Here is a 56,992-nt window from a genome sequence, read left to right as displayed (position 1 = left end):
ATGGCCAGCGCCCGCGCCACCGCCCAGCTCGTCGAGACCGCACGGCAGGGCGTCGGCGTCCTCGGCCCCCACACCCCGGCCGGCACCCGCCTCGAAAACGTCGCCCGCTTCCTCGACTTCGTCTCCGAGAGCACCGCCCGCGCCGCCGAGCAGGCCCGCGAGATCCTCCACACCAAGCCCGAAACGCCCTCGGAGGACACTGCCTGAGGACCGCGCCCGGCGGGGTTACCGGCCGCCCGAGACCCTCAGGATCGCGCCCGTCGTGTACGACGCGTCCGGGGAGAGCAGCCAGGACACCGCCGCCGCGATCTCCGACGGGCGGCCCGGGCGGCCCAGGGGGATCGTGGCCGCGGCCTTCGCCGGGCGGTCGGGGTCGCCCATCGTCGCGTGCATGTCGGTCTCGACGATCCCCGGGGCGACCGCGTTGACCCGGATGCCGTCCGGGCCGAGCTCCTTGGAGAGGCCCACGGTCAGGGCGTCGGTCGCCGCCTTCGTCGCCGCGTAGTGGACGTAGTCGCCGGGGCTGCCGAGCGTGGCGGCGGCGGAGGAGATGTTCACGATCGCCCCACCACCGTGCCCCGCCATGTCACGCGCTGCCCGGCGACAACACAGCAGGTAGCCGAGGAGGTTGACCTCCACCACCCGGCGCAGGTCCTCGGTCGAGGCGTCCGCGAGGCGGCCCAGCGGGCCCGTCACGCCCGCGTTGTTGACCAGGCCGGTCACCGGGCCGAGTTCGGCCTCCGCCATGTCGAACAGCCGCTCCACGTCCGCCTCCACCGACGTGTCCGCCCGCACCACGACACACCGTGCGCCCGCCGCCCGGACGGCCCGCGCCGTCTCCTCGGCGGCGCCGGCGTCGCGTACGTACCCGAGCACCAGATCGTGCCCCTCGGCCGCCAGGCGTACGCAGGTCGCGGCGCCGATCCCGCGGCTGCCGCCGGTGACGACGGTCGTCCCTGACATCGTGTTCCACCCTTCTCGCGGTCGCGCCGCCCCCACCGTAATTCGATGGCCCGGCCGACTCCCCGCTGGCTACCCTCCCGGCCATGGTCGACCTCGTGCGCAGACTCATCGCCGCCCAGTTCCCGCGGTGGGCGGAACTGCCCGTCACGCACGTGCCGTCGGCGGGCACGGACAACGACATGTTCCGCCTCGGCGACTCGATGGTCGTCCGGCTGCCGAAGACCGCCGACAGCGCCCGGGCCATCGGCAAGGAGCAGCGCTGGCTGCCGCACCTCGCCCCGCACCTCCCGCTGCCCGTTCCGGTGCCGCTGGGCGCGGGCGTCCCGGGGGAGTACTTCGCGCTGCCCTGGTCGGTGTACGGCTGGCTCGACGGCGCCAACGCCTTCGACGAGCCCCTCGCCGATCTCGCCCACGCCGCCGTGGAGTTGGGCCGCTTCGGCGTGGCCCTGCGGAGCGTGGACGCCACTGGAGGGCCGAAGTCCTTCCGGGGCGGCAAGGTCACCGAGTGGACAGGCGACTACATCGACCGTGCCCTTCGCGACCTCGGCGCCGACGGCACGGTCGACGGCGCCGCCGCGACCGAGGCATGGGAGTCGGTGCTCCGCCTTCCGCAGTGGGACGGCGAGCCCGTCTGGATACACGGCGACCTGCTGCCCGGCAACCTGCTGACCCGGGAGGGGCGGCTCAGCGCCGTCATCGACTTCGGCGGCGTCGGCACCGGCGACCCGGCCTGCGACATGATGGCCGCCTGGACGCTCCTCACGCCCGAGACCCGCCCGCTGTTCCGCGAGGCCGCCCAGGTCGACGACGCGACGTGGGCCCGGGGCCGGGGCTGGGCGCTCGGCTGGGGCCTGGTGACCGAGCACTACTACCGCGTCACCAACCCCGTCCTTGCCGCGGTCGCCCGCCGCGCGCTGTTCCAGGCCCTGCCGGAGTACGGGACGACGGGGGCCTGAACTCCGCGCCTGCACAGGGCTGTTCATTCACGTCCTCCGGCCCCACCATGCTCCTGACTACTCGTGCGTAACACTTCGTAGGGGGAAGCGTGTCGAGGCTTCGTGTTGCGATCGTTCCGCTGCTCGCCCTGCTGTCGCTCCTCCTCGCCCAGGCGCCCGCGGGGGCCGCCGCCGCCACCCGCACCCCCGTTGTCTTCGTGCACGGCTACAACGCCGACCCCGGCGTATGGGGTGGCCTGCGCGAGGACCTCAAGGCCGAGGGATACACCGACGCCGAGTTGTTCTCCTTCGGCTACGACACCCACCGGTCCGTCAACGAGGTCATCGCCGGAGAACTCGCCGCCTACGTCGAGAACGTCAAGCGGCAGACCGGCGCGAGCCGGGTCGACCTCGTCGCCCACTCCTTCGGCAGCCTCGTCAGCCGCTGGTACGTGAAGTTCGACGGCGCGGGCCAGTCCTCCGTGGCCCACTGGGTCTCGCTCGCCGGCCCCAACCACGGCACCGGCACCGCGTGGGCCTGCGCGCTGTGGGACCAGGCATGCCGCGACATGACCCCCGGCTCGTACGTGCAGAAGCGGCTCGCGGAGGGCGACGAGACACCCGGGGCCGTGCGCTACGCCACGTGGTGGTCGAACTGCGACGAGGTCATCAACCCCGACAGCAGCGTGCCGCTCACGGGCGCCACGAACAACGCCGCCGGCTGCCTCGACCACAACGCCCTGCTCGGTGACGACACGGTGTCCCAGGGGGTCCGCGCCTTCCTCCGCTCCTAGAGCCTGTCCTGGGCCAGCTGCGGAGGCAGCGCCGAGGAGTGAAGGACCGTCAGGCCCGAGACCGCACGCGTCAGCGCCACGTACAGCCGCCGCAAACCCGTCCGTTCGTCCGGCTCGCCGTCCACCACCGCCGCCGGGTCGTCCAGGACCACGTAGTCGTACTCCAGACCCTTGGCCAGCGAGGCCGGGACCAGCGTCAGCCGGGACTCGGCCGTCGTCTCCTCGCCGGGGGAGAGGTACGAGAGTCCCGCCGCCGTCAGCGCCTCGGCGAGCGGCGCGATCCGCGCGTCGGCGGCGATGAGACCGATGGAGCCCTCGTGCTCCAGGGACTCCAGGCAGGCCGCCACCACCGCCGCGTCGAGCTCCGCCGCCTCGGTCGGCCGGACCGTCAGCGAGCCCGGGTTCTCACGGACCGACTCGACGGCCGCCAGGCCCGGGGACATGTGCGGCAGCAGCCGGGACGCGTACGCGATGACCTCGCGCGGCACACGGAAACCGGCGGTCAGCTCCTCCACCACGGCCTCCGGCTTCCCCAGATGCCCGAGTGCCTGGGCCCAGCTCTCCGTCGCCCACGGGGTCGTACCCTGCGCCAGGTCGCCCAGGATCGTCGCCGATCCGGTCGTGCAGCGGCGCCCCACCGCCCGGTACTGCATCGGGGACAGGTCCTGCGCCTCGTCCAGGACCACGTGCCCGAGCGAGTGCGTGCGCTCCACCAGGTCCTTCGCCTCGTCGATCAGGACCGCGTCCGCCGCCGACCACTTCGCCGACTTCACGCTGCGCGCCGGCTTCGCCCACAGCAGCAGCTTCTGCTCGTCCTCCGTCAGGACGTCCGCCGCGTGCTCCGCCAAGAACTCGGCGTCGCTCAGCAGCCGCAGCACCAGCTTCGCCGGGTCGACCGCGGGCCAGACCGCCTTCACGACCGCCTTCACCGCCGCGTTGCGGGCCACCGCGTCCTGCACGCGGTCGTCCGGAGCCTCGCCCGCCTGCTCCATCCGCACCAGGACCGCGTGCGCGATGCGCTGCGGGAGCGCGTCGTGCGCGGCGCCGTAACGGATGTCCCGGTCCAGCAACTCGCGGACGATCTCCTCCAGTTCGTACGCGGGGACCCGCCACCGGCGCGAGCCGCGCACCACCATCAGCGGCTCTGTGGGCAGCGTGACGTGCGAGCGGACCGCCCGCCGCAGCACCTCCGCCATCCTCGCGTCGCCCTTGACGACCGCCGTCGCCGCCTCGTCCGTCCCTCGCACCTCGACATGGGCCACGAGGTCGTCGACGGTCGCCTGGCGCACCTCCAACTCGCCGAGCGCGGGCAGGACCTGCTCGATGTAGTGCAGAAAGGACCGGTTCGGGCCGATGACCAGCGTGCCGGTGCGGGCCAGCCGCTCCCGGTGGGCGTAGAGGAGGTACGCGACCCGGTGCAGACCCACGGCCGTCTTTCCGGTGCCCGGGCCGCCCTGCACGCAGACGGTGCCCGAGAGCCCGGAGCGGACGATCTCGTCCTGCTCGGGTTGGATGGTGGCGACGATGTCCCGCATCGGACCCACGCGCGGCCGCTCGATCTCCGCCTGGAGCAGCTTGCTCGTGCGCTCCAGCTCCTCGGGGTCGGAGAGGTGCTCGTCCTCGTACGCGGTGAGCTCGCCGCCGGTGTAGCCGAACCGGCGCCGCAGCCCGACGTCCTGCGGGTCCTTCTTCGACGCCCGGTAGAACGGCTGCGACACCGGGGCGCGCCAGTCGATCACCATCGGGTCGCCCTGGGCGTCGTGGACGTGGCGCCGGCCGATGTAGAAGCGCTGCCCCTCCTGCGTGGTGTGCAGGTAGTCGAGCCGGCCGAAGAACAGCGGGGTGTGGGAGAGGTCGGCCAGCGCCTTGATCCGCTCCTCGATCTGCGCCTGCAGGACGACGGCGTTGACCCAGTTCGCGGTGACGTCCTTGATGTCGAGCGCCTCGGCGTCCTCGCGCATGGCACGCAGCGCGGCGCGGGAGTCGGCGAGATGGGCGCGCTCGCGCGCGAGCGGGTCGGACGGGGACACGGTGGGGCCTCCAGATACGCGGGGTGGCATGTCAGGGCGGCCGCCGGTTTCCGACCGGACGGCGACTCTCCACGGAGGGAGGCGGGGAAGTCGGAGAGTGTAGCTTCCGCGTACCACCGCGGGCGAATGGTTTTTCGCGGCGGGACGGGCGGGACGGGGCGGAGGGACGGGCGGGACGGGGCGACGGGACGACCCGTAGGGGACGGGGTCCGACCGGAGGCGTACCCAGGTTCCACCCCGGGGCCGATGTGTTCGGTATGTCCGAAATCCATCATGGAACCATGACCACAGCGAGCCTGACCCCTGGTGTCTCCCACGTCCCCCACTTCCATCGCCTGGCCTTCGCCCTGCGCGCGATACGCGCCTTCGGCGGCGCCGCGGTGAGCGTCGTCCTGCTCGGCGCGTACGACGAGGAGGCGGGGGTGCGGAACCCGCGGCCCGCGTACGACTCGGGCTGATCGACGGACCGGCTGATCGACATTGCGTCGGCGGACCGTGCAACTTTCACCCGTCCTCGGAGGTCTCCTCTTCGCACCGCCGTCTCCCCACGGAGCACAGAGGACAGAGGAGATCATGAGAAAGCCTTCCGCCGGCCGCGTCGCACGACTCGGCGCCTGCGTCACCGCAGCGGGTCTGTTCACGGTCGGCATGGCTGCCACCCCGGCTGCTGCCGACAGCGACCAGCTGTGGATCACGGCGCCGTACGAGGTCGTGCTGCCCAAGGCCGCCGACAGCGGCACGCAGACCCCGGCCACCACCGTCGCCCTGGGCCTCTCGCACGACAACGACACCTACCGCGTGACCGACGGCCGGCTCACCGTCGACGTCTCCGGCCTGGCCGGCCTGGCCGAGGTCACCTGGCCCGAGAACTGCGCGCCGACCGGCACGACCGCCGTGTGCTCCTTCCCCGAGGTCCCGCTGACGGGCTTCGCCCAGGTCCACCTGAAGGTCCGGGCGGCGTCCGGGGTGGACGTCGGCGCCGGCGGCCAGATCACCTACCGGGCGACGGCCACGACGACGGGCGAGGGCGGAGTGCTCACGGCGTCCGAGAACTGGAGCACCGTCCGGGTCGCCTCCGGCCCCGACCTGATCCTGAACCAGCCCACGCCGGTGTCGGGCGTCACGCCGGGCAGCACCGTGCCCGTGCCGTTCTCCGTCGTCAACAACGGCAACGAGCGGGCCGACGGCGTCCAGGTCTCCTTCTACGTCTCGCGCGGACTCGACGTCGGCGCCATCGCCCCGCAGTGCACCAGCACGCCGCTCGGCGAGGGCACGATCAAGGCGATCACCATGGTGGACTGCGCCTTCGACGACGTCGTCGAGCCGGGCGGCTCGTTCACCCTGCCGTCGCCGCTGCAGGCGAAGGTCGCACCGTTCGCGTTCGCCGAGCGCATCGACATGGGCGTCCGGCCCGGCGGTGGCGTCGAGAACCTGTCGCCGGAGGGCCACGGCGCGATCGCCTCGATCAGCGCCACCAACACCGCCGACTTCGCGGTCCGCGGCGCGCGGCTCACCGCCGCCGCCGGCGAGACCGTGCGCGCCGACGTGACCTTCCGCAACCGCGGCCCGGCCTGGATCGCCAACCTCGGCTCCGGCGAGCCGGTCGGCTCCGTCGACGTCACCGTCCCGCGGGGCGCCACCGTCACGGCCGTGCCGGACGCCTGCGAGCCGCGCACCGCGGACGGCGGCTGGTGGGAGAGCGAGCAGCGCACCGGCGCTCCGCGCTACCTGTGCCAGCTCCCGATCTGGGTGGCCGAGAAGCAGACCGTGACGTTCCCGTTCGACCTGCGCGTCGACACCGTCGTCACCGGTGCGAAGGGCGCGATCACGCTGAAGCCGTCGTACGGCAGCGGCTTCCCGCACGACCCGAACGCCGCGAACAACAAGGCGAAGCTGGTCCTCAACCCGGCCGTCTGACGGCCGCACCCCCGAAGGCCCGGTCCGTGACATGGACCGGGCCTTCGGTCTGAGTACGGATCAGGCTCCGAGGTGAGTACAAGGGCCCATGCCGCCGCCCCGCCCCGGCTGATGTGATCGGCACATGACGACGACCGCCCACGCCCCCGAGCCCACCTCGCCCTCCACCCGCGCGCTCCGCTTCCTCGCGCTCGGCGGCCTGCTCGCCCTGATCCTCTCTCTGGTCCTGACCATGATCGTCGTGCTCGGCGACGCGATCTCCGGAGACGGCCGCGGCGGCGTCTTCGTCACCATGGCCTTCTGGACCCTGGCAGTCGGCGCCGTGACCGGACTGGCCGCCGCCGCGGCGCCCCACGCGACGCTGACGTACCGGGCGCGAGCGGTAGCGGTCGCCGCCGAGTACACCCTCGCCGTGCTCGCCCCGCTCGTCGCCCTCATGGACTGACCGCGTCCCGGCGGTTTTCGGCGGCCGGGGGGTCAGTGACCGGGTGTGGTCAGGCGGCGCACCAGGGCCACCGCCTCGTCCGTACGGCCCGCCCCGCAGGTGCGCAGAATCTCGGCGAGGCCGGGATGGCGGGTCGCGACGAGGTCGGCGGCGTCCAGGATGTCGACCGCGCCGGCCGTGGACGTGAGCAGGTCGCGCAGTCGCGAGACGAACCGGAGTTCGGCGTCGGGCGAGAGATCGCCGGCCTCGGCGCCAGGCGACGCGGACACGGCGGTGCCCATCGACTCCTGCCCGGGCGTCCGGTTGGCACGCACCTCGTCGAGCCGTCCCGCCACGGCCCCGGGCGGCACCGTGCCGGCCCGGACCTCGTGGGCGAGGTGAAGGGTGGCCGAGAGGCGGGCCGCGGCGTCGGGGTTGGCGATCCGGGCCCGCTGGCCGCGCATCACGAGGCTGAGCATGGCCGGGGAGACGCCGAGGATCTCCGCGAGACCCGACTGCGTCACCCCGAACAGGGCGCACAGATCCCGGCAGAGCTCGCCCAGAGGGGCGCCGTACCACTGACGCTGGAGTTCCAGATTGCGGGCGGTCGTGGTCTGGTCCATACGGGCACGCTAGAAGGATCGATTGACACTTGTCAAAGGAAGTTTTCATGTGTCAATCTCTGGCCGAAGGCATCCACTAGCTGATTGGTCGTCACCATGCCCTGGAAGCGCACCTCTTCACTTCTTGCCGCCGTCCTAGTCGCCGGTCTCGGGCTCACCGCTTGCGGAAGCGACGGTTCCGACGCCAAGGGCGGCACGGCGACCGCCCCCGCGACCTCCGCCCCCGCCGCCGACCCGACCGAGGGCGGTGCGGACGGGGGCGCGGACTCCGGTTCGGGCAAGGTGGCCCCGCCGAAGGACCTGCCCGCCGGACTGCCGCTGCCGTCGGGCGAGCTGACCTCCGTGACCGGGGGCGCCGGCGCCTACGTCCTGACGTATCGCACGCCCAACCCCGACGGCGTCCTGGACGAGTACCGCTCGGCGCTCGAGGGATCCGGCTACACCGTGGTGGACATCGCCGGCACCTTCACCGCCACCAAGGGCGCGAACGCCGTGCAGATCACGACCAGCGGCGAGACGGTGGTGCTCACCCTCGCCGGATCCTGAACGTCCGTTCCACGCAAGGGAGTACGCTTCCCGGCGTGGAAGCAGGGGGGATGCTCGCCGACCGGTACCGGCTCGTCGCGCCGCTCGCGCGCGGGGCGCAGGGAACGGTCTGGCGGGCCGTCGACACGCGCGCCTCGCGCGCGGAGGCGGGCTCGGTGGGGGAGACCGGCGAGGTCGCGGTCAAGGTGTCCGGGAGCGCCGACGTCGAGTCGCTGCTCCGTCTCGTCTGCGAACAGTCGGTACGCCTCGGGCACCCGCACGTCCTCACCCCGGTCGACTGGTTCGTCCGCGACGGCGAGGCCTGGCTGGTGCTCCCGCTCGTCCGGGGCGGCACCCTGGCCGGACTGCTCGCAGACTACGGCGAACTACCTCCCGCTGTCGGTCTGTTGATCGCCGAGCAGCTGCTCGACGCGCTCGCGGCGGTCCACGCGGCCGGGCTCTGCCACCGCGACGTGAAACCCTCCAACGTGCTGCTCGCGGCGACCGGTGAGGGCCGCCCGCACGTCTTCCTCGGCGACTTCGGCGTGGCCCGGGTACTGCCGTACCTCCAGCTCACCTCGCCCGGCTTCGTGGCGGGCACCCCGGACTACCTCGCACCGGAGGTCCGTGCCGGGGCGGGCAGTTCACCCGCCCAGGACGTCTACGCGGCCGGACTCGTCCTGCGCGCCCTGGGCGGCCCGTCCGCCCTCGTCGCCACGATGGTCGCCGACCGCCCGGCGGACCGTCCGACGGCCGCGGCGGCCCGCGACGAGATCGCCCGCGCGCGGGCCGCACTCGGCCCCGAGCGGTGGCCGGTGCTCTGGGCGGACGAGCCCTTCGTCGTCCCGGACCAGATCGGCGAGGCCCCGCCTGCCGAGGCGGCCCCGTTCGCGTCCGCCCCAGCCGTGCCCGTTCCGGCCGTGCCCGTTCCGGCCGTGCCCGTTCCGGCCGTGCCCGCCCCAGCCGTGCCCGCCCCAGCCGTGCCCGCCGCCGTGCCCGCTCCGGCCGTGCCCGTCACCGCGCCTGCCCCAGCCGTGCCCGCCGCCGGGTCCGTCACCGCGCCCGCCCCGGCCGTTCCACCCGTTCCGCCCGGCCCGCCCGCGCGGGGGCCCGTCCGGCGCCGTTACCTCGCGTGGGCGGCAGGCGGAATCGCGGCCGCGGTGGCGGCCACGATCCTGCTGAACGCCACCGGTACCGAGGACAAGGGCGGTGAGAGCCCGCCGCCCCGGACGGTTCCGGCGGACACCATCATCGGCCCGCCCGATCCCGACGGCCCCACGGCGTACACACCCTGCACTGCCGAGGAGTACCTCGGCGTGGGGTTCAGCCCCGAGGGCCACGCCCTGCTCTGCACCCTCGTGCCCGGCACCCGCCGCTACGAGTGGACGCCGAGCACGTAGCCCAGGCACCGGCGGATCAGGGCCTGTCCGACCCCGATCCGCCGGACAGGCCCTAGCCCGCCTGCCCTTCGCCCGCCATCAGTTCGTCCGCGTCGATGATCCGGTACGCGTACCCCTGCTCGGCCAGGAACCGCTGGCGGTGGGCCGCGAAGTCCTGGTCGATCGTGTCCCGTGCGACCACCGAGTAGAAGTGCGCCTGGTGGCCGTCGGCCTTCGGGCGCAGCACCCGGCCGAGGCGCTGGGCCTCCTCCTGGCGCGAGCCGAACGTGCCCGAGACCTGGATCGCGACCGTCGCCTCGGGCAGGTCGATCGAGAAGTTGGCGACCTTCGAGACGACCAGGACGCTGATCTCGCCCTCGCGGAACGCGTCGAAGAGCTTCTCGCGCTGCGCGTTCGACGTCTCGCCCTTGATGACCGGCGCGTCCAGATGCTCGCCCAGCTCGTCCAGCTGGTCGATGTACTGGCCGATGACGAGGATCTGCTGCCCGGCGAACTTCTTCACCAGGGCCTCCGTCACCTTCCGCTTCGTCGCCGTCGTCGCGCAGAAGCGGTACTTCTCCTCCGTCTCCGCCGTCGCGTACGCGAGCCGCTCGGAGTCCGTCAGATTGACCCGGACCTCGACGCAGTCGGCGGGCGCGATGTACCCCTGCGCCTCGATCTCCTTCCACGGCGCGTCGAAGCGCTTCGGGCCGATCAGCGAGAACACGTCCGACTCGCGCCCGTCCTCCCGGACCAGGGTGGCCGTGAGCCCGAGCCGCCGCCGGGCCTGCAGGTCGGCGGTGAACTTGAAGACCGGCGCGGGCAGCAGATGCACCTCGTCGTAGACGATCAGGCCCCAGTCGCGGGAGTCGAAGAGCTCCAGGTGCGGGTAGATGCCCTTCCGCTTGGTCGTCAGGACCTGGTACGTGGCGATGGTGACCGGCCGGATCTCCTTCTTCGTACCGGAGTACTCACCGATCTCGTCCTCGGTCAGCGAGGTCCGCTTCACCAGCTCGTGCTTCCACTGACGGGCCGAGACGGTGTTCGTCACCAGGATCAGCGTGGTGGCCTTCGCCTGCGCCATCGCACCGGCGCCGACCAGCGTCTTTCCCGCTCCACAGGGCAGCACGACGACCCCGGAGCCGCCGTGCCAGAAGCCCTCGACGGCCTGCTTCTGGTACGGGCGCAGCGCCCAGCCGTCCTCGGCGAGTTCGATGGAGTGCGCCTCGCCGTCCACGTAACCGGCGAGGTCCTCGGCCGGCCAGCCCAGCTTCAGGAGCGTCTGCTTGATCTGCCCGCGCTCGGAGGGGTGCACGGCGACGGTGTCAGGGTCGATCCGGTTGCCGACCAGCGGCTGGACCTTCTTCGAGCGAAGGATCTCCTCGAGGACGGGCCGGTCGGTGGTGGTGAGGACGAGACCGTGGGTGGGGTGCTTGGAGAGGGTGAGCCGGCCGTAGCGGGCCATGGTCTCGGCGACGTCCACGAGGAGCGCGTGCGGCACGGGGTAGCGGGAGAACTCCACCAGCGCGTCGACGACCTGCTCGGCGTCGTGCCCGGCGGCCCGGGCGTTCCACAGCCCGAGCGGGGTCACCCGGTAGGTGTGGATGTGCTCGGGCGCCCGCTCCAGCTCCGCGAAGGGCGCGATGGCTCGCCGGCAGGCCTCGGCCTGCTCGTGGTCGACCTCCAGGAGCAGCGTCTTGTCGCTCTGGACGATGAGTGGTCCGTTCACGCCTTCAGGGTCCTTCCCGCCGTGCCGTGACGCGAGTGCCGCGACGGCCAAATCTCCAGTGTGCCTGAAGGGCCGCCGATGCCGGTGGGTGTGCCGGTCCCGGGAGACCTGGCGCAGAGAGTCCTGGCCCTGCGAATCCAGGTCCCGGGAGTCCTAGACCTGGTCGTCCGCCAGTTCCGCGACGCCCGTGATGCGGTGTAGGGGGTACGTGCGGACCTCGTCCGCCGTGTGGTCGTAACCCGTCACGAAGCCGCCCTCCACCCGGACCGGGGCGATGACCCGCTGGCTGGCCGCGCCCTCCGCGTTCACATAGCCGATCCAGACGGCCGAGCCGGTCATCGCGGCGGCCTGGACCGTGGCGAGGGTCTCGGCGGGGGAGGTGCGGGGGAGTTCGCCGGCGGCCGGTGCGGGGCCGCCCTCGGGGCGCTCCTTGCGGACGGCCGTCGAGGCGAGGTCTCCGGCCCGGATCGCGCGGACCGCCGCACTGAGCAGGGTCGTGTCCGGGGCGGGCGGGCCGTCGGGGACGGGGACGGGCGCGGTGCGGGCGCCGGTCCGGTAGGCGTCGGCGCGGGTGATCAGGACATCGCCCTCCGCGGACTCGGCGGCCGGGGCGTACCCCATCGAACGCAACCCGTCGAGCAGCGCGGCCGGGTCCGTCTGGGCGGCGAGGACGGTCGGCGCGAGGCGGCGCAGCCGCAGCGACGCGGACCGTTTGTCGGCCAGGATCTCGCCGAGGAGCGCGTCGTCGTCGCAGCGGACATAGGCGGAGGCGGCGCCGATCCGCAGATGGCCGTGTTTCCGCGCCACGTCGTCGATGAGGTACGCGAGGGGCTGCGGAACCGGCGTACGGGAGTGCGCCGTCAGGAAGTCGTGCAGATCGGATGCGCTCCGTCCGGCGTCGAGCGCGCGGCGCACCGAGCCGGCCGTGAACCGGTAGACGGTCGCGCCACCCTTCGACTCCACGTCCGCGAGCACGGCGAGCGTGTCGGCGAGCGGGCGCTGCAACGGCCCGGGCGCGACCGCCGTGAGGTCGGCCTGGAGCAGTACGTGGTCGACGGCCTCGGGGAGGAGCGGCGCGAGCAGGGTCGCGGCCCGGGAGGCGGCGACGGACAGCTCGACGCCGTGGACGGCCACCGGCTCGGCCGCGGCCTCCGCGAGGGGCAGGTTGAGCAGCGCCCGGGCGGGCGAGGCGAGGGCCCCGCGGCCGGTGATCCCGAGCAGCTCGGCCTCGGAGAGGGTCCACAGGGCGAGTCGGGAGCGAAGGTCGGTGGCCTGCCCCGAATCCGCGCCCGCGCCCGTGCCGACGCCCATGCCCCTGCCGCCGCCCGCGCCCACGCCTGTGCCGACGCCGGGGCCCATCCCCCTGCCGCCCGTGCCGGGTGCCGCACCCATCTGGGGGCCCGTACCGGCTCCCGGCCCCGCGGGCCCCGCGGGCCTGGCCGCCGCGGTCCGCAGCGGTCGCTCCCACCGCAGTCGCGCCAGCAGCGCCTCGGGGTCCGCCGCCGAGCCCGGCGGCAGCGTGGCCTGCAGGGTGAGCACCCGCCGCCGTACCTCCGGCGCCGCGCCTCGGTCGAGGTCCGGGCCCAGCGCCGACAGCGCGCGGCCCTTCCCGTCCTGGCCGCCGACCAGGCCGGGGGTACGCGTCCCCATCAGCCAGGCCGTGACGAGCCCCGCCCACCGCTCGGCCGCGGGCAGGTCCAGCCAGTCGTCGTACGCGGGCGTCGGCGCGTACCGCTCGTCCGCCTCGCCGTCCGAGGCGAGCAGCCCCGCCCCGTAGCAGAGCTCGAGCCAGAACGCCGCGACCGGCTCCGAGACGTCCAGCGCGACGGCCGTCCGCTTGAGGTCCCGTACCGACAGACCACCCGAGCGCAGGACGGCGGGGCCGCCCTGGTCCCAGCCCTTCAGGAGCTCCTCGACCGTCGCGAGCGCCGTGTACGCCTGACCGGCCGCCGCGCTGTCCACAACCTGTGGACGGTATTCGCGCAGGACGGACAGTTCCGGTGCGTGCGGCTCCGGCGCGCGGTGCGCCCGCCCGCCCCGAAGATGCAGCGCGGCCTCGCGCGGCAGCACCACCGTGCGCGGCGAGGCGGGCAGCAGCAGGCCGCGGTCGCGCAGCCACTGCACCGGCGGGGCCGGGTTCGCCGTCACCTCTCCGTACGGCGGACCCCAGACCAGCCGGTCGAGCACGGCCAGCGCCTCCGGCGCCGCCGTGTCGAGCAGCGCCCCCATCCGGTCCCGGTCGGTGAAGAGTTCGGTCAGCGCCGCCACCGCCGAGACCGGGTCGTGCGTCGCGGGCAGCCCGGCCGCCGCGATGATCTCCTGGATCCGGCCGGGCGACATCCCGGCCGTGGCCTCGGCGACGGTCGGCCCGAGACCGGTCGGGGACGGGTGCTGCGCCGAGGGCGCGAGCAGCTCCCGCGCGGTCCGCACCAGCCGCAGCCGGTCCTCGTCGCCCCAGACCAGCGCCTGTTCGCGCAACACGTCCACCGCGCGCGGCAGCGCCGCCTCGATGTCCGGGTCGCCGTCGTCGCCGGTGAGCAGGGCGAGGAGTACGGGATACGGGGCGGGGTCCGGAGCCACGGCCAGCGCCTCGGCGGTCTGGAGCGTGAACCGGTCGAGCCGTTCGAGCGCGCGGACGACGGAGGCGCGGGTGCCGGCCCGGGTGGCGAGCTGCGTCAGATCGTTCGGTACGGGGGACAGCAGATCCGGGCGCGCCCGCAGCAGCGCGGCAAGCCCCTCGTCGCCCCCCGCGCGCAGCGCCTCCGCGAGCGTGCGCGGCGCGGCGGCGGCGTCAGTTCCTCCGGGCACGTGCGCCTCCCGATCGAGCTCACCGATCCCCATCCGCCCCACGTTAGCCCCTGCGCGGGCGCTAACGTCGGGGCGTACCGGCTGTGGAGGGGCACTGTGGGGATCGAGAGCGACCAGTTGGTCTTCGACTATCTGAGCCGGGTCGGCGATCTGGCGCAGCAGCGACAGCTGTCGTCGAGCACGCGGATGCGGCTCGTGTCCTCGCTGCGGGGCGAGATCGACCGTCGGCGCGCCACGTACGGCCAGGAGAGTCCGACCGCGGTCCGCGGCATCCTCGACCAACTGGGCACGCCGGACGAGGTGGTGGACCGGGCGGCGGGGGTGCTGCCGGAGCAGCGGGGGCGACAGCGGGGGCTGTGGGGGAGGAAGAGCGCCGTGCCGAGCCCGCGTACGGAGCCGGAGGCAGGGCCGACGCCTCCGCACCTGGCGGGGACGGACGAGATCGGCTCGGCCGACACCGAACCGGACTGGTGGAGTCTGGACGGCGACACGCCGGAGCCGCGACCGGGGGACGACCTGGTGCCGGGCTTCAGGGGCGGGGTGGAGATCCCGGAGCTGCTGAAGCCGCCGGTGGGGGACGAGGAGGAGACGGAGGAGCCCGAGGACGGCGCCGCGGAGGCACCGCGCCGTGGGTGGCGACGGCTGCTCCGCCGCCGTCCCGCCGCACCGGCCGAAGAGCCCGACGAGATCGAAGAGGCCGACGGGGCCGACGAGGCCGCGCCGGTCCGCCGCTTCCGCCTGGGCAGCCCCTTCCTGCTGCTGGCCGCGCTCCTCCTCGTCGGTGGGGCCGTCTTCGGCTCCCTCATCGCCCTGGCCCTGGGCTGGCTCCTCGCCTACGCCTCCCGTCGCCTCTCCCGCACCGAGATCCAGTGGGCCGTCGTCGTGCTCCCGGCCCTGGCGGCCACGGCGGGCGCCGTCTGGCTCTGGGGCCGCGTCGAGGGCCGCTGGGGCGCCCCGGTGGCCCGGGGCGGCGAGGCGATGGGCGCGGCGATCTCGGAGACCTGGCCCTGGGCCCTGAAGGCCGCGGCCGTGTCGTCGGCCCTCTTCCTCCTCTGGCGCTCCCGCCGCCACTGACGGCACCGCCACGCTCCCGCGTCGGTCACGCTCCCGCGTCGGTCACGCTCCCGCGTCGGTCACGCTCCCGCGTCGGTCATGCGCCCGCGTCGGTCACGCTCCCGCGTCCGCAACCGCGTTCGCGTGCCACGGGGCGCCCGGGACGACCAGGGGGGAGCCGGTCACCGGGTCCGGGACGATCACCGAGTCCAGGCCGAAGACGTCGCGGACCAGGTCGGCCGTCACCACGTCCGCCGGGTGGCCCTCCGCCACGACGCGGCCCGACTTCATCGCGACCAGATGGTCCGCGTACCGCGCCGCCTGGTTCAGGTCGTGGAGGACCACGACGACCGTCCGGCCGCGCGACACGTTCAGGCGGCGCACCAGATCGAGGACCTCCACCTGGTGCGCGATGTCCAGATACGTCGTCGGCTCGTCGAGCAGCAGCAGATCCGTCTCCTGCGCGAGCGCCATCGCGATCCAGACCCGCTGGCGCTGCCCGCCCGACAGCTCGTCCACCGACCGCCCGGCGAGCGCGGCGACGTCCGTGCGCTCCATCGCGTCGACGACCGCCCGCTCGTCCTCCTCCGACCACTGCTTCCACCACGCCTGGTGCGGCTGGCGGCCGCGCGACACCAGGTCCGCGACCGTGATCGCCTCCGGGGCGACCGGGGTCTGCGGAAGCAGGCCGATCTGCTGCGCGATCCGCTTCGTCGGCAGCTTCGCCAGCGACTCCCCGTCGAGCAGCACCGCACCGCCCGCAGGCTTGAGCAGCCGGCCGAGCGCCCGCAGCGTCGTCGACTTCCCGCACGCGTTCGGGCCGACGATCACGGTCACCTTGCCGTCCGGGACGGCAAGGTCCAGGTCCCGCACGACCGTACGGTCCTCGTACGCGAGCGTCAGCTCGCGCGTGGTCAGCCGGCTCACGACGTTCCTCCAACGCTTCGGCTCCGGACGATGAGCCAGATCAGGTACGGGGCGCCGACCGCCGCCGTCAGGACACCCACGGGCAGTTCGGTCGGCGAGAACAGGCGCCGCCCCAGCAGGTCCGCCAGGACCACGACGAACGCGCCCATCAGCGCCGAGCACAGCAGCGGGATCTGCGCGGTACGGGTCATACGGCGGGCGATCTGCGGTGCGAGCAGCGCGACGAAGTCGACCGGACCGGCCACCCCCGTGGCCACCGAGGCGAGCACGACACCGACGCCCACGAGCCCGAGCCGGACCCGCCCGAGCCGTACGCCAAGCGCCGTCGCCGTGTCGTCGTCCAGGGAGACCGTGCGCTGCGCGCGGGCGGCCCACAGGATCGCCGGCAGCAGCGCGATCAGCGTCCAGCGGATCGGCGCGGCCTCGTCCCAGCCCCGGCCGTTGAGCGAGCCCGTCATCCAGACCTGGGCCTGCTGGGCGACCAGGTAGTCGCCCTTGGTCATGAACAGGGTGATCAGCGAGCGCAGCGCGATCGCGAAGCCGATGCCGATGAGGACGAACCGGGTCGCGTGCAGCCCGCCGCGCCAGGCGAAGACGTAGACGAGCGCGGCGGCCGCGATGCCGCCGGCGATGGAGAGGTAGGGCAGGACGGCGTACGAGGTGAGGCCGAAGGTCATCGCGCCGACCGTCAGCGCTCCCGCGCCCTGGCTGATGCCGATGATGTCGGGGCTGGCGAGCGGGTTGCGGGCGACGGTCTGGATGAGGGCGCCCGCGATCCCGAACGCGGCGCCGACCATCAGCCCGACGGCGAGCCGCGGCATCCGCAGCTCCTCGACGACGAAGGCGGACCGGGAATCCTGCCCGAGGAGCACCTTCAGGACCTCGGACGGTTCGACGAACCTCTCGCCGACACACAGGGACGTGACGCAGACCGCGGCCAGGACCAGCACCAGGCCCGCCGCCACAGCGGCCGAGCGGCGATGGAGCAGGAACGATCCGCCCCCGGCGCGCACGACCCCGTACCCCGCGGGCCGCACCTCGGTCGTGGCCGTCATGCCGGCACCGCCTTCCGGCGCACCAGCGTCACCAGGAACGGCACGCCGATGAGGGCCGTCATCACCCCGGCCGGGACCTCGCCCGGCGGGAAGAGCACCCGCCCGATCACGTCCGACACCAGCAGCATCACCGGCCCCACGAGCGCCGCCATCGGCAGTACCCAGCGGTGGTCGCTGCCCACGATCGCGCGGGCGATGTGCGGGACCGCGAGGCCCACGAACGCGATGGGACCGGCCGCCGCCACCCCCGCGCCGGTCAGCACAGTGGCCCCGACGCCGCCCACGACGCGTACGGTCGCGACCCGCTGGCCGAGCCCCTTCGCCACGTCCTCGCCCAGCGCCAGCGCGTCCAGGCCGCGGGCCACGGACACCACGAGGACCGCGCCGATCAGCAGGAAAGGCCAGATCTGGCCGACGATCTCGGCGTCCCGTCCGTCGAGCGAGCCGATCTGCCAGAACCGGAACTCGTCCAGCGCCGATGCCCGCGTCGTCAGGACCCCGGTCGTCACGGAGAGCAGCAGCGCGTTGATCGCGGCGCCGCCGAGCGCGAGCTTCACCGGCGTCGCCCCGCCGCGGCCGCTGGAGGCGATCGCGTACACCGCGACGGAGGCGAGGGCCGCGCCCGCGAAGGCGAACCACACGTACCCCGTCAGCGTGTGCACCCCGGCGAAGGCGATGGCGAGGACCACACCCACCGAGGCGCCCTGGCTGATGCCGAGGATGCCGGGGTCGGCGATCGGGTTGCGGGTGATGCCCTGCAGGGCCGTGCCGGCCAGGGCCAGCGCGGCGCCGACCATCAGCCCGATCAGGGTCCTGGGCACCCGCATCTGCTGGACGACCTGGGCGTCGTCGCCGGTCCCGCCGTGCAGCAGCGCGTCGAGGACGGTCGACGGGGCGATGGCCCGGGCGCCCACGGCCAGGCTCAGCAGGATCGCGAGGAGGAGGGCGACGACGGCGGCGACGGTGGCGAGGACGCGTCTGGAAGGGAAAGCGGCTGTCATCGGGGCCCATCGGGAGGTGCGGGTGTCACGTCGGCAAGGCTGGGTTGGGTACGCCGTGGTTCGGCGAGGCGTGGCGAGGTTCAGGACGGCGTCGGCTCGGTGAGGCTCGGGCTCGGTTCGGCAAGGTTCGGTTCGGTAAGGCTTGGCTCAGCGGCTCAGTCTAAGCAGCGGCCGGATTCGAACACCTGGGCACAATGTCCCCCATGACTTCTCTCACCGTCGGCTTCGACCTCGACATGACGCTGATCGACTCCCGCCCGGGCATCAAGGCCACGTACGAGGCCTTCTCGGCCCAGGTCGGCGTCACGATCGACGCCGACCTGGCCGTCTCGCGGCTCGGACCGCCGCTGGAGCACGAGCTGGCGCACTGGTTCCCGGAGGCGGAGATCGGGCAGCGGGTGGCCGAGTACCGCGCGCTCTACCCGACGTACGCCATCGGGCCGACGCTCGCGATGGCGGGCGCGCGGGATGCGATTCAAGCCGTTCGTGAGGCGGGCGGCCGGGCGATCGTCGTCACCGCGAAGAACGAGCCGCACGCCAAGCTGCACCTCTCCCACCTGGGCATCGACCCCGACGCCGTCATCGGCGGCCTGTGGGCCGAAGGCAAGGCGGAGGCGCTGCGCGAGCACGGCGCGGGCGTGTACGTCGGCGACCACACCGGGGACGTGCGCGGCGCGGCGACCGCGGGCGCCGTGTCGGTGGCCGTGGCCACCGGACCGTGCGACGAGGCGGAGCTGCGGGCGGCCGGCGCGGACGTCGTCCTTCCCGACCTGACAGAGTTCCGTGCCTGGTGGGAGGCGTATCGGGGCTAGCGGGACCGGGTCAGCTGCCGCCGGCCGCGGCCGTCCTCGCCTGGCGGCGCTGCGCCGCGATCGAGCGCAGCACGCCGGCGCCCGCGACCAGGAATCCGACGCCCATCAGCATGCACACCGCGTACGCGACCGGCGGGAACGGATCGGTGCCCAGGAAGAGCGGGGCGACCGTGACCAGCGTGGCCACCGCGCCGATGATGAAGACAATCGCACCGGCGCGGACGAGACCGTCACCCGGAGCGGAGTCGTCCGACGGGGCCGAAGGGGTTTCACTACGCATTCGGCCAGGGTAGTTCCCAGGCCGAAGGAACAAACCGGCGACGTCTTGTCACCAGCCCGAAGCCCATTAGCCTTGGGGTGCCTGGCCTGGGGGTCCCCCCTGCTCGAGCGGAATCGAGAGCTTGGGGGCGGGTCGGGCGACCCGCTGTTTTGCTATCCGGAGCCGGATTCCCGGCGCACCCATCGAGTACGAGGACAGGGACAGACGTGCCTACCGGCAAGGTCAAATGGTTCAACAGTGAGAAGGGCTTCGGCTTTCTCTCCCGGGACGACGGCGGCGACGTGTTCGTCCACTCGTCGGTGCTCCCTGCCGGAGTCGACGCCCTCAAGCCGGGGCAGCGCGTGGAGTTCGGGGTGGTCGCCGGCCAGCGCGGTGACCAGGCGCTCTCCGTGACGGTCCTCGACCCGACCCCGTCCGTCGCCGCGGCGCAGCGCCGTAAGCCCGACGAACTGGCGTCCATCGTGCAGGACCTGACGACGCTCCTGGAGAACATCACGCCGAGCCTGGAGCGGGGCCGCTACCCCGACAAGGTGCACGGCAAGAAGATCGCGGGTCTGCTGCGGGCGGTCGCCGACCAGCTCGACGTCTGACCCGTCCCGTCACGGGAAAGCAAGCGCGTCCGGGCCGAGGGGCGGTACGAGCCCCTCGGCCGCGGCGCGCGTGAGCAGCCCGCGGACCGCCGCGTAGCCGGCCTCGCCGAGGTCGGCCGTGAACTCGTTGACGTAGAGACCGATGTGCTGATCGGCCACCTTCGGGTCCATCTCCTGCGCGTGCTCGAGTACGTACGGGCGCGAGGCGACCGGGTCGTCCCAGGCCATCCGTACGGACGTGCGGGCCGCCTCCGCGAGCCGCCGCAGCATGTCCGGGCCGAGCGAGCGCCGGGCGATGATCGCGCCCAGCGGGATCGGCAGGCCGGTGGTGTCCTCCCAGTGGGCGCCCATGTCGGCCAGGGCGTGCAGGCCGTAGTTCTGATAGGTGAACCGGGCCTCGTGGATGACGAGCCCCGCGTCGACCTTGCCGTCGCGCACGGCGGGCATGATCTCGTGGAACGGCATCACGACGACGTTGCCGACGCCTCCGGGGACGACGTCCGCAGCCCAGAGCCGGAAGAGCAGGTACGCGGTCGAGCGCTCGCTCGGCACGGCGACCGTCTTCCCCGTCAGGTCCACCTCCCCCATGGAGGTCCCCCCGCCCGAGCGAAGCCGAGAGGGGGGGAGGGTCAGCACGAGCGGGCCGCAGCCACGGCCCAGGGCGCCGCCGCAGGGCAGCAGGGCGTACTCGTCGAGGACCCAGGGCAGCACGGCGTACGAGACCTTGAGGACGTCGTGCTCGGACGTGCCGCCCTCGGCCCAGCCGTTGGTGAGGTCGATGTCCGCGAACGTCACGTCGATGCGCGGGGCGCCGGGGACGCGGCCGTGGGCCCAGGCGTCGAAGACGAAGGTGTCGTTCGGGCAGGGCGAGTAGGCGATCTGCAGTTTTCTCACGTCGGCTCCACGAAGAGGGAGTGGCTGAGCTGCTGGAAGGTGGACCGCAGCGCGTCCATGGCCTGGCCGATCCGCCAGGCGCCCCGGTCGCGCGGGCCGACCGCGTTGGAGACGGCGCGGATCTCGACCACCGGCACGCCGTACGCCGCGGCGGCCTCGGCCACCCCGAAGCCCTCCATCGCCTCGGCGGCGGCGCCCGGGTGACGCCGTGCCAGCTCGGCGGCGCGCTCGGCGGTGCCGGTCACGGTGGAGACGGTCAGCACGGGCGCGACGGTGTGCGGCCGGTCGCCGCGGGTGAGGGCGTCGGAGATCCGTCGGGTGAGCGGGCCGTCCACGGTGTGTGCGGACCGCCCGAAGCCGAGCTCCTCGACGGTCAGATAGCCGTCGGGTGTCTGCGCCCCGAGGTCGGCGGAGACGATGGCGTCGGAGACGACGACGGAGCCGAGGGGCGCCAGGGGCTGGAACCCGCCGGCGATCCCGGCGGAGACGACGAGGTCGTAGGGCGCGGGCTCGGACGCCGGAGACGCGGCGTGGGCGAGTGCGGTGGCGGTGGCGACGGCGGCCGCGGCCGGCCCGACGCCGCCGACGAGGACGTCGACGACGGTCCGGGCGTCCGCGTGTCGGCGCAGCACGAAGCCGCCGGGCAGCGGGAACTCACCCGAGCCCGGTCCGCCGAACGTGATGCCCCGGGCGACGGAGTCCGCCTCCGCCGCCACGGCCGTCACGATCAGGATCCGGAGGACCACCGGAGGATCAGGCGTCCTTCTTCAGGTCGAAGTGCCAGATGCCGGTCAGCTTCTTGCCGTCGGTCTCCACGATGGTGACCTGTGTCTTGTCGGTGGCCTCGCCGGTCTGCGTGGAGAAGAAGGCGCTGGCCGGGATGGTCCGGTACGTCTTCTTGTACGGCTCCGGCTCGGCCTGCTGGCCACCGAGGAAGATGGTCCAGCCGTTCTCGGCGATCTCGGGGTCGACGCCGAAGCGGATCTTGTCGTCCGCGGAGACCGTGATGGTCTTCTCGGCCTTCTTGTTGAGGCACTGCTGGATCTGCGACTCCTTGATGGCGTCGCCGTCGTTGTAGCAGGCGGCCTCGGAGTGGATCGACTTGGTCCCGACCGTCAGGGTCGCGAGCGGAGTCGGCTTGTCGCAGGCGGAGAGTACGAGGAGCCCGGCGGAGACGGCCCCGAGGGCGACGGCGGCCCGGCGGCGCGAGCCGGTGAAGAACGCAACGGTCATGGCCCGAAGGCTATCGGGCGTGTCGAGCTGCGCCACGCGGGGGTGCGGCGCGCCGCGTTTTCCCCCGATGTCCGCCCAGCCGCCCCGCCCCCCTCTCCGCGCGCCCACGTCCCCCGGAGAGACCCGGGGCTACTCCGGGTGGTTGGCGGGGAGGGGATTGCGGGTGGTGGCCAGGAGGCCCCGGACCGCCAGGAGCGCGCCCAGGCCCAGGATCGCCGCCGCCACCGACATGCCCACCCGGCCGCTCAGCGGGAGCGAGATGCCGATCGCGCCGCCCACCACCCAGGACATCTGCAGCAGCGTCTCCGAGCGGGCGAACGCCGATGTACGCACCACCTCCGGCACGTCCCGCTGGATCAGCGCGTCCAGCGACAGCTTCGACAGCGCCTGCGTCAGACCCGCCACCGCGCCCAGCACCGCCACCATCACCCCGCCGAAGAACACCGCCGTGAGAATCGCCACCGCGCACACCGTCATGATCATCGTGGCGATGATCACTTCCGGCGCGTGGCCGCGCTCCTTCAGGAGCGAGCCGACCGCCGTCCCGCAGGCGTTCCCGACGCCCGCCGCGATCGCCACCATCGCCAGCGATACCGCCGCGCTCTGCCCCGACAGCGGATGCTCGCGCAGCAGGAACGCCAGGAAGAAGATCAGGAACCCCGACAGCATCCGCTGCGCCGCGTTCGCCTGCAGCCCGTGCAGCACCGCCGGACCCACCGTCCGCAGGCTCGGCTTCTCCTCGCCGTGCGTCAGCAGGTGCGCCCGCCGCTCGCCCTTGGCCGAGTCGACCTTGTGCGGCATCCGGAACGCCCAGTACCCGCCCAGCAGGAACAGCGCACACGCCCCGTACAGCGGGTACTGCGGCCCGATCTGCTGCAGCCCCGCACCGATCGGCGCCGCGATCCCGGTCGCGAGCAGGCCCGCCAGGGTGACCCGGGAGTTCGCCTTGACCAGGGAGAAGCCGTGCGGAAGCAGCCGTGGCACGACCGCGCTGCGCACCACTCCGTACGCCTTCGAGGCCACGAGCACGCCCAGCGCCGCCGGATAGAGCTGCAGGCCCCCGGTCGCGACCGCGCCCGACATGGTGATCGCGAGGACCGCGCGGGTCAGCATCGCCCCGGCCATCGCCGCCCGCCGCCCGTGCGGGATGCGGTCCAGGAGCGGGCCGACCACGGGGGCGAGGAGCGTGAACGGGAGCATCGTGATCGCCAGGTAGAGCGCGACCCGGCCGCGCGCCTCGTCCGTCGGCACGGAGAAGAAGACCGTGGACGCGAGCGCGACGGTGATCATGACGTCGCCGGCGCCGTTCACGGCGTGCAGCTCGATCAGCCTTCCCAGGCCCGACTCGCCCGCGCCGTGCGCGTGCGTCGCCTTCCGGATCCCCTTCGCCGTACCGGTGAACGGCAGGTGAAGGGCGCGCCCGACCGCCCGGCCCGCTCGGCTGAGCGGCCCGGCATGATCGTGGGATCGTGCGGACGACCGTGCGGCTGCCACTCCGTCATAGTGCCCCACGCCCGTCCCGTACGAACCGTGGCACGGCGGACCACCGGTCCACGATCCGGGCCACTTGGGGCGGGCAGGTGGGCGGCGGGCGGCGGAGGGGGTAGCGTGCGTAGCGCGCCACCGGCGGAAGTTCTCGGCCGCGCGCCTCTTCGGCATCCCGCAGAATGGATGACGATAGGTGTGCCCGAGACACGCGAGACATGTCGGGTGCGGACGTCGATGCGGCCCCCTGGTCCGCTCCGCCCGCCGCCCGTAGCTTCGCTCCCGCTCCTCGGCCCGGCGCACCCGTGAGACGGCGTAGGAGAGAAGCGAGACCTGTGAGTGCTGCGACGACGCGAAGCCGTACCCCGCGTACCACGCGTACCCCCGACCGCCTGTGCGCCGAGGCGGTAGACCTGGCGCGGGCGGCCGCCGAGGAGGCTGCCGCACCCGGGATCGTCGGGGCGCACGTGGAGGCCGTCGCCGAGGGTGACCGGGTGGTCACGCACTTCTTCGAGTCCGGGGAGCTCGGCTACCGCGGCTGGCGCTGGGCCGTGACGGTCACGCGCGCCTCGCGGGCCAAGAACGTCACCCTCGACGAAACCGTCCTCCTGCCCGGCTCCGACGCCCTCCTCGCTCCGGAGTGGGTGCCGTGGAGCGAGCGGCTGCGGCCGGGCGACATGGGGCCGGGGGACCTGCTGCCGACGGAGCAGGACGACCTGAGGCTCGAACCCGGGTACACCGGGGAGGACGCGCCGCCGCCGAACTCCGCGGTCTCGGAGGAGATGGCGGACCATCTCGACGTCGAGGACGCCGAGATCGTCTCCCGTACGCCGTCCCGGGGTGCGATCGCCTCGGTCGCCGAGGAGCTCGGCATGCGGCGGGCGCGGGTCCTCTCGCGGTACGGGCTGCATGTGGCGGCGGACCGCTGGGACGAGTCGTTCGGGGCGAAGACGCCGATGGCGCAGGCCGCGCCGGCGTCGTGCGAGTCCTGCGCCTTCCTGGTGCCGCTGGCCGGCTCGCTGAAGCAGGCGTTCGGGGTGTGCGCGAACGAGTTCTCGCCGGCGGACGGGCGGGTCGTGTCCCTGTCGTACGGCTGCGGCGGGCACTCGGAGGCGGCGGTCATGCCGAAGCCTCCGCGGCCGGCGCCGCCGGTGCTCGACTCGATGGGGGCGGACGAGTTTCCGCTGCGGCCGGCGAAGGACTCGGGCTCGACGACGGAACCGGACGGCACGTCGGAGGACCTGGGCCACTCCTAGGCATGCCTGGGGGTCCTCGGGCCCCGTCCCGCCGTGGCGGTGCCCACCCATGACCCGCTGGGTTGTGGGCAGGCGTTCCGCGGGGCGGAACGGGTGGGCACAACCCAAGACGGCGCCGCACCGGTGGTGACCGTACGGACCGGGGGCCTGGGCCCGGCAGGGGCGCCGTCCCGTGTGCCCACCCGTCCCGCCCCAGCGGGACGGTTGCCCACACGGAGGTGGCGGTGCGCCGTCCCGTGAGCCACCCGTCCCCGCCCAGCGGGACGATTGCCCACACGGGGGGCGGGGAACCCGGACGATTGCCCACCAGGGGTAGGCGGCGCGGCGCGGGGGAGTCGCAGGTCGCGGTACCTTCGGGCCCCGGCACAATCCCGCCCCGCAGAGTGGAGTCAGACGTGAGCGTCAGCGTCAGGACGTCGACCGACGGAGCCGACCCCTTCGGTACCGCACGGCTGCGGAGAGGCGTGCTCGATTCCTGGGGAGCCGGGCCCGCCCGGTTCCGGGAGGACGCCAACGCCGAGGAGGACCTCGCCCTCGGCGGCTACCGCGACCGTCTCGTCGTCGAACTCGCCCAGAACGCCGCCGACGCCGCCCGCCGCGCCGGCGTCACCGGCCGCCTCCGGCTCACCCTGCACCCCGCGGGCCCCGACGCCCCCGCCGTCCTGGCCGCCGCCAACACCGGCGCCCCGCTGGACGCCACCGGCGTCGAGTCGCTCTCCACGCTCCGCGCCTCCGCCAAGCGGGGCGAGCACGACACCCACGCCGTCGGCCGCTTCGGCGTCGGCTTCGCCGCCGTCCTCGCCGTCTCCGACGAGCCCGCGGTCCTCGGCCGTCACGGCGGTGTCCGCTGGTCCCTCGCCGAGGCCCGCGAGCTGGCCGCCGAGACCGCCCGGCACAGCCCCGGCCTCGGGGACGAACTGCGCCGCCGCGACGGCCACGTACCGCTGCTGCGCCTCCCGCTGCCCGCCGAGGGCACCGCACCCGAGGGCTACGACACCGTCGTCGTGCTCCCGCTGCGCGACTCCGCCGCCGTCGACCTCGCCGAGCGGCTCCTCGCCTCCATCGACGACGCCCTGCTCCTCACCCTCCCCGGCCTCGCCGAGATCGCGGTCGAGACCTCGGACGGCGTACGGACGCTGCACCGCTCCGAGGAGGACGGCTACGTCCACATCGCCGACTCCGCGACCGGCACCCACCGCTGGCGGACCGTCAGCCACGGCGGCCCCCTCGACCCCGCGCTCCTCAAGGACCGGCCCGTCGAGGAACGGCTGCGCCCGCACTGGTCGGTGACCTGGGCCGTACCCGTCGACGGCGAGGGCGCGCCGCTGTACCCCCGTACCGCCCCCGTCGTCCACGCCCCCACCCCCACCGACGAACCGCTCGGCCTGCCCGCCCTGCTGATCGCCTCCCTTCCGCTCGACACCACCCGCCGCCACCCGGCGCCAGGACCGCTCACCGACTTCCTGGTCGGGCGGGCGGCCGAGGCGTACGCCGAGCTCCTCGCGGACTGGCAGCCGGTGACGGTCGACACGATCGACCTGGTGCCCGGACCGCTCGGCAAGGGCGCCCTCGACGGCGCCCTGCGCGCCGCGATCCTGGAACGCCTGCCCCGCGTGGCCTTCCTGGCCCCCGAGGCGCCGTCCGAGGACGTGCCCGCGCTGAGGCCCGTGGAGGCGGAGGTGGTGGAGGGCGCCGGCGCCGAGACCGTCGCCGTCCTGGCGGAGGTCTTCCCGACCCTGCTGCCCGCGGGGCTCGAGCGGCGGCCCGAGCTGCGCACGCTGGGGATCGGACGGGTGCCGCTGACGGAGGCGATCGACCGGCTCGCCGGGGTGGACCGGGCGCCGTCGTGGTGGTGGCGCCTCTACGACTCGCTGGCCGGTGTGGACCCGGACCGGCTGACGGGCCTGCCGGTCCCGCTGGCGGGCGGGGAGGTGGAGCGGCCGTACGACGAAGCTCCCGACGAGGACCGCGAGGAGCGGGAAGAGCAGCAGCCCGGCTCCCGGATCCGGACCACCATCGGCCCCCGGCACGTCCTGCTTCCCCAGGACCGCACCCCCGCCGACCTGACCCGGCTCGGTCTGAAGGTCGCCCACCCGGACGCCGCCCACCCCCTCCTGGAGAAGCTGGGCGCCCTGCCCGCCACGCCCCGTTCCGTGCTCACGACACCCCAGGTCAGGGCGGCCGTCGCCGGCTCCCTCGACGTGGGGGAGATCTGGGACGAGGACGCGGACACACTGGACGCCGACGAGCTCGCCGAGACCGTCCTCGCGCTCGTCCGGGACGCGGAGCTGGAGCCCGGCGAGGAGCCGTGGCTCGGTGCGCTGGCCCTGCCGGACGAGGACGGGGAGCTCGCGCCCGCCGGTGAACTGGTCCTGCCCGGCAGCGCCTTCGCCGCCGTGATGCGCCAGGACGAGCTGGCGCTCTGCGACGCCGAACTGGCCGAGCGGTGGGGCGAGCAGCCGCTCGCCGCCTGCGGGGTGCTCGCCAACTTCGCCCTGGTCCGGGCCACCGACCTCGTCCTCGACCCGGACGAACTGGAGCCCCGCGAAGGGGACTTCGCCGAGCCCGACGACGCCGGTCTGCTCGACGCGGTCGACGTGTGGTGCGAGGACGTCCTCGACCGGCTGCCGGAGGCCCCGGTGCCGCCGGTGGCGACGGAGATCGTCGCCGTACGGGATCTGGACCTGGTCGACGACGACGCCTGGCCGCAGGCGCTCGCCCTGCTCGCGCAGCCGCCGCTGCGGGACGCGCTCACCCAGCCCGTACGGGTCCTGATGCCGGACGGCACGACGGAGACCGTACGGTCGTACACCGCCTGGTGGCTCCGCGACCACCCGGTCCTCGACGGCCGCCGCCCGGCCGGTCTGCGGGCCGCCGGGACGGACCCGCTGCTCATCGGCCTGTACGACTCCGCCGACGCGACCGGCTTCGAGGACGAGCAGGTCCTGCGGGCCCTCGGCGTCCGCACCTCGGTCTCCGCGCTCCTCGACGAGCCGGGCGGTGCGGCCGAACTCCTCGCCCGTCTCGCGTCCCCCGAGCGCGAGGTGACCGGCGCCCAGCTGCACGCCCTGTACACCGCACTCGCCGACCTGGACCCCGAGCAGGTCACCCTCCCCGACGAGCTGCGCGCGGTCGTGAACGGCGAACTCCTCGTGGTCGACGCCGCGGAGGCGCTGGTCGCGGACGCCCCCGACCTCCTGCCGCTGGCCGGCGGGCTGCCGCTGCTGCCGGTCTCCCCGTCGCGGGCGGCCGATCTGGCGGAGCTGTTCCAGGTGCGCCGGCTGAGCGAGTCCGTCGAGGCCGAGGTCACCACGGTCGGCGAGGAGCACGACGTGCCGTCCTCGGTCCACGCCCTTCTCGGCCCGGCGACGCCGGACTCGTACGTCGAGCACGAGGAGCTCCGCGCCGCGGGCGTCGAACTCGACTGGCGCCGCACCCCCGACGGCACGATCCACGCCGCCACCCTGGAGGGCGTGGCCGCCGGCCTGGCCTGGGCGGCGGGCCAATGGCCCCGCCGCTTCGAGGTCGCGGCCCTCCTGGAGGACCCGTCGAGGACGGCGGAACTGGCCCGGGACCGGTGGTTCGACTGAGCAGGCCGGCCCTTACGTGAGACTGGTACGGTATTCCCGTACGAGTATTGCGGTACGACTGGCTCATGGTTCGGATGGAGGGTCACACCGTGTCGATCTCGGCGAACGAGGCCCGGCAGCGCTTCTACCCGCTGATCCGGAAGGTCAACGAGGACCACGAACCCATAGAGGTCACCTCTCGCGAGCACGGCGACATCGTCATCATGTCCGCCGAGGATTTCCGGTCCTGGCAGGAGACGGTCTATCTCCTGCGCTCGCCGCGTAACGCGCAGATCCTCATGGAGTCCATCGCCGAGTTGGAGGCCGGCCAGGGGGAGGCCAGGGAGCTGATCGACACGGACGGCGCCGAGGGGTCCGCAGCGTGAAGGTCGTCTTCTCCAGCCGGGCGTGGGACCAGTACACGTACTGGGCGACGGCCGATCCGAAGATCCTCAAGCGGATCAACCGACTGATCAAGGAGATCCAGCGAACGCCGTTCGAGGGGGCCGGTAAACCGGAGCCGCTCAAGGAGAACCTCTCGGGCTGGTGGTCCCGGCGGATCACCGACGAGCACCGCCTCGTGTATCGCGTGAAGGACGAGGCCGTGCAGATCGCCCAGGCCCGGTACCACTACTGACACGCTGCCCGAAACGGCCCGCTGCGGCTCACGCCGGGAACCGGTGGTCCACCCACCGCCAGGCGAACTCCAGCAGGACCGCCCCCGCCGCCGCGATCGCGACCGCCGTCCAGGGCAGCGTGACGCCCACCAGCTTCAGGGCGAAGAAGTCCTGAAGCCATGGGACGACGAGGACCAGGAGGAAGGCGCCGCCCATGGTCGCCACCAGGGCGATGCGCCACCAGGTGTAGGGGCGGGCGACGATCGCCAGGACCCACATGGAGACCAGGAAGAGGGTCAGGGTGGCGGCGCTCGTCTCGGCGTCGAGGGCGCCAGGGCCGCTGTAGTGGGAGCGGGCGATGAGGTACGTGGCGAAGGTGGCCGCCGCCGCGACGATGCCGCCCGGGATCGCGTACCGCATCACCCGTTTCACGAAGTTCGGCTTCGCGCGCTCCTTGTTGGGGGCGAGGGCGAGGAAGAAGGCGGGGACGCCGATGGTGAGGGTGGACAGCAGGGTCAGGTGCCTCGGCAGGAAGGGGTACTCGACCTGGGAGCAGACCACCAGGATGGCCAGCAGCACCGAGTAGACCGTCTTCGTCAGGAAGAGGGTGGCGACCCGGGTGATGTTGCCGATGACCCGGCGGCCCTCGGCTACCACCGACGGCAGGGTGGCGAAGGAGTTGTTGAGGAGGACGATCTGGGCGACGGCCCGGGTCGCCTCGGAGCCCGAGCCCATGGAGACGCCGATATCGGCGTCCTTGAGTGCCAGGACGTCGTTGACGCCGTCGCCGGTCATGGCGACCGTGTGGCCGTGGGACTGGAGCGCGCCCACCATGTCCCGCTTCTGCTGCGGGGTGACGCGGCCGAAGACCGCGTTCCGGTCCAGTTCGTCGGCCATCGCGGCCTGCTCGGCGGGCAGGTGGCGGGCGTCGACGGTGTTCTCGGCGCCGGGCAGACCGAGCTTTCCGGCCACGGCTCCGACGGAGACCGCGTTGTCGCCGGAGATGACCTTGGCGGCCACGTTCTGGTCGGCGAAGTAGGCGAGGGTGTCCGAGGCGTCCGGCCGGAGCCGTTGTTCGAGGACGACGAGGGCGGTGGGGCGGGCGTCGTGGGCGGCGTCGGGGGCGTCCAGTTCGCGTCCGCGAGCGGTGCGGGCGAGGAGGAGGACCCGGAGCCCCTGCTCGTTGAGGTGGTCGATCTCGGTGAGCGTCGGGTCGTCGGCCTTCAGGAGGACGTCGGGGGCGCCGAGCAGCCAGGCGGAGCTCTCGCCGTTGCCCTCGCTGAAGGCCGCGCCGCTGTACTTGCGGGCGGAGGAGAAGGGCAGCGACTCGGTGCAGCGCCAGTCGTCCGAGTCGGGGTAGGCGTCGATGATGGCCTGGAGCGAGGCGTTGGGGTGCGGGTCGGACTCGCCGAGGGCGCCCAGGACCTTCCGTACGTACTCCTCCTTCGACCCGCTCCGCTTCGCTCCGCCCCCGCCCGTGACATCGCCGTCGGCGGAGTTCAGGAGCCGGAGCTCGGTGACGTCCATGCCGCCCTCGGTCAGCGTGCCCGTCTTGTCGAGGCAGACCACGTCGACCCGGGCCAGGCCCTCGATGGCCGGCAGCTCCTGCACGAGGCACTGCTTGCGGCCGAGGCGGATCACGCCGATCGCGAAGGCGACGGAGGTGAGGAGGACGAGCCCCTCGGGGATCATCGGGACGATGCCACCGACGGTCCGGGCGATGGAGTCCTTGAAGTTGGTGTCCTTGACGACGAGCTGGCTGATGACGAGGCCGATCGCGGTCGGGACCATCATCCACGTCACGTACTTGAGGATCGTGGAGATGCCGGAGCGCAGCTCGGAGTGGACGAGGGTGAAGCGGGACGCCTCCTCGGCGAGCTGGGCGGCGTACGCCTCGCGCCCGACCTTGGTGGCGGTGAACGCGCCGCCGCCCGCGACCACGAACGAGCCCGACATCATCCTGTCGCCGGGCTTCTTGACCACCGGGTCGGCCTCGCCGGTCAGCAGCGACTCGTCGATCTCCAGGCTGTCGGCCTCGGCGACCTCGCCGTCGACGACGACCTTGTCGCCGGGTCCGAGTTCGATGAGGTCGCCGAGGACGATCTCGGAGGTGGAGACCGCGGCGGAGGCCCCGTCCCGGCGGACCGTCGGTTTCGCCTCGCCGATGACGGCGAGTCCGTCGAGGGTCTTCTTGGCGCGCAGCTCCTGGATGATGCCGATGCCGGTGTTGGCGATGATCACGAAGCCGAAGAGGCTGTCCTGGATCGGCGCGACGAGGAGCATGATCACCCAGAGCACGCCGATGATCGCGTTGAAGCGGGTGAAGACGTTGCCGCGGACGATGTCCGTGGTGGAGCGCGAGCTGCGGACGGGTACGTCGTTGACCTCGCCGCGGGCGACGCGTTCGGCGACCTCGGCCGAGGTCAGTCCGGCGACGCGGTGCACGACGCGGGGTTCGTTCGCCGCGATCCCGCTGCCGCCCGTGTCGATCTTCGACCGCTGAGTCATGTTTTCGACGGTACGACCGGAAGGGCGCGTTCACCCGCCGAGAAGACCGAAGATCAGACCGCGGGAGGACGGAAATGGTCCCGCGGTACTACGGAGTGCCCCGCGGTACTACGGAGTGTCCCGCGGTTCTACGGAGTGGGCGAGGCGTCCTTCGCGGCTTCGTGCCGCTTGATCGCGGCGTCGCGCTTGCGTACGTACCAGATGCCGATCAGGCCGAGGCCGGCTCCGGCCAGGCAGGTCCACACCCACCAGGCCAGGTCGCGGTCGTCGAACCAGCCGTAGAAGGGGACCTGGACGAGGAAGAGTACGAACCAGAGGATCGTGCCGCCGGTGATGGTGGCGACGACGGGCCCCTCCAGGGGCTCGGGTGCCTCGTGCTTGGGGGTCCACTTCGCCATGCGGTCAGTCTAGGCGGCCCGAAATGACATCTACGCGCGGAGATGGACTCCCCTTCGCTCATGTGTTCATACTGAAACGGTTTGCCTCTGGCGGGTTTCTCTCGTATGAACCGCCAAATTGGACGCCCGAAGAGGAACCCCCCATGAGCACCACGGCCACCGCCAAGGCCACCGCACCCGAGCCCGTGAGCCCCCAGGGCCCGGCCTCCGCCCTCGACCGCTTCTTCAAGATCTCCGAGCGCGGCTCCACCGTCGCCCGCGAGGTCCGCGGCGGCTTCGCCACCTTCTTCGCGATGGCCTACATCATCGTGCTGAACCCGATCATCCTCGGCAGCGCCAAGGACATGTACGGGCACCAGCTCGACGGCGGCCAGCTGGTCACCGCGACCGTGCTCACCGCGGCGTTCTCGACGCTCCTCATGGGTGTCATCGGCAACGTCCCGATCGCCCTCGCGGCCGGCCTCGGCGTGAACACCGTCGTCGCCCTCCAGCTCGCGCCGAAGATGTCCTGGCCGGACGCCATGGGCATGGTCGTCCTCGCCGGCATCGTCGTGATGCTGCTCGTGGCGACGGGCCTGCGCGAGCGCGTCATGAACGCCGTCCCGGTCGGCCTGCGCAAGGGCATCGCGATCGGCATCGGCCTGTTCATCATGCTCATCGGCCTCGTCGACTCGGGCTTCGTCTCCCGTATCCCCGACGCCGCGCACACCACCGTTCCGCTCCAGCTCGGCGGCGACGGTCACCTCACCGGCTGGCCGGTCCTGGTCTTCGTCCTCGGCACGCTGCTCACCCTCGCGCTGATCATCCGCAAGGTGCCGGGCGCGATCCTCATCTCCATCGTCGTGATGACGATCGTCGCGATGGTGATCAACGCCGTCGCCACCGTTCCGTCCTGGGGTCTGACCACTCCGACCTGGCCGGGCAACCCGGTGGCCTCGCCCGACTTCGGTCTTGTCGGCGAGGTGAGCCTGTTCGGCGGCTTCGAGAAGGTCGGGATGCTGACCGGCGTCCTGTTCGTCTTCACCGTGCTGCTGTCCTGCTTCTTCGACGCGATGGGCACCATCCTCGGCGTCGGCGACGAGGCGAAGCTGATCGACAAGGACGGCAACTTCCCCGGTATCAACAAGGTGCTGCTCGTGGACGGCCTGGCCGTCGCCTCCGGCGGCGCGACCTCGTCCTCCGCCACGACCTGCTTCGTGGAGTCCACGGCGGGCGTCGGCGAGGGGGCCCGTACCGGCCTCGCGTCGGTGGTCACCGGTGGTCTGTTCTCCGTGGCGCTGTTCCTCACGCCGCTCGCCACGATGGTCCCGTCCCAGGCCGCCACGCCCGCGCTGCTCGCGGTCGGCTTCCTGATCCTTGCCGGTTCGATCAAGGAGATCGACTGGAGCGACTTCACCATCGCGGTGCCGGCGTTCCTGGCGATGGTGATGATGCCGTTCACGTACTCGATCACGAACGGCATCGGCATCGGCTTCATCGCCTTCAGCGTGCTGCGGCTCGCCACCGGCCGGGGCCGCGAGGTCCCGGTGGCCATGTATGTCGTGTCGGCGGTGTTCGTCTTCTACTACGCGATGCCGGCGCTCGGCCTCACGTGATCCTGGGGTCCGGGTGACCCGTAGAACTTCTCCGTCTCGTCGACGGCGGTCTTGAACCGTTCGTCGAAGTCCTCGCGAATGAGCGTCCGGGCCACATAGTCCTGGACGCTCATTCCGCGTTTTGCGGCGTGGCTCCTGAGCCGGTCGAGCAGCTCACCGTCGATGCGCAGGCTGAGCACTGTCGATCCCATGCCCGTCAGGGTCGCGGCAGGAACGGGCCCCGTGCGTCACTTTCCGGATCCATCTCACTCGTTTGGGTGACAGATTCGGTCACGGGTATTCCAGATGGTATTTAGACTGGGTAATGAGTTATGCTAACGAACATGCCTGACCTGTCCCATGGCACCGCCGACGACGTGGCCGCCGTGAACGCGCTCCGCTCCGCCGTCATGCGATTGAGCCGACGCCTCAAGCACCAGCGCGTCGACGAGTCGCTGAGCCCGACCGAGATGTCGGTGCTCGGCACCCTGGCACTCTGCGGCTCCGCCACCCCCGGTGAGCTGGCCCGCAAGGAGCACGTCCAGCCGCCGTCGATGACCCGCATCGTCGCGCTGCTCGAGGCCAAGGGACTGGTCCGGCTGGAGCCTCATCCCGACGACCGCCGGCAGAAGGTCGTCAGTCAGACCGAGCGGGCCGAGGCCATGCTCGAGGAGTCCCGCCGCAAGCGGAACGCCTGGCTGGCCTCCCTCGCCGAGGGTCTGGACGAGGACGAATGGGCCAAGCTGCGCGCGGCCGCCCCCGTCCTGGAGAAGCTCGCCCACCTCTAGACCCCGACGCCGAGGAGGCGACGCACTTTGAGTACGGGACCCGGAGCAGACTCCGCACCCGTCCATCAACCCGATACCCACACCCCCGGGCGAGGCGGCACGTTCTCCTCGCTCAGGATCCGGAACTACCGGCTGTTCTTCACCGGTGCCATCGTCTCGAACACCGGCACCTGGATGGCCCGGATCACCCAGGACTGGCTGGTCCTGAGCCTCACCGGATCCGCCGCCGCCGTCGGCATCACCACGGCGCTGCAGTTCCTGCCGATGCTGCTCTTCGGTCTGTACGGCGGTGTCATCGCCGACCGCTACCCGAAGCGGCGCATCCTGCTGATCAGCCAGGCCGCGCTCGGCCTGTGCGGGCTCGCGCTCGCCGTCCTCACGCTCTCCGGCCACATCCAGGTCTGGCACGTCTACCTGGTCGCCTTCCTGCTCGGCATGGTCACGGTCGTCGACAACCCGACCCGGCAGTCCTTCGTCTCCGAGATGGTCGGCCCCGACCAGCTGCGCAACGCCGTCTCGCTGAACTCCGCGAACTTCCAGTCCGCCCGGCTCGTCGGCCCGGCGGTCGCCGGTCTGCTGATCGCCACCGTCGGCAGCGGCTGGTCGTTCCTGCTCAACGGCCTGTTCTTCCTCGCCCCGCTGGCCGGACTGCTGCTGATGCGCCCCGCCGAGTTCCACAAGGTGGAGCGCGCGCCGCGGGGCAAGGGACAGCTGCGGGAGGGCCTGCGGTACGTGGCCGGGCGACCGGACCTGATCTGGCCGATCGTCCTCGTGGGCTTCGTCGGCACCTTCGGGTTCAACTTCCCGATCTGGCTCACGGCCTTCGCCGACGACATCTTCCACGTGGGCGCGGGGACGTACGGCTTCCTGAACACGCTCATGGCTGCCGGGTCGCTCGCGGGCGCCCTCTTCGCCGCCCGCCGGGGCAGCACGCGGCTGCGGGCGCTGGTCGTCGCGGCGGTGGTCTTCGGCGTGCTGGAGATCGCGGCGGCGCTCTCCCCGTCCTTCTGGCTCTTCGCGCTGCTGCTCGTCCCGATCGGCATGTTCGGCCTCACGGTCAACATCACCGCCAACTCGGCCGTCCAGCTGGCGACGGACCCGGTCATGCGAGGCCGTGTGATGAGCCTCTACATGATGGTCTTCGCCGGCGGCACACCGATCGGGGCGCCGCTGCTCGGCTGGATCACGGACACGTACGGCCCGCGGATCGGCTTCGCCACGGGCGGTCTCGTCTCCCTGGTGGCGGCGGGCGTCGTCGGCCTGGTCCTGGCGAGGGTCGGCGGACTGAAGATGTCCTTCACCTGGCACCACGGCCACCCGCAGGTCCGCTTCGTCGCCCGCGACCGCCTGGCGGCGGCGGCGTAGCCGGTGAGGGGGCGGGGACACGCCCCCTCACCCGTCAGACCCGGCGCTCCAGGACCTGGCCCGGCCAGTCGGCGACCGTGAAGGGGTCCGTGCGTGTGAAGCCCTGGCGCTCGTAGTACGCCACCAGGCGGCCCTCGCTGCCCGCGAAGCAGTCGACGCGCAGGAGTGAGATGCCCTGGCGGCGGGTCTCCTCCACCGCGTGGGCGAGCAGCGCCGCGCCCACGCCACGGCCGTGGAAGCGCGCGTCCGTCGCCAGGATGTGGACGTAGACCTCGGGCTCGTCCGCCGGGGCCACGTACGGCGCCGGGCGCGGGGTCAGGGTGACCGTGCCGGCCGGAACGCCGTCGATCTCCGCGATCCACGGCGTGCCCTCGGCCACGATCTCCTCGACCCGGCTCACCGCCTTCGCGCGGGCGGACCAGGGCTCGGTGCCCCACTGGTCCGTGATCCCCTTGCCGTTGAGCCAGACGACGGCGCTGTCGAGCATCGCGAGTATCGCGGGGACGTCGTCCGCCCCGCCCTTCCTGATCGTGATCTCCATCCGGCCCACGGTAGTCACTGACACACTCTGCGTATGAGGCTTTTCGCTGCCGTAGTACCGCCCCAGGAGCAGCTGACCGAGCTCGCCCACGTCGTCGACCGCCTCGCGCACCTCCCCGGTGCCGGGCAGCTGCGCTGGACCTCCCGGCCCGGCTGGCACTTCACGCTCGCCTTCATGGGCGAGGTCGGCGACGAGCTGCTCCCCGACCTCCGCGAGCGGCTCGCCCGGGCCGCCCACCGCACGCCGCCGTTCGGTCTGCGGCTGCACGGCGGCGGGCACTTCGGCCGGGCGGTGCTGTGGACGGGGGCGGCCGGGGACCTCGACGAGATGCGCCTGCTCGCCGAGCGCTCCGACGCGGCCGCCCGCCGGGCCGGCGTGGCGATGGACGAGCACCGCCGCTACCAGGCGCACCTGACGATCGGCCGCTCCCGCGACGGCATCGACCTGCGCCCCTTCGTGGACGCCCTCGCCGACTTCGAGGGCACCCGCTGGCAGGTCCCCGAGCTGGCGCTCGTCCGCAGCAACCTCCCGGGCGGCGGTGTGCCGGGGGCTCAGCCGCGGTACGAGACGGTCGGCGCATGGCCGCTGGGAGGGGCGGGTTAACCTCGAAGGGTGGACCCGAAGACCCGAAACCGGATCATGGCCGGTGTGCTTGTACTGATGTTCGCGATCATCGCGGTGGCCTCCGTGGTCGGTCAGTAACCCCGTCGCCTCGCCCGCCCGTCACTCCGGAGTGACGGGCGCCCGCGATGCCGCCGTCCACGTCACTCCGGAGTGACGTACGCGCCCGCGATGCCGCCGTCCACCAGGAAGTCCGAGGCCGTGACGAACGAGGAGTCGTCGCTGGCCAGGAAGGCGGCCGCGGCGGCGATCTCCTCCGGCTCGGCGAACCGGCCGGTGGGGATGTGCACCAGACGGCGGGCGGCGCGCGCCGGGTCCTTGGCGAACAGCTCCTGAAGCAGCGGAGTGTTCACCGGCCCCGGGCAGAGCGCGTTCACGCGGATGCCCTCGCGCGCGAACTGGACGCCCAGCTCCCGCGTCATGGCCAGCACGCCGCCCTTGGACGCGGTGTACGAGATCTGCGAGGTCGCGGCGCCCATCAGGGCCACGAACGAGGCCGTGTTGATGATGGACCCCTTGCCCTGGCGCTGCATGTAGGGGATCACGTACTTGCAGCACAGGAAGACCGACGTGAGGTTGGTCTCCTGGACGCGGCGCCAGGCGTCGAGGCCGGTGGTGAGGATCGAGTCGTCCTCCGGGGGCGAGATGCCCGCGTTGTTGAAGGCGATGTCGATGCGGCCGTACGCCTGGAACGCCTCCTCGTACATGCGGCGCACGTCGGCCTCGTCCGTGACGTCCGTCCGGACGAACAGGCCGCCGGTCTCGTCGGCCGCGGCCTGGCCGGCGACGGGGTCGACGTCGGCGACGACGATCTTCGCGCCCTCGGCGGCCATCCGGCGGACGGTGGCGAGGCCGATGCCGCTGCCCGCTCCGGTCACTACCGCGACCCGGTCCTGAAGTCGGAGGCTTACGTTCATGGTGGCGATGTCCGTTCCTTCGTGTGTGTACGAGGCGTGTGTGTACGAGGCGTTCGTACGGGTGATCAGAGGCGTTCGAAGCCGCGGCGCAGTTCCCAGTCGGTGACCGCCCGCTCGTAGGCGGCGAGCTCGACGCGCGCGTTGTTGGCGTAGTGGGCCACGACCTCAGGGCCGAAGACCCGGGCGGCCAGCGCGCTGTTCTCCCACAGCTCCAGCGCCTCCCGCAGGTCGCGGGGTGCGCGCGGGGCGTCCACGGCGTCGTAGGCGTTGCCTTCGTGGACGGGCTCCAGGGGCAGCTCGCGGTCGATGCCGTCCAGTCCGGCGGCGATGAGGGCGGCCACCGCGAGGTAGGGGTTGACGTCGCCGCCCGGGAGCCGGTTCTCCACCCGCAGCGAGGGGCCGTGGCCGACCAGGCGCAGCGCGCAGGTCCGGTTGTCCACCCCCCACTTGACGGTGGTGGGGGCGAAGCTGCCGGGGACGAAGCGCTTGTACGAGTTGATGTTCGGCGCGTAGAAGAGCGTCAGCTCGCGCAGGGCGGCCAGCTGACCGGCCAGGAAGTGCTCGCCCAGCCGGGAGAGGCCCCCGGGTCCGTCGCCGGCCAGCACCGGCGTGCCGTCCTCGGCGCGCACGGAGATGTGGATGTGGCAGGAGTTGCCCTCGCGCTCGTTGGGCTTGGCCATGAACGTGAGGCTCTGGCCCGCCTGCGCGGCGATCTCCTTCGCGCCCGTCTTGTAGACCGCGTGGTTGTCGCAGGTCGTCAGGGCCGTGTCGTAGCGGAAGACGATCTCGTGCTGACCGAGGTTGCACTCGCCCTTCGCGGACTCCACGTACATGCCGGCGGCCGTCATCGACGTGCGGATGCGGCGCAGCAGCGGCTCGACCCGGGAGGTGCCGAGGACCGAGTAGTCCACGTTGTACTGGTTGGCGGGTTCCAGGTCGCGGTAGTTCTTCCGCCACGCCTGCTCGTAGGTGTCCTCGTACACGACGAACTCGAGCTCGGTGCCGACCATCGCCCGCCAGCCGCGGGCGGCGAGCCGGTCGGTCTGGGCCCGGAGGATCTGGCGGGGCGAGGCGGCGACGGGCTCGCCGCCCTCCCACCGCAGGTCGGCGAGGACGAGCGCGGAGCCCTCGTGCCAGGGCAGCAGCCGCAGGGTCGCGAGGTCCGGTACGAGGACGAAGTCCCCGTAGCCGCGGTCCCAGGACGACATGGCGTAGCCGTCGGCCGGGTTCATCTCGACGTCCACGGCAAGCAGGTAGTTGCAGCCCTCGGTGTGCCCCTCGGCGACCTCGTCGAGGAAGTACTCGGCGGACAGCCGCTTGCCCTGGAGCCGCCCCTGCATGTCGGTGAAGGCGAGGACGACCGTGTCGATCTCCTCGGCCGCCACCCGCTCGCGGAGCTCGTCGAGGGTGAGCAGCCCTTTGCGCTTGGTCATGATCTACTCCACGGTTCGGTGGGCTGGGAGAGGGCTCAGAGGGTGTACGCGCGGGTGGCGAGGGTGACTCCGGACGCGTCGCCGGACCACGTCACCGTCGCCGGGCGCGGGACGCGCAGCGCCTCGGCGGGCAGGGTCGGGGTCTGGGCCACCACCCGCAGCGGCAGCGGTCCTTCGCCGCGTACGCGCAGGGTGAGTTCGGTGCCCTCTGTGCCGGGCGCGGCCATGATGAAGCCCCATCCCCACGCGCCGGCCTCGGTGCTGCGGTTGCGGCCGCCCGGAAGGTCGGTCGCGCCGTGCCGGGCGCCGACGATCTCGGCCCGCTCGGTGTCGGCGTACAGCATCAGCTGGGTGGGCGCGCCGCCCTGCGACCCGAGGTGCAGGGTGAGGGTGCGTACCCCGTCCGCCCGTCGGTCCTCGCGGACCTTCAGGGTCGGCAGCGGCACGGCCGCGGTGGGGGCCGGGCCGACCCTGAAGGTGTCGGGTTCGGTCAGCGGCGGGAAGCGGCGGGCGAGGCCGGACGCGTCGGAGGTGACGTACCGGGCGACCCACGGGTCGGGGTTCCGGCCGTCGCTCAGCCACTGGGCCGTGCCCGCGTCGGCGTCCACCGCGTACATCAGGCTGACGTGGGCGGGGTGTCGGGCGTCGGTCCGGTCGGTGACCGCTCCGGTGGCGAGGACGGCCGTGCCGAGGAGCGCGGCCGCGCAGACGACGGCCAGGATGCGCCGGCCCGGCAGGACCGGGGTCGCCGGGACGACCAGCGGGGCGGCGACCAGGACGACGACGGCCAGCGGCACCGAGGCGTACACCAGGCCCACCGTCGTGAACAGCATGAGCACGATCGGGGTGAGCAGCGCGGCGGCGGGGACCGCGGCGAGCGCCGCGCAGGCGCCGCGCCACGGTGAACGGCCGGGCAGCCGGGCCGCGATCGCCAGACCCGCAGCGCCGGTCAGCGCGGGCCAGGCGAAGAGGTAGGAGGCACCGGGGAAGACCAGCGCGGTGACGACGGTGAGCAGCGTCAGGACGGCGGTGACACCGGCGGCCAGTTCGAGGCCGGTACGGGGCGTGCGCGCAGGGCGGTTCGCGGGCTTGGCGCGGTGCGGCCGGACGCGGCGCAGGAACGCCGTCCACGCCCAGGTCAGCGCTACGGCCACGACGGTCAGGCCGAGGGCGGGCAGCTCCGGCCGATACGGGTCGCCCAGCATGAGGCCCCGGTAGTCCGGGCGGATCAGGGTGAGCAGCTCCCAGCCGAGCCAGCCGGTGGCGGCCGCCCCGAGCAGCGGCAGCGGCAGGCCGGCGGCCACCGCGCCGACGGCCCGCAGCCGGATCGCGCCGCGCCGGCGGGCGAACCACAGGGCGGCGGCGAGTGCGAGCGCGGTCGCCGCGGCGAGCGGCAGGACCAGCGCGGCCGGGTAGTACAGCAGGAGGCCGAAGAGGGTGAAGTACGTGGCGTCGGTGTGCCCGGCCACCTTCCCGAGGTCGCTCGCGGCGAGCGCGCGGGCCGAGGACAGGGCGGCGGAGCCCATGTCCTGCAGGCTGGAGCGGTCGATGTTCGCCAGGTTGTCCTGCGGGGTGTGGTAGTTCGCGGAGCCGCCCAGCACCGCGAAGTTGAGGCCGGTCAGGCCGGTGCGGCGGAGCTCGGAGAGGTCGGTGTCCTGGGCGAGCAGGCGGTAGATCTCGTACGAGAACGAGGTGGCGACCGGCGGCACGTCGGCCAGCGTCGGGACCAGGGCGCTGTTGTGCGCGCCGGTCTCGAACATCACCACGCGCCCGGACGTGCCGCGCGCCTCCAGGTTGATCACCACCGTGCGGTCGGGGTCGGAGACCCCGGCCGCGGTGAAGGCCCGGGCGCCCATCAGGCCCGGCTCCTCGCCGTCGGTGAAGAGGAAGGTGATGTCGTTGCGCTGGGCGGGTCCTGAGGTCAGCGCACGGGCGGACTCCAGGAGGGAGGACACCCCGAGTCCGTCGTCGGAGGCGCCGGGGCCGATCTCGACGGAGTCGTAGTGCGCCACGAGGAGCACGCGGCCCGTGGGGTTCGTGCCCGGCAGGGTGGCGCTGATGTTCTGGACGTGGGCGGAGAGTGCGGCGCCCGAGCCGGTGTCCGTGCTGACCGCGCTGTCGACGCGGGGGGTGAGCCCGAGGGCGCGGAGTTCGGCGACGATCCGGTCGCGGACCTTGTCGTGTTCGGGGGTGCCGATGGGGTGGGGGTTGTCGGAGAGCGCGCTGAGCTTCGCGTGGGCGCGGTCGGCCGAGAAGGCGCTCGCGGGGGCGTCGGCGGGGAGCGGGGCGGGGCCGGCGACGGTGGTCCAGGCGCTGACGGCGGCGGCCGCGGCGGCCAGGGCGACGACGAGGGCCTGGGCGCGGTGGCGCGGGCGCAGCCATCGTCGCGAGGACGCTGCGGCGGGGGGCGAGGGTGCGGGGACTTCGGGCGCGGACGGCGTGTCGGGGGCTGCGTCGGGGGTCGCGTCGGACGCCGTGTCGGACGCCGCCTCGGAGGCTGCGTCGGGCGCCGTGTCGGACGGCGTGCTGGACGCCGCCTCGGATGCCGGCTCGGGCGAGCCGTTCTCCTTGTCCTCGATGTCCAGGCTCTTCGGCGGCAGCATCACCAGCGCCACCACCGTCACGGCGGTCATCAGGACCGCCGACATCAGGAACGGGGCGCGCAGGCCGAACTGGTCGGCGACCACGCCGCCGACCAGGCCGCCGACCGGGGACACGCCGTTGACGACGAGCCGGTAGGCACCGTTGACCCGGCCGAACAGCTGGGTGGGGACGAGGACCTGGCGCAGCGAGATGGTGACGACGTTCGCCAGCGAGATGGCGGCGCCGACGAGGCTCAGCGTGCCCGCGGCGAGGAACGGGTTGTCGGTGAGGCCGGGGACGAGGAAGGCCGGCGGGCAGAGCGCGAACGCCAGCTGAAGAGTGCGGCCGCGGCCGATCCGCTTCACCACGAGCGGCGCGACGAGCAGGCCGACGAGTCCGCCCACCGCGACGAGGACCATGAGCAGCCCGTACGCGTTCTCGCCGATCCCAAGGGTCTCCAGGGCGTACAGGACGGCGATGGACAGCACGGCCAGGATCGAGAAGTTCAGGGTGCCGATCAGCACACAGACCGTGCGCAGCGTGCGGTGGCCGCGCAGCCAGCGGATGCCCTCGGCCGTCTGCTCGCGCAGTCGGCGGGGCGTCATCCGCTCGGTGGCCGGGGCGGCCGCGACGGTGGCCGTCTCGGCCCCGCGCGATCGGCGGACGGAGAGGATCAGCAGCGCCGAGAGACCGAAGGAGATCGTGTCCAGGGCGAAGGGGAGCGCGTGGGAGGTGGAGAACAGGAACGCGCCGAGGGGCGCCCCGAGGAACTCCGTGGTGACGAACTGCCCGCCCATCAGACGGCTGTTGGCGGAGTCCAGCGAGGCGCCGCCGGTCACATCGGGCACCACCGCCTGGGACAGGTTCTCCGCGAGCGTCTCGATCGAGCTGAGGACGAACGCGGTGACCGCGAGGACGGCGATGCCCACCTGCCCGGTGAACGCGAGCAGGGCGAACAGGCCGATGACCGCGGCCCGCGCGAGGTCGCAGAGCCACAGCGCCCGCCACCGGTCGACGGAGTCGGCCAGCGTCCCGGCGAAGGGCCCCACGAACAGCCAGGGCAGCCGCGAGGCCACCGTCACCAGCGCCACGAGGAACGGGTCCTCGGTGAGCGCGGCGGCGAAGACCGCGAACGCGGTGATCCGGATGCCGTCGCCGAGTCCGGAGAGCGTGGTGGCGCTCCACAGGCGGCGGAAGCCGGCGGCGAATCCGCCGCGGTCCGCGGCCGCCGGCGCCATGGTCTGCGTCGCCACGGTCGTGCCTTTCTGTCAGGTCGGGGTGGGGTGAGGTGCGGCCGGCATGGATCGGGTTCCCGTGCGGGTGGCGGCCGGTCGGCGTCGGTCGCGGTGGGGCGGGCGTAACGCCCGGGCGTACGGCCCGGGCGTTCGGACCCGGGAACGGGCAGCCGCGGTCAGGCGCGCAGGCCCGCGTCCACCTCGGCGGCGGACATCCGCTGGACCTTCAGGACCAGGTCGGCCACCCGGTCGATGTCGATGCCGGCCTCCGCGCCCTGCGCGCGGACCAGGTCGGCGAGGGCCGCCACGGTCGGCGCCTCGATGAAGAAGTGCAGCGGCAGTTCGATCCGGAACAGCTGCCGGATGTTGGAGACGACCAGCGTCGCGAGCAGCGAGTGGCCGCCCAGGGTGAAGAAGTCGTCGTGCACACCGATGCCGGGGACCCCGAGCGCCTGCTCCCACACACCGGCGAGGACCCGCTGGACGTCGTCGGAGGGCGCCACGTGCTCGGCGCCGGTCGCGGGGCCGCCCGCGCCGGGCAGCGGCAGCGCCGCGCGGTCGACCTTGCCGTTCGGGGTCAGCGGGAAGACGTCGAGGACGGTGTACGAGGCCGGGATCATCGGGGTCGGGACGATCCGGCCCAGGTGGCGGCGGAGCGCGTCGGCGCCCGGCACGGTCGTGCCCTCGACGGCGGTGACGTACGCGGCGAGGCTCAGATCGCCCTGACGGTCGGGCAGGGCGAGGACGGTGGCCTCGGCGACCGACGGGTGCGTGCGCAGCGCCGTCTCCACCTCGGCGGGCTCCACCCGGTAGCCGCGGATCTTGACCTGGTGGTCGAGCCGGCCGAGGAACTCCAGCGTGCCGTCCGCCTTCCAGCGGGCCCGGTCGCCGGTGCGGTACAGCCGCTCGCCGGGTGCGAAGGGGTGGGGCACGTAGCGCTCGGCGGTCTGCCCGGGGCGGTCGAGGTAGCCGCGGGCCAACTGCACGCCGCCGATGAGGAGTTCACCGGCGACGCCGATCGGCTGGATGCGGCCGAGGTCGTCGAGGACGTACAGCTTCACGCCCGCGATCGGCGAGCCGATCGGCACCGGCTGGGGGACCGGTACCGGCACGCGGTGCATGGCGACGTCGATGGTGGACTCGGTGGGGCCGTAGCAGTTGTAGAGGTCGGCGTGCGGGGCGAGTTCGAGGAAGCGGCCGGCGAGTTCGGCGGTCAGCTCCTCGCCGCCGCTCTGCGCGATGCGCAGGGTGCGCGCGGCCTCGGCGAAGCCGGGCTCGGCGACCACCGGGCGGAGCGTGGAGGGGACGAAGTCGGTGGCGGTGACCCCGTGCCGGACCAGCACCTCGTGGACGTAGCGGGCGTCGGTGTTGCGGCGGGGGAGGGCCATGACCTGGCGGGCGCCGCTCAGCGGCGGCACCAGGATCTCCCACAGGGAGGGGTCGGCGGTGATCGGCGTCTTGTGCAGGACGGTGTCGTCCGGTCCGAACCCGAGCGAGTCGATCATCTCGCGCACCCGGTTGGAGATCGCGCGGTGCGGGACGACGACGCCCTTGGGCTGCCCGGTGGAGCCCGAGGTGTAGAGGACGTACGCGGCGTTGTCCGGGGTCAGCGCGAGGCTCGGCCGGTCGGCCGGACGCACGGAGAGCTCGGCGTCGAGGGTGTCGAGGGCGACGGTCTCCACGGCGGTGTCCCGGCCGGGCGGGGTGACGGCCGGGATCCGGCCGGCCAGCTCGGCGAGGGTCAGCACCCGCACCGTACGGGCGTCACGGATCAGCTGCTCGTGGCGCTCGGCCGGGTGGTCCGGCTCCAGCGGGACGTACACGGCGCCGGCCTTGAACACACCGAACAGGGCGACCATGAAGTCGAGTCCGCGCGGCAGGCACAGGCCCACCCGGTCCTCGGTGCGGACCCCCGTGTCCCGCAGCCAGTGCGCCAGCCGGCTGGAGCGCTCGTCCAGTTCGCGGAAGGTCAGGGAGGGGGAGGGGACGGCGTCGTCGCCGGAGTCGGCGATGACGGCCACCGCGTCGGGGGTGGCGGCGACCTGGTCGGCGAACCAGTCGGTGAGCAGCCGGGGCGGGCAGGCGGCGGAGGCCGGGCCGCTCATGGCCAGGAGCCGCTCGCGCTGGTCCTCGGACATCACCGGGAGCCGGCGCACGTCCGTGGAGCCGTCGGCGGCGACCGCCGCCAGGACCGTCTCGACGGCCTCGCCGATCCGGGCGGCCGTCTCGGCGTCGTAGAGGTCGAGGGCGTAGCCGAGCCAGCCGGACAGGCCGCCGTCGGGGGTCGGCGAGAACTCCAGAGTCAGGTCGAGGTCGGCGCCGGCGCTGGTGGTGTCGTCGATGTCCACCTCGACGCCGGGCAGCCGCAGTTCGCCGAAGGGCACGTTCCGCAGGGCGAGCAGGGTGTGCAGCAGCGCGCCGCCCCGGCCCGCCGCCTGGTCACCGCCGACCGCCTGCGCGATCCGCTCGTACGGGACGTCCTGGTGGCTCATGGCGGCCACGGTGCGGTCGCCCGCCTGGCGCAGCAGCGCGCGGAACGGCGCGGCGCCGTCCACGTCGAGGCGCAGCGGCAGGGTGTTGACGAAGAAGCCGACGAGGCGCTCCAGTTCGGGGCGCGAACGGCCCGCGACAGGGGTGCCGACGACCAGGTCCCGCTGGCCGGACCAGCGGTGCAGGACCACCGCGTAGGCGGCGAGCAGGACGCTGAACAGGGTGGTCTGCTCGGACTTGCCGAGCGCGGTGAGGCGCTCCGTCAGCTCGGGGGAGAGCCGCAGCGGTACGGCCCCGCCCCGGTACGAGGGCTCGGTGGGCCGGGTCCGGTCGCCGGGCAGGTGCAGTTCGGCGGCGCCCTCCAGGGCCTCGCGCCAGTACGCGAGGTGTCCGGCCGCCGCCTCGCCGTCGGCGCGCTCACGCTGCCAGGCGGCGAAGTCGGCGTACTGCACGGGCAGTTCGGGAAGTTCTGCGGCACGGTTCTCGACGGCCGCGGTGTACGCCTCCATCAGCTCGTCGACCAGGACGCCGAGGGACCAGCCGTCGACCGCGATGTGGTGCACGCACAGGGCGAACACCCAGGACCGGGTCCCCTGGGACTCCTCGCCGACCCGCCAGAGGCCCGCGCGCAGCAGACCGGGCGCGGCGAGGTCGAACGGCCGGGTGGTGAGCTCCGCCACGAGGGCGTCCACGTCGCCGGCCGCGGCCTGCGCGGCCACGAGGTCGACCGGGACCTCGCCCGGGGCGTGGACGACCTGCGTCAGACCCTGGTCGGGGGTGAGCTCGAAGCCGGTGCGCAGCGCCTCGTGTCGGTCGACGACGGTCCCCAGGGCCGTGCGCAGGGCCTCCTCGTCCAGCGCGCCGCGCAGCCGCAGCACGATGGGCAGCAGGTAGGTGACGGCGTCGGGCGCCAGCTCGTGCTGGAAGTACAGCCGCTCCTGGCCCTGGGACGCGCGGTGGCGGCTGACGCCGGGTGTGCGCGGCAGCCGGGGGACGGCGTCCTGCCGAGCCCGCCCCTGGGCGAGCCGCAGGCTGAGCAGGGCGCGCCGCTCAGGGGACAGCTCGCTGATCGCGCGGTTCAACTCGGACATCGGTCGGTCACTCCTGGGGCGTCATGGTCGGAGGGGGGCTGCCGGAGGGGAGAGGTCGGCTCAGAGAAGGTCGAAGTCGACGATCAGCACGTCACGGTGGGCGGGCTGCGTGGGGTCCACCGGCTGCAGCGCGGTGACGTCGTGCAGGACGCGCCGGTCGTCCACGAGGAGCTGGTCGCCCGGCTCGGCGAGGGTCACGGCAAGGAGCTGCTCGCCGTCCTCGCTGTAGAGGGAGGACTCGCCGCCGCTGACGTTGTGCCGGTTGACCAGCAGCGAGGTGACGAAGGTGGACCCGTCGCGGTGCCTGCCCTGCGGGGCGGGCTTGCCGACCTGGCCTGGGCTGGTCACGATGCGGAACGGGTGCAGCTTCACGTCCCATGTGCCGACGCCCTCGGCCGCGGTGAAGATCCGGCCGAGCGTGAGCACCGTCGCCCGCGTCAGCGGGTCGGCGAGGAACTCCTCGGTGAGCGGGTCGAAGTGGCGCTGCTGGCCGCCGTTGAGCGGGTTGACCGTGAGGTCCTGCGCGTAGGGGGCGTGCGGCTGGGCCGTCAGCGTGCCGGTCGTCGCGTCCAGGTGGAAGTGGCCGTAACGGCGGTAGCGGTAGGTGCCGTTGTCGCGCATGTAGCGGTCGACGGTGAGATCGTCCCAGTGCCGGGCGAAGCGCGCCCAGTCCTCGGCGCCGGCGCCGACGAGCTCGGACAGCGGGGCGGCGGCCAGCAGGTGGTGCCCCTGGGCGGACAGGTCGTGCGCCGCCCGGGACTCGGCGGCGGCAAGCGTGGTCGGGGCGAACGCGTCGGACACGGTGGGCTGCCTCTCACTGGATCGGGAGCACGGTCCGTCCGTACCTCCATGCTTCCGATCCTGGCCGCGCCCACCGGTCCGCAGCAGTCGGGGGAACCCCTGACAACGCCTCCGTCAGGCGGCGGGCGCCGCCAGGATCACGCGGATCTCGCTGACGCGGTATCCGCCCCGGCGGAAGGCATTGGCCATCGGGACGTTGGTGGAGTCCGTCGTGGCGGTGATCCGCTCGGCGCCCTCACCGGCGTGGAAGCGCGTGATCTCGCCGAGGATCTCGTCGATGTAGCGCTGCCCGCGCAGCTCGGGGACGACGCCGAGGTAGCCGACGTTCGGCCCGTACGGGGTTCGGGAGGGGATCGCGAAGCCGGCGAGCCGCCCGTCCGGGGTGTGAGCCAGCCGCCACCACTCCCGCTTGCCGGGGCAGCCCGTGTAGAACTCGAGGTCGTCGCGGGCGGCGCCCTCCTCGCCCATGGACGCGACGTTGGCGATGGTCTCGCTGTCCAGGCTGCCGCGTGCGACCTGGCGGAACACCTCGACGAACGCCTCGTCGTCGGGCTCGGCGGTGAAGACGAGCCGGTCCGAGGGCTCGGGGGCACCGGCCTCCGGCGCCCATTCGAAGCGCAGCCGCTGGATCCGCTCGGTCAGCCCGGCGCGCCGCGCCGCCTCCTCGCGCCATGCGGCGGCGGCGATCCGGCCGGCCTCGTCGCCCTGGTCCTGCGGAAGCATGATGTTGTACGCGGGCGGGGTGGTGGCACCCTGCTCCGCGAAGACCGCGTGCGCGGCGGCGAGCAGCCCGGCGGCGAGCGCGGCCGGCTCGGTGACCGACTCGTGCACGGTCAGACAGTCCAGGGTGATCGGGCGCTCGCTGTCGGAGCGGCCCCACCACAGGGCCCGCGCGAGGATCCGGCCGTCCTCCTCGGCGATCCAGGTCCATTCCGGGCGGCACTGCCGGGCCTCGGTCTCCTCGCGGTAGCGGTCGGCGCCGATCCAGGCGACGGGCTCCTTGACGTCCCAGGCGAGGACGGCGTCCAGATCGCTCTCGGTCATCGGGCGGTACTGCATGTGGGGGCCTCCGTGATCTATGGAGTGATCCATGGAGGCAGCAACTCTGGCATCACGCGGAGCACCAGGTCAGTCAGGGGTCTTCCCGACTGCCGCGCGGGCGGGGGCGGGCGCAGGATGCGGTGGACCGGTCCCGTCCGACCCAGGAGGTCCACTCCCGATGGCTGAGCAGTCGCTGGCGATCACCACGTCGTTCGCCCAGCAGAGCCTCTGGCTGCAGCACCAGATCGACCCCGGCCGCTCGGCCTACCACGTCGTCGCGGGCATCCGGCTGCGCGGCGCGCTCGATGTGCCGGCCCTGACGGCGGCGCTCAACGCGGTGGCCGCGCGCCACGAGACCCTGCGGACGGTCTTCCGGCTCGACGCGGGCGTACCGGTCCAGGTGATCGGCCCCGTCGCACCGCTGAGCGTGCCGGTGGCCGAGGTGACCGCCGACGAGGTGGACGCGCTCGTCCAGCGCGAGGTCGAGACGCCGTTCGACCTGGCGGCGGGGCCGCTGGTCCGCCTGCGGCTGCTGCGTCTGGCGCCTGACCACCATGTCGCGGTGCTGGTGATGCACCACATCATCACCGACGGCGAGTCCTCGGCGATCCTGCTGCGCGAGCTGCTGCTGCACTACGCGGCCGAGGTGGCGGGCGAGCCGCTGGAGCTGCCCGAACTGGCCATCCAGTACGCCGACTTCGCCGTCTGGCAGCGCGATCTGCTGAGCGGTGCGCACCTCGACCGGCTGACCGCGTACTGGTCCGGACGGCTGGCGGGCGCCGCGCCGCTGAACCTGCCCGTCCGGGCCGAGGCGCGGGGCGGCACACAGCCGTCTCCGTCGGCCGGCGCGCTGCACGAGTTCACCGTGCCCGCCGGGCTGGCCGGGCGGCTGGAGGCGGCAGCCCGCAAGGGCGACGCCACCCTCTTCATGATCCTGCTGGCAGGCTTCGACGCCCTCCTCGGCCGGTGGTGCACCCAGGACGACATCACGGTCCTCTCCCCGGTATCGGGCCGCTCCCGCCCCGAACTCGAGGAGATCATCGGCTACTTCGTCAACCCGCTCCTGCTGCGGACCGACCTCTCCGGCGATCCGGACGCGGAGGAGGTCCTCGCCCGCGTACGGGAGACCTGCCTCGGCGCCTACGACCACGAGGAACTGCCCTTCGAGCAGGCCGCGAACCTCCTCGGCGGCCCGGGCGCGGAGCGCGACCGCTCGGCGGCCGGGCAGGTGATGATGGTGCTGCAGTCCGCCCGCGAGGAGAACTGGAGCCCGGCGGGTCTGGAGTGGGAGCAGATCCCGGTCGGCATCGGCACGGCCAAGGCCCCGCTCGTCCTCGACCTCCGGCCCGGCGCCGAGGCACTGCACGGCGTGCTGGAGTACGACAGCGGGCTGTTCGACGCGGACACCGTCGCCGCCCTCGCGAAGGACCTCCTCGCGGTGTGGGAGTGGCTGGCCGACCGGTCGGCGCTGCCCCTCTCCGCCGTCCCGGGCGTGACCGGCCCCGCGACCCGGCCCGCCCAGACCGCGCCGGCCGCCGCAGCGACCCCGCAGGCCACCGGACCGGCCGTGTACGTGGCGCCGCGCACGCCCCTGGAGGAGGCGGTGGCCCTGATCTGGGCCGAACTCCTCGGACGGGAACGCGTCGGGGTGCACGACAACTTCTTCGACCTCGGCGGACAGTCGCTGGCCGCCGTCCGGCTGACGGCGCGGCTGCGCGAGGAGTTCGGCATCGGGCTCGCGGTCCGCGAGCTGTACGCCAACTTCACCGTCGAGGAGGTGGCCTGGCGGCTGCTGGAGGCGCTGGCGGCCGAAGAGGCCGAAGCCGCCGCCGCGGCCGATGCCGGCACCGGCCCGTCCGCCGTCTGAACCGCCCCCGATCCGATCCCTGGAGAGACATGTCCACTCCCGTACTGTGCTTCCCCCCTGCCGGGGCGGGCGCCAGCTTCTTCCACCCCTGGCTCGGCCACCGCGACGACCTGCGGATCGTCCCCGTGCAGCTCCCCGGCCGTGAGCGCCGCCTCGCGGAGGAGGAGTGCACCGACCTGGACACCCTGATGGCGCGCATCGTGCCCGAGCTGCTGGCCGAGATCGACGGCGCCGAGCGCGTGGCCGTCTTCGGCCACAGCTACGGCGCGCTCCTCGCGTACGAGACCGTCCGCAGGCTCGCGGAGCAGGCGCCCGGCATCGCGCCGACCCTGGTCGTGAGCGGGTCCAACCGTCCCGGCACCCCACGGGCCGGGCGGGTCACCGGGCTTCCGGACGACGCGTTCGTGGCCGGTGTCGCCGAGATCGCCGGGTACAAGCACCCCGCCCTGGACGAGCCGGAGCTGCGGGAGCTGATCCTGCCCACGCTCCGTACCGACGTGGCGATGCACGAGAACTACGTGCACACCGCCACCGGACCGATCGACGTCCCGGTCCTCGCCGTACGGGGAGCATCCGACGACCTCGTCTCGGCGGCGGAGCTCGCCGAATGGCGGGAGATCACCTCCGCCGGGTTCACCCAGGCGGAGATCGACGGCGGGCACATGTACCTCGTCGACGGCTGGGCCGCCCTCCTCGACCTCGTCGCGGAGGCCACCGTGGCCGGGGTGGCCCCGTGACCGGCCGGCTGACCGGCAGGACCGCGATCGTCACCGGCGCCGGCCGGGGCATCGGGCGGGCGTGCGCGCTCGCGCTCGCCGCGGAGCAGGCCGCGCTCGTACTCGTCGACATCGCGGCAGAAGTGGCCGGGGTGCCGTACCCGATGGCGTCCGCCGCCCAGCTGGAGTACACGGCACGGCTGTGCCGTGAGCGGGGCGCCGCCGTCCTGACCGTACGCGCGGACGTACGCCGCGAGGACGAGGCCGAGCGCGTCGTCGCCGAGGCCGCCGCACGCTTCGGACAGGTGGACGTCCTCGTCAACAACGCCGGGATCGCGGGGCCTTCGGGCCGGATCGTGCACGAGGTCGGCGAGAGCGACTGGTCCGTGATGATGGACACCAACCTCAACGCGCCCTGGCGCATGATCAAGGCCGTCGGCCCGGGGATGACCGAGCGGCGTGCCGGCTCCATCGTCAACATCGCCTCCACCGCGGGCCTGGTCGGCTACCGCAACTTCGCCGGGTACGTGGCCTCCAAGCACGGCCTGATCGGCCTGACCCGGGCGGCGGCACTGGACTACGCGCCGTACCGGGTGCGGGTCAACGCGGTCTGCCCCGGCTCGGTGCGCGACACGGGCCACGGCGAGGGCCGGATGCTCGCCGAGATCGGCCGCTCCATCGGCCTCGACCCGGCCGAGCACGAGGAGGCGTTCATCACCCAGCAGCCGACGAACGCCCTCGTGGAGGCCGAGGACGTGGCCGGGGCGGTGCTCTGGCTGGCCACGGACGAGTCGCGGTCCGCGACCGGAAGCGTGGTCACGGTCGACGGCGGCTACAGCGTCCGCTGAGGCGCCGCCTTTCTCTTCTCTTCCCTTCCAGGTTCTTCAGGAGTTGACGTGTCATCGGAGCGTGCCGGAGGCGCCGTCGGGCGCGGGTCGTCCCACCACGGAGCCGTCCACCGGGTGCCCGGTGGCGCCGTCCTCGACGAAGGGGCGGCCGCGGTCCGGCTGTGGACGGAGCCCGTCGCCGGTCCGTCGGACGGGCCCCTCGCCGAGCGCCGCCGCGCCGCGGAGCTGCACGCTCCGCTCGGCGGGGCCGGCGTGCGGGCCGTGGTGCTCGCGTACGAGGACGGTGTGCGCGAGCTCGTCCTGTCCGGCGGTCACGACCACGACCTGGACGCCGTCGCGGCCGCGCTGCTCGGGCCCGTTCCGGGAGACGCCGTACCCGCGCCGCTGACGCCCCTCGACGGCTCCCTCGCGGCGCTCCCCGTCGAGCTGCCGGCCGCCGGGGTCACCGACCTCGCCGGCGCGTTCGGACTCGTCCTCGCCCGCTCGTGGGCCGCTCGGCGGCCGGTGCTCGACGTCCTGGCGGACGGGGCGACGTACACCGTCGGCCTGCCCGGCGAGGCCGACGAGGACCGCACGGTCGCGGAGTACCGCGCGCGTGCCGACCGTGGGCCGGACTCCGGCGGCATCCGCTTCGCCCTGCGGGTCGACCCCGCTCCGGACCCCGCCGGGCGCACTCACGTACTGCCGCCGCTGGACACCCGGCACGCGCTGACCCTGCACGTCGCCGGGGACACGGCCACCGCCTGGTACCGGCCGGGGGAGATCCCCGACTGGCGGGCGGAGCCGCTCGTACGGCAACTGGGCGCGGCGCTCACCGCGTTGACGACCGGACCGCAGGACCGGCCGCTGGCCGAGGTGGAGCTGATGGACGCGGCCGAGCGGCGGCGCGTCCTGGACCTGGGGAGCACCCCGCGTACCGCCGGACGCCGGGCCGGGACCGTGCACGAGCAAGTGCTGGCCCGCGCCGCCGCCGACCCGCACGCCGTCGCCCTGGTCGACGGCGACACCACCGTGACCTACCGTCAGCTCGCCCGCCGGGCCGGTCGCCTGGCCCATGCCCTGCGGGGCCTCGGGGTCGCCCCGCGCGACCGGGTCGGGGTCTGCCTGGACCGCGGCGCGGACCTGGTCGTCGTGCTGCTCGCCGTCATGACCGCCGGGGCCGTCTACGTACCCATGGACCCCACGAGTCCGGCCGAGCGGCTCGCCTACACGGCCGAGGACGCGGGCCTCTCCGTCGTCCTCGTCGGCACCGGGACGGCCGACGCCGCGCCGTTCGCGGCGGGCGTCGCCGTGGAGCAGGCCCGTCTGGAGGAGCTGGCGGAGGGCGCTCCCGAGGAGCCGCCGGTCACCGGCACCGGCCCCGACGACCCCGCGTACGTGATCTACACCTCCGGCTCCACGGGCCGGCCCAAGGGCGTCGTCGTCCCGCACCGCAACGTGTCCGACCTGCTGAGCGCGACCGCGCCCGACTTCGGCCTCGGACCGGGCGACGTCTGGTCCTGGTTCCACTCGGCGGCCTTCGACTTCTCGGTGTGGGAGATCTGGGGGTGCCTGCTCACCGGCGGGCGGCTCGTCGTCGTCCCGTACTGGACCTGCCGGTCCCCCGAGGACTTCCGTGAACTGCTCTCCAAGGAGCGGGTGACCGTCCTCAGTCAGACGCCTTCGGCCTTCGCCCGCCTGCTCGAACTGGAGCGGGGGCCGGGGCGGGGGACGCTGGACGTCCGGCTGGTGATCTTCGGCGGGGAGCCGCTGGACGCGCGGTCGCTGACCCCCTGGTTCGACGCGCACCCGGAGTCCGGGTGCCGGGTGGTCAACATGTTCGGCATCACCGAGACGACCGTGCACGTCACCGCGCAGACCGTGACCCGTGCCGAGGCCCTGAGCGGCTCACGCTCGGTGGGCCGGGCGATCCCGGGCTGGTCCGTGCGGATCCTGGACGGCCGGGGCAGGCTGCTGCCGCCCGGCTCGCCCGGCGAGATCGCGGTGGCCGGCGACGGGGTGGCCCTGGAGTACCTGAACCAGCCCGAGCTCACCGCCCGCCGCTTCGTCCCGGACCCCGACGGCCCCGGCCGCCTCTACCTCAGCGGCGACCTCGGAGCGCTCCTCCCGGACGGCCGGCTGGAACACCTGGGCCGCCTCGACGACCAGGTGAAGGTACGGGGCTACCGCATCGAGCTGGGCGAGATCAGGAACGTCCTGCTCACCCACGAGGCGGTCGTCGCGGCGGCGGTGGTCCTGGGCCGGGACGCGGCGGGCGAGGTCCGCCTGGACGCGTACACGGTCCTCGCCGGCGCGGACACGACGGAGGTCCGCCGCCACGCGGCGCGCGTGCTGCCCGAGTACATGATGCCGACGACCCTGACCCGTGTGGACGCCCTGCCCCTGACCGTCAACGGCAAGGTGGACACGACCCGCCTGCCGGCCCCGGACACGACCCGTCTGCCGGGCCCGGACGCGGCCCCGGCGCCGACCGGTCCCGTGCCGCAGGCAGCGCCGGTGACCCCGGCCGTTCCCGCGCCGGACACCGCCCCTGCGACACCGGCGACCGCCGGCCCGGCCGGGGACCCCGCGCTGGACGGCGTCCTCGCGGTCTGGCGCGAGCTGTTCCACGCCGAAGTGGGCCCGGACGACGACTTCTTCGAGCTCGGCGGCAACTCGCTCCTCGCGCTGCGCATCGTCCGTCTGCTGAAGGACCGGGACCTCACGGTCGGCGTCCGCGAGGTCTACCGCCTCCGCACCCCCGCCGCGCTGGCCCGGTTCGCCGCCGGCGAGTGACGGGCGGGCCCCGTCGGGGATCCTCCTGACTGCCCCGCGACACCGCCCGGTTGGTCCCATCGGTTCATGACGGGAACACAGCTGGACAGGACGGATCCGGCGGCCCGCGCCCGCCTGGAGGCGGCGCTGATGCGTCGCCGCCGAGGGGGCGCCGCCGAGGGGATACGGGTGCTTCCGCGCCCGGCGGGGGAGTTGAGGTTTCGCGCCGCGGTGACCCAGGAGGGCATGTGGCAGGGGCTCGCGGAGAGCGACGGCCCGGCGCCCGCGATCCTGGCCGCCGTGCGGCTGTACGGGGCGCTGGACGTTCCGTTGCTCGAGGAGGCGTGGAACGCGGTCGTGGCCCGGCACGAGACGCTGCGCAGTTCGCTGCGGGTCGAGGCCGGGGTGCTGACCCAGGTGGTCGCCCCGGCCCTGCGGCTTCCGGTCGAACTGATCGAGGCCGCCCCGGAGGACTTCACGGCGTTCGTCTGGGAGGAGGGCGACCGGCCCTTCGGCCTGGAGCACGGCCCGCTCGCCCGGCTGAAGCTGCTGCGGCTCGCCGAGGACGACCACATCGTCTTCCTGATGGTGCACCACATCATCGGTGACGCCCGGACGGTGGAGGTCGTCGTCCGCGACCTCGGCGCCCACTACACGGCCGCGCTCGCCGGCGTACCGGCCCCGCTGGAGCCGCTGCGCGTCCAGTTCGCCGACTTCGCCGCCTGGCACCGCGAACGGCTCGAAGGCCCCCGCGGCGCCGAGCTGATCGCCTACTGGACCGAGCGGCTCGCGGGAGCCGAACAGGCCGTGCTGCCGGCCGACCTGGAGCTGCCCCCGGCTCCCTCCCAGCGCGGCACCGGCATCGACGTACCGATGCCCGACGAGCTGTACGCGGGGATACGGCGCCTCGCCAAGGAACGCTCCACCACCCTCTACACGGTGGGCCTCACCGCCTTCACCGCGCTGCTCGCCCGCCGCTCGGGCCAGCGGGACATCTGCGTACGCGCCCCGATCTCGTTCCGCGACACCAGCGATGTGCGGGATCTCGTCGCGGACTTCTCCAACGACGTGATCGTCCGCACCGACCTGTCGGCGAACCCGACGCTCGGCGAGCTCCTGGAGCAGGTCAAGACCCGCACGGCCGCCGACTTCGCGCGCCACGACCTGCCGCCGCACCTGTTGGAGCCGCATCTGCCGGACCCGGGGCTGCTCGCCCGGCTGTTCCATGTGCAGTTCACCGCCGAGGAGGAGTTCGACACCCCGGACACCCTCGGGGACCTCCGGATGGAGCCGGTGATCCCCGAGCGGCAGCACGTGCTGCGACCCCTCAACATCCGGCTGCGCTACGACGCCGAGCGCGCCCACTGCATCGTGCTGTACCGCACCGAGCAGTTCACCGCCGGCCGCATCGAGGAACTGATGCGGGAATACCACGGCCTCCTGGCCGAAATGGTGCACACCCCGGAGCATCGCGCCCTCGGCTGATGTCGGGGGGCGGGGTCGGGGGTTTCCCCGACTACTTCCGGAGCTGGTTTCCGGGAGATTCTTCGGCCCATGGAATGCGCCTCGCGGAGAAGCTCCGCGAGGAATCCACGCTCGCTTTTCGAGGAGATACGAATGAGCAAGATCGCCGTTCTCACCAACGACCTCCAGTACGACATGGTCCACAAGAACCAGGAGCGCATCGACGCCGTCACGGAGGCCACCCCGGCCTTCTCCGGCTTCCTCCACGAGATGCGCAAGCGCGGTCACCACATCGTCCACCTGCAGCTGATCAACCTGCCCGACGACCCGAACGTGGAGCTCCACAACGGCATCGTGCCCTCGCAGAAGGGCAGCAAGGGCGCGGAGATCCTCCCGGTCTTCCTGGAGGACACCGACATCCTCGTCGAGAAGAACAAGGACAGCGGCTTCTACGAGACCGACCTGCACGAGCGCCTGCAGGCGCTGGGTGTCGACACCGTCCTGGTGACGGGCATGCAGGGCCAGATCTGCGTCCAGACCACCGCCGCCGACGCCTTCTTCCGCGGCTACAACGTCTACGTCCCCAGCGACTGCGTCGTCTCCGCCAAGGAGGCCGACAAGGTCCGCGCCCTGGACTGGCTGGCCGGCTACTGCGCGACGGTCGTCGACTCCGCCGAGATCCTGCGCCTCATCGACACGGACGGCGAGCTGCCGCGCAAGGTCGTCCAGACCCCGTGACCCGGAACTGAACCGGACTTTGCCCGGAATTCACCCGTAACAGAACGGGAATTCCTGAACACCGGCAGACGGCGGGATCCACCTCCGTCGCGCCATCCACCTACAGCCGAAAGAGACGGCTCGCTGCAATGAGCACGAAGTCCTTGCTGGATCAGAAGATCGTCCTTGACCACGGCACCGGGGCCCGACTCAGTCGGGAGCTGGTCGATTTCGTGGTGGATGTGCTGGGAGATGTGTACACCGGGGAAATGGAGGACAGCGCGATGCTGCCGGTTCCGGCCGGCAACATCGCCCTGACCACCGACTCCTTCGTGGTCGAC

Annotated in this window: 49 protein-coding genes (2 of these 49 running past the window's edge); 26 read left to right on the top strand and 23 right to left on the bottom strand. The window is 73.1% G+C overall.

All coding sequences use genetic code 11. From position 1 onward, the window contains the following. Positions 1 to 207: the 3' end of a MarR family transcriptional regulator gene (locus tag ABZ939_RS28840; RefSeq protein WP_361861325.1), read on the top strand. Its footprint begins 228 nt before the window's first position; 207 of the gene's 435 nt are visible here — the last part of the coding sequence; its start codon lies beyond the left edge, outside the window; it ends in the stop codon at positions 205 to 207. 18 nt (positions 208 to 225) lie between these two features. Here the strand turns inward: ABZ939_RS28840 and ABZ939_RS28835 are convergent, their stop codons facing one another. After that, positions 226 to 963, bottom strand: coding sequence for an SDR family oxidoreductase (locus tag ABZ939_RS28835; RefSeq protein ID WP_361861315.1), 738 nt, complete (start codon positions 961 to 963; stop codon positions 226 to 228). An 83-nt stretch (positions 964 to 1,046) separates the two neighbouring features. Here ABZ939_RS28835 and ABZ939_RS28830 point away from each other — a divergent pair, with 83 nt between their 5' ends. Continuing rightward, on the top strand, positions 1,047 to 1,919 hold the full coding sequence (locus ABZ939_RS28830; protein WP_361861312.1) for an aminoglycoside phosphotransferase family protein: 873 nt from the start codon (positions 1,047 to 1,049) through the stop codon (positions 1,917 to 1,919). Positions 1,920 to 2,008: 89 nt separating this feature from the next. Beyond that, positions 2,009 to 2,692 carry an alpha/beta fold hydrolase gene (locus tag ABZ939_RS28825; RefSeq protein ID WP_361861309.1) on the top strand — a complete coding sequence of 228 codons (684 nt, stop codon included), beginning with the start codon at positions 2,009 to 2,011 and terminating at the stop codon, positions 2,690 to 2,692. Here ABZ939_RS28825 and ABZ939_RS28820 read toward each other — a convergent pair. Then, positions 2,689 to 4,752 (bottom strand): UvrD-helicase domain-containing protein, encoded by a 2,064-nt coding sequence (locus ABZ939_RS28820; protein ID WP_361861306.1) that lies wholly within the window; start codon positions 4,750 to 4,752, stop codon positions 2,689 to 2,691. The two genes, ABZ939_RS28825 and ABZ939_RS28820, sit on opposite strands and share 4 nt — an antisense overlap. Before the next feature lie 251 nt (positions 4,753 to 5,003). Between ABZ939_RS28820 and ABZ939_RS28815 the strand changes: the two genes are divergently transcribed. The 3 genes from ABZ939_RS28815 to ABZ939_RS28805 all read left to right on the top strand — a co-directional run bounded on the left by ABZ939_RS28815 (position 5,004) and on the right by ABZ939_RS28805 (position 7,084). Next, positions 5,004 to 5,180 carry a hypothetical protein gene (locus ABZ939_RS28815; protein WP_361861303.1) on the top strand — a complete coding sequence of 59 codons (177 nt, stop codon included), beginning with the start codon at positions 5,004 to 5,006 and terminating at the stop codon, positions 5,178 to 5,180. 115 nt (positions 5,181 to 5,295) lie between these two features. Next, positions 5,296 to 6,639 carry a CARDB domain-containing protein gene (locus ABZ939_RS28810; RefSeq protein WP_361861300.1) on the top strand — a complete coding sequence of 448 codons (1,344 nt, stop codon included), beginning with the start codon at positions 5,296 to 5,298 and terminating at the stop codon, positions 6,637 to 6,639. Between the two features lie 124 nt (positions 6,640 to 6,763). Beyond that, the gene (locus ABZ939_RS28805; RefSeq protein WP_361861298.1) at positions 6,764 to 7,084 is read left to right on the top strand and encodes a hypothetical protein; all 321 of its coding nucleotides are present in this window, start codon (positions 6,764 to 6,766) and stop codon (positions 7,082 to 7,084) included. 32 nt (positions 7,085 to 7,116) lie between these two features. Here the strand turns inward: ABZ939_RS28805 and ABZ939_RS28800 are convergent, their stop codons facing one another. After that, the gene (locus ABZ939_RS28800) at positions 7,117 to 7,686 is read right to left on the bottom strand and encodes a helix-turn-helix transcriptional regulator (protein WP_361861295.1); all 570 of its coding nucleotides are present in this window, start codon (positions 7,684 to 7,686) and stop codon (positions 7,117 to 7,119) included. Positions 7,687 to 7,782: 96 nt separating this feature from the next. Here ABZ939_RS28800 and ABZ939_RS28795 point away from each other — a divergent pair, with 96 nt between their 5' ends. Together ABZ939_RS28795 and ABZ939_RS28790 are read left to right on the top strand one after the other, a co-directional pair. Next, positions 7,783 to 8,232, top strand: a complete 450-nt coding sequence (locus ABZ939_RS28795) for a hypothetical protein (protein ID WP_361861292.1) — start codon at positions 7,783 to 7,785, stop codon at positions 8,230 to 8,232. 35 nt (positions 8,233 to 8,267) lie between these two features. Next, positions 8,268 to 9,611 carry a serine/threonine-protein kinase gene (locus ABZ939_RS28790; RefSeq protein WP_361861289.1) on the top strand — a complete coding sequence of 448 codons (1,344 nt, stop codon included), beginning with the start codon at positions 8,268 to 8,270 and terminating at the stop codon, positions 9,609 to 9,611. Between the two features lie 52 nt (positions 9,612 to 9,663). Here ABZ939_RS28790 and ABZ939_RS28785 read toward each other — a convergent pair whose 3' ends face one another. Beyond that, positions 9,664 to 11,319 (bottom strand): DNA repair helicase XPB, encoded by a 1,656-nt coding sequence (locus tag ABZ939_RS28785; RefSeq protein ID WP_361861286.1) that lies wholly within the window; start codon positions 11,317 to 11,319, stop codon positions 9,664 to 9,666. Positions 11,320 to 11,472: 153 nt separating this feature from the next. Next, positions 11,473 to 14,160, bottom strand: coding sequence for a helicase-associated domain-containing protein (locus ABZ939_RS28780; protein WP_361861283.1), 2,688 nt, complete (start codon positions 14,158 to 14,160; stop codon positions 11,473 to 11,475). A 63-nt stretch (positions 14,161 to 14,223) separates the two neighbouring features. Between ABZ939_RS28780 and ABZ939_RS28775 the strand changes: the two genes are divergently transcribed. Further along, positions 14,224 to 15,201, top strand: a complete 978-nt coding sequence (locus ABZ939_RS28775) for a hypothetical protein (RefSeq protein ID WP_361861280.1) — start codon at positions 14,224 to 14,226, stop codon at positions 15,199 to 15,201. Between the two features lie 93 nt (positions 15,202 to 15,294). Here ABZ939_RS28775 and ABZ939_RS28770 read toward each other — a convergent pair whose 3' ends face one another. Genes ABZ939_RS28770 through ABZ939_RS28760 form a run of 3 tightly spaced genes read right to left on the bottom strand, consistent with a single transcriptional unit; the run spans position 15,295 to position 18,163 of the window. Then, positions 15,295 to 16,107, bottom strand: coding sequence for an ABC transporter ATP-binding protein (locus ABZ939_RS28770; protein WP_361861277.1), 813 nt, complete (start codon positions 16,105 to 16,107; stop codon positions 15,295 to 15,297). Next, positions 16,104 to 17,162: an iron chelate uptake ABC transporter family permease subunit gene (locus ABZ939_RS28765; RefSeq protein ID WP_361861274.1), complete on the bottom strand. Its 1,059-nt coding sequence runs from the start codon at positions 17,160 to 17,162 to the stop codon at positions 16,104 to 16,106. Before ABZ939_RS28765 ends, ABZ939_RS28770 begins: the two co-directional genes overlap by 4 nt. Further along, positions 17,159 to 18,163 carry an iron chelate uptake ABC transporter family permease subunit gene (locus tag ABZ939_RS28760; RefSeq protein ID WP_361861271.1) on the bottom strand — a complete coding sequence of 335 codons (1,005 nt, stop codon included), beginning with the start codon at positions 18,161 to 18,163 and terminating at the stop codon, positions 17,159 to 17,161. Before ABZ939_RS28760 ends, ABZ939_RS28765 begins: the two co-directional genes overlap by 4 nt. Positions 18,164 to 18,357: 194 nt before the next feature. Between ABZ939_RS28760 and ABZ939_RS28755 the strand changes: the two genes are divergently transcribed. Next, on the top strand, positions 18,358 to 18,975 hold the full coding sequence (locus tag ABZ939_RS28755) for a haloacid dehalogenase-like hydrolase (protein WP_361861268.1): 618 nt from the start codon (positions 18,358 to 18,360) through the stop codon (positions 18,973 to 18,975). Positions 18,976 to 18,985: 10 nt separating this feature from the next. On the opposite strand, the gene ABZ939_RS28750 is transcribed toward ABZ939_RS28755, so the two are convergent. Further along, positions 18,986 to 19,255: a hypothetical protein gene (locus ABZ939_RS28750; protein WP_361861265.1), complete on the bottom strand. Its 270-nt coding sequence runs from the start codon at positions 19,253 to 19,255 to the stop codon at positions 18,986 to 18,988. 206 nt (positions 19,256 to 19,461) lie between these two features. On the opposite strand from ABZ939_RS28750, the gene ABZ939_RS28745 reads away from it, so the two are divergent. Next, positions 19,462 to 19,845, top strand: coding sequence for a cold-shock protein (locus ABZ939_RS28745; protein ID WP_361861263.1), 384 nt, complete (start codon positions 19,462 to 19,464; stop codon positions 19,843 to 19,845). Positions 19,846 to 19,854: 9 nt separating this feature from the next. On the opposite strand, the gene ABZ939_RS28740 is transcribed toward ABZ939_RS28745, so the two are convergent. From ABZ939_RS28740 to ABZ939_RS28725, 4 genes are all read right to left on the bottom strand, one after another. Further along, positions 19,855 to 20,739, bottom strand: coding sequence for a 1,4-dihydroxy-6-naphthoate synthase (locus tag ABZ939_RS28740; RefSeq protein ID WP_361861260.1), 885 nt, complete (start codon positions 20,737 to 20,739; stop codon positions 19,855 to 19,857). Next, positions 20,736 to 21,485 carry a futalosine hydrolase gene (locus ABZ939_RS28735; protein ID WP_361861257.1) on the bottom strand — a complete coding sequence of 250 codons (750 nt, stop codon included), beginning with the start codon at positions 21,483 to 21,485 and terminating at the stop codon, positions 20,736 to 20,738. Before ABZ939_RS28735 ends, ABZ939_RS28740 begins: the two co-directional genes overlap by 4 nt. A gap of 7 nt (positions 21,486 to 21,492) precedes the next feature. Next, on the bottom strand, positions 21,493 to 21,972 hold the full coding sequence (locus ABZ939_RS28730) for a DUF2771 domain-containing protein (protein ID WP_361861254.1): 480 nt from the start codon (positions 21,970 to 21,972) through the stop codon (positions 21,493 to 21,495). Positions 21,973 to 22,101: 129 nt separating this feature from the next. Next, entirely contained in the window at positions 22,102 to 23,466 is a 1,365-nt protein-coding gene (locus ABZ939_RS28725; protein ID WP_361861251.1) for an MFS transporter, read from the bottom strand. 326 nt (positions 23,467 to 23,792) lie between these two features. Here ABZ939_RS28725 and ABZ939_RS28720 point away from each other — a divergent pair, with 326 nt between their 5' ends. The 4 genes from ABZ939_RS28720 (at position 23,793) to ABZ939_RS28705 (ending at position 28,919) form a co-directional block, all read left to right on the top strand. Further along, entirely contained in the window at positions 23,793 to 24,713 is a 921-nt protein-coding gene (locus ABZ939_RS28720) for a DUF3027 domain-containing protein (RefSeq protein WP_361861248.1), read from the top strand. A gap of 383 nt (positions 24,714 to 25,096) precedes the next feature. Continuing rightward, positions 25,097 to 28,303 (top strand): molecular chaperone Hsp90, encoded by a 3,207-nt coding sequence (locus ABZ939_RS28715; protein ID WP_361861245.1) that lies wholly within the window; start codon positions 25,097 to 25,099, stop codon positions 28,301 to 28,303. Between the two features lie 89 nt (positions 28,304 to 28,392). Beyond that, positions 28,393 to 28,668: a type II toxin-antitoxin system prevent-host-death family antitoxin gene (locus ABZ939_RS28710; RefSeq protein ID WP_361861323.1), complete on the top strand. Its 276-nt coding sequence runs from the start codon at positions 28,393 to 28,395 to the stop codon at positions 28,666 to 28,668. Then, positions 28,665 to 28,919, top strand: coding sequence for a Txe/YoeB family addiction module toxin (locus tag ABZ939_RS28705; protein WP_361861242.1), 255 nt, complete (start codon positions 28,665 to 28,667; stop codon positions 28,917 to 28,919). The genes ABZ939_RS28710 and ABZ939_RS28705 overlap by 4 nt, the downstream gene beginning before the upstream one ends. Positions 28,920 to 28,947: 28 nt before the next feature. On the opposite strand, the gene ABZ939_RS28700 is transcribed toward ABZ939_RS28705, so the two are convergent. After that, positions 28,948 to 31,407, bottom strand: coding sequence for an HAD-IC family P-type ATPase (locus ABZ939_RS28700; RefSeq protein WP_361861239.1), 2,460 nt, complete (start codon positions 31,405 to 31,407; stop codon positions 28,948 to 28,950). 128 nt (positions 31,408 to 31,535) lie between these two features. Further along, positions 31,536 to 31,805: a DUF2530 domain-containing protein gene (locus tag ABZ939_RS28695; protein WP_361861236.1), complete on the bottom strand. Its 270-nt coding sequence runs from the start codon at positions 31,803 to 31,805 to the stop codon at positions 31,536 to 31,538. 143 nt (positions 31,806 to 31,948) lie between these two features. On the opposite strand from ABZ939_RS28695, the gene ABZ939_RS28690 reads away from it, so the two are divergent. Beyond that, entirely contained in the window at positions 31,949 to 33,400 is a 1,452-nt protein-coding gene (locus ABZ939_RS28690) for an NCS2 family permease (RefSeq protein ID WP_361861233.1), read from the top strand. Here the strand turns inward: ABZ939_RS28690 and ABZ939_RS28685 are convergent. After that, positions 33,370 to 33,591, bottom strand: coding sequence for a hypothetical protein (locus ABZ939_RS28685; protein ID WP_361861230.1), 222 nt, complete (start codon positions 33,589 to 33,591; stop codon positions 33,370 to 33,372). The genes ABZ939_RS28690 and ABZ939_RS28685 overlap by 31 nt on opposite strands. 132 nt (positions 33,592 to 33,723) lie before the next feature. Between ABZ939_RS28685 and ABZ939_RS28680 the strand changes: the two genes are divergently transcribed. Together ABZ939_RS28680 and ABZ939_RS28675 are read left to right on the top strand one after the other, a co-directional pair. After that, entirely contained in the window at positions 33,724 to 34,167 is a 444-nt protein-coding gene (locus ABZ939_RS28680) for a MarR family transcriptional regulator (RefSeq protein WP_361861227.1), read from the top strand. 27 nt (positions 34,168 to 34,194) lie between these two features. After that, a complete protein-coding gene (locus ABZ939_RS28675; RefSeq protein ID WP_361861224.1) occupies positions 34,195 to 35,532 on the top strand; it encodes an MFS transporter in 1,338 nt (445 codons plus the stop codon). Between the two features lie 34 nt (positions 35,533 to 35,566). Here the strand turns inward: ABZ939_RS28675 and ABZ939_RS28670 are convergent, their stop codons facing one another. After that, complete coding sequence (locus ABZ939_RS28670) at positions 35,567 to 36,073, bottom strand: GNAT family N-acetyltransferase (protein WP_361861221.1); 507 nt, start codon at positions 36,071 to 36,073, stop codon at positions 35,567 to 35,569. 33 nt (positions 36,074 to 36,106) lie between these two features. Between ABZ939_RS28670 and thpR the strand changes: the two genes are divergently transcribed. After that, the gene (gene thpR / locus ABZ939_RS28665; RefSeq protein ID WP_361861218.1) at positions 36,107 to 36,676 is read left to right on the top strand and encodes an RNA 2',3'-cyclic phosphodiesterase; all 570 of its coding nucleotides are present in this window, start codon (positions 36,107 to 36,109) and stop codon (positions 36,674 to 36,676) included. A 161-nt stretch (positions 36,677 to 36,837) separates the two neighbouring features. Here thpR and ABZ939_RS28660 read toward each other — a convergent pair whose 3' ends face one another. The 6 genes from ABZ939_RS28660 to ABZ939_RS28635 all read right to left on the bottom strand — a co-directional run bounded on the left by ABZ939_RS28660 (position 36,838) and on the right by ABZ939_RS28635 (position 48,303). Then, positions 36,838 to 37,611 carry a 3-oxoacyl-ACP reductase gene (locus ABZ939_RS28660; protein ID WP_361861215.1) on the bottom strand — a complete coding sequence of 258 codons (774 nt, stop codon included), beginning with the start codon at positions 37,609 to 37,611 and terminating at the stop codon, positions 36,838 to 36,840. Between the two features lie 65 nt (positions 37,612 to 37,676). Then, the gene (locus ABZ939_RS28655) at positions 37,677 to 39,044 is read right to left on the bottom strand and encodes a glutamine synthetase family protein (RefSeq protein ID WP_361861212.1); all 1,368 of its coding nucleotides are present in this window, start codon (positions 39,042 to 39,044) and stop codon (positions 37,677 to 37,679) included. A 35-nt stretch (positions 39,045 to 39,079) separates the two neighbouring features. Continuing rightward, entirely contained in the window at positions 39,080 to 42,880 is a 3,801-nt protein-coding gene (locus tag ABZ939_RS28650) for an MFS transporter (RefSeq protein ID WP_361861209.1), read from the bottom strand. Between the two features lie 158 nt (positions 42,881 to 43,038). Next, positions 43,039 to 46,443: an amino acid adenylation domain-containing protein gene (locus tag ABZ939_RS28645; RefSeq protein WP_361861206.1), complete on the bottom strand. Its 3,405-nt coding sequence runs from the start codon at positions 46,441 to 46,443 to the stop codon at positions 43,039 to 43,041. Positions 46,444 to 46,503: 60 nt separating this feature from the next. After that, on the bottom strand, positions 46,504 to 47,244 hold the full coding sequence (locus tag ABZ939_RS28640) for a 2OG-Fe dioxygenase family protein (RefSeq protein ID WP_361861203.1): 741 nt from the start codon (positions 47,242 to 47,244) through the stop codon (positions 46,504 to 46,506). 114 nt (positions 47,245 to 47,358) lie between these two features. Further along, complete coding sequence (locus ABZ939_RS28635; RefSeq protein WP_361861200.1) at positions 47,359 to 48,303, bottom strand: GNAT family N-acetyltransferase; 945 nt, start codon at positions 48,301 to 48,303, stop codon at positions 47,359 to 47,361. 160 nt (positions 48,304 to 48,463) lie between these two features. On the opposite strand from ABZ939_RS28635, the gene ABZ939_RS28630 reads away from it, so the two are divergent. The 7 genes from ABZ939_RS28630 to hypE all read left to right on the top strand — a co-directional run. Next, on the top strand, positions 48,464 to 50,152 hold the full coding sequence (locus tag ABZ939_RS28630) for a condensation domain-containing protein (RefSeq protein ID WP_361861197.1): 1,689 nt from the start codon (positions 48,464 to 48,466) through the stop codon (positions 50,150 to 50,152). 29 nt (positions 50,153 to 50,181) lie between these two features. Continuing rightward, complete coding sequence (locus ABZ939_RS28625) at positions 50,182 to 50,889, top strand: alpha/beta fold hydrolase (protein WP_361861194.1); 708 nt, start codon at positions 50,182 to 50,184, stop codon at positions 50,887 to 50,889. Further along, the gene (locus ABZ939_RS28620; RefSeq protein WP_361861191.1) at positions 50,886 to 51,716 is read left to right on the top strand and encodes an SDR family oxidoreductase; all 831 of its coding nucleotides are present in this window, start codon (positions 50,886 to 50,888) and stop codon (positions 51,714 to 51,716) included. The genes ABZ939_RS28625 and ABZ939_RS28620 overlap by 4 nt, the downstream gene beginning before the upstream one ends. A 48-nt stretch (positions 51,717 to 51,764) precedes the next feature. Next, complete coding sequence (locus ABZ939_RS28615) at positions 51,765 to 54,491, top strand: amino acid adenylation domain-containing protein (RefSeq protein WP_361861188.1); 2,727 nt, start codon at positions 51,765 to 51,767, stop codon at positions 54,489 to 54,491. A gap of 66 nt (positions 54,492 to 54,557) precedes the next feature. Further along, positions 54,558 to 55,955: a condensation domain-containing protein gene (locus ABZ939_RS28610; protein WP_361861185.1), complete on the top strand. Its 1,398-nt coding sequence runs from the start codon at positions 54,558 to 54,560 to the stop codon at positions 55,953 to 55,955. Between the two features lie 132 nt (positions 55,956 to 56,087). Further along, positions 56,088 to 56,672, top strand: a complete 585-nt coding sequence (locus ABZ939_RS28605; RefSeq protein WP_361861182.1) for an isochorismatase family cysteine hydrolase — start codon at positions 56,088 to 56,090, stop codon at positions 56,670 to 56,672. Positions 56,673 to 56,800: 128 nt separating this feature from the next. Continuing rightward, positions 56,801 to 56,992 carry the beginning of a hydrogenase expression/formation protein HypE gene (gene hypE, locus ABZ939_RS28600; protein WP_361861179.1) on the top strand. It continues 834 nt past the right edge of the window, so the window shows 192 of its 1,026 coding nt (coding positions 1-192); its start codon is at positions 56,801 to 56,803; its stop codon lies beyond the right edge, outside the window.

The organism is Streptomyces sp. NPDC046712, from assembly GCF_040645695.1.
Classification (GTDB): domain Bacteria; phylum Actinomycetota; class Actinomycetes; order Streptomycetales; family Streptomycetaceae; genus Streptomyces.
The sequence above is the reverse complement of the archived record's forward strand: the minus strand, read 5'-3'. Positions and strand labels throughout refer to the sequence as shown.

Bases quoted from the DNA above. Each gene is read 5' to 3' on its own strand.
- ABZ939_RS28835 (WP_361861315.1), bottom strand. From the start codon at position 963: ATGTCAGGGACGACCGTCGTCACCGGCGGCAGCCGCGGGATCGGCGCC.
- ABZ939_RS28830 (WP_361861312.1), top strand. From the start codon at position 1,047: ATGGTCGACCTCGTGCGCAGACTCATCGCCGCCCAGTTCCCGCGGTGG.
- ABZ939_RS28820 (WP_361861306.1), bottom strand. From the start codon at position 4,752: ATGCCACCCCGCGTATCTGGAGGCCCCACCGTGTCCCCGTCCGACCCG.
- ABZ939_RS28815 (WP_361861303.1), top strand. From the start codon at position 5,004: ATGACCACAGCGAGCCTGACCCCTGGTGTCTCCCACGTCCCCCACTTC.
- ABZ939_RS28810 (WP_361861300.1), top strand. From the start codon at position 5,296: ATGAGAAAGCCTTCCGCCGGCCGCGTCGCACGACTCGGCGCCTGCGTC.
- ABZ939_RS28805 (WP_361861298.1), top strand. From the start codon at position 6,764: ATGACGACGACCGCCCACGCCCCCGAGCCCACCTCGCCCTCCACCCGC.
- ABZ939_RS28800 (WP_361861295.1), bottom strand. From the start codon at position 7,686: ATGGACCAGACCACGACCGCCCGCAATCTGGAACTCCAGCGTCAGTGG.
- ABZ939_RS28795 (WP_361861292.1), top strand. From the start codon at position 7,783: ATGCCCTGGAAGCGCACCTCTTCACTTCTTGCCGCCGTCCTAGTCGCC.
- ABZ939_RS28780 (WP_361861283.1), bottom strand. From the start codon at position 14,160: ATGGGGATCGGTGAGCTCGATCGGGAGGCGCACGTGCCCGGAGGAACT.
- ABZ939_RS28765 (WP_361861274.1), bottom strand. From the start codon at position 17,162: ATGACGGCCACGACCGAGGTGCGGCCCGCGGGGTACGGGGTCGTGCGC.
- ABZ939_RS28760 (WP_361861271.1), bottom strand. From the start codon at position 18,163: ATGACAGCCGCTTTCCCTTCCAGACGCGTCCTCGCCACCGTCGCCGCC.
- ABZ939_RS28755 (WP_361861268.1), top strand. From the start codon at position 18,358: ATGTCCCCCATGACTTCTCTCACCGTCGGCTTCGACCTCGACATGACG.
- ABZ939_RS28750 (WP_361861265.1), bottom strand. From the start codon at position 19,255: ATGCGTAGTGAAACCCCTTCGGCCCCGTCGGACGACTCCGCTCCGGGT.
- ABZ939_RS28730 (WP_361861254.1), bottom strand. From the start codon at position 21,972: ATGACCGTTGCGTTCTTCACCGGCTCGCGCCGCCGGGCCGCCGTCGCC.
- ABZ939_RS28700 (WP_361861239.1), bottom strand. From the start codon at position 31,407: ATGACTCAGCGGTCGAAGATCGACACGGGCGGCAGCGGGATCGCGGCG.
- ABZ939_RS28695 (WP_361861236.1), bottom strand. From the start codon at position 31,805: ATGGCGAAGTGGACCCCCAAGCACGAGGCACCCGAGCCCCTGGAGGGG.
- ABZ939_RS28690 (WP_361861233.1), top strand. From the start codon at position 31,949: ATGAGCACCACGGCCACCGCCAAGGCCACCGCACCCGAGCCCGTGAGC.
- ABZ939_RS28685 (WP_361861230.1), bottom strand. From the start codon at position 33,591: ATGGGATCGACAGTGCTCAGCCTGCGCATCGACGGTGAGCTGCTCGAC.
- ABZ939_RS28680 (WP_361861227.1), top strand. From the start codon at position 33,724: ATGCCTGACCTGTCCCATGGCACCGCCGACGACGTGGCCGCCGTGAAC.
- ABZ939_RS28670 (WP_361861221.1), bottom strand. From the start codon at position 36,073: ATGGAGATCACGATCAGGAAGGGCGGGGCGGACGACGTCCCCGCGATA.
- thpR (WP_361861218.1), top strand. From the start codon at position 36,107: ATGAGGCTTTTCGCTGCCGTAGTACCGCCCCAGGAGCAGCTGACCGAG.
- ABZ939_RS28660 (WP_361861215.1), bottom strand. From the start codon at position 37,611: ATGAACGTAAGCCTCCGACTTCAGGACCGGGTCGCGGTAGTGACCGGA.
- ABZ939_RS28655 (WP_361861212.1), bottom strand. From the start codon at position 39,044: ATGACCAAGCGCAAAGGGCTGCTCACCCTCGACGAGCTCCGCGAGCGG.
- ABZ939_RS28645 (WP_361861206.1), bottom strand. From the start codon at position 46,443: ATGTCCGAGTTGAACCGCGCGATCAGCGAGCTGTCCCCTGAGCGGCGC.
- ABZ939_RS28635 (WP_361861200.1), bottom strand. From the start codon at position 48,303: ATGCAGTACCGCCCGATGACCGAGAGCGATCTGGACGCCGTCCTCGCC.
- ABZ939_RS28630 (WP_361861197.1), top strand. From the start codon at position 48,464: ATGGCTGAGCAGTCGCTGGCGATCACCACGTCGTTCGCCCAGCAGAGC.
- ABZ939_RS28625 (WP_361861194.1), top strand. From the start codon at position 50,182: ATGTCCACTCCCGTACTGTGCTTCCCCCCTGCCGGGGCGGGCGCCAGC.
- ABZ939_RS28610 (WP_361861185.1), top strand. From the start codon at position 54,558: ATGACGGGAACACAGCTGGACAGGACGGATCCGGCGGCCCGCGCCCGC.
- ABZ939_RS28605 (WP_361861182.1), top strand. From the start codon at position 56,088: ATGAGCAAGATCGCCGTTCTCACCAACGACCTCCAGTACGACATGGTC.